We start from the raw sequence: 54414 nt of genomic DNA, 5'->3' as shown, positions 1-54414 counted from the left end.
CCGGCCACAGTTCTCGACCTCGCCGACGAAGATGACATGGTCGCCTTCCTCGTACTGGCTGCGGTTGGCGCATTCGAACCAGGCGGCCACGCCGTCCAGCACCGGCGCGCCGCCGGCGCCTTCTCGGAACTGCAGGCCGGCGAAGCGGTCGATGTCGCGGGTGGCGAAGCGCTGGGCCAGCTCCTTCTGCTCGGCCGCCAGGATGTTGATCGCGTAATGCGAGCCGCGGCTGAACACCGGCAGCGAGCCGGCCTGCCTGGCCAGGCTCCACAGCACCAGCGGCGGCGACAGCGACACCGAGTTGAAGGAGTTGGCGGTGAGGCCCACCAGGCTGCCGTCGGCCGCGCGCGCGGTGATCACGGTCACGCCGGTGGCGAACATGCCCAGGGCGGAGCGGAAGGCGAGGGCGTCGGGCGCAGGCATCAGCATGATGGGCGCTATTGTCGGGCCTGGGCGAAGGGCCTGCGGCCTGTCGCAGAATGCGGCCATGTCCAAGACCACTGCCCGCCCTGAATCCCTGTCCTCGCGTCGCTTGCTGGTGGCCGGCCTGCTTGCTGTTGCCCTGGTGCCGGCGTCGGCGCGCGAGGGGGTGGAGGTCGGCTCCACCAGCCGCTGGGCCAAGCTGGTGCCGGCCGACCAGCTCGAGGCTTCGGCCTCGCAGCAGTATCAGCAGCTGCTGGGCGAGGCACAGCGCCAGAACGCCTTGCTGCCGGCCGATCATCCGCAGTCGCGCCGGCTGCGCGAGATTGCCAAACGCATCATTCCCCAGGCCATGCCCTGGAATTCGCGGGCCAAGGACTGGAAATGGGCGGTGCAGATCGTCGTCAGTCCGCAGCTCAATGCCTTCTGCATGCCGGGCGGCAAGATTGCCTTCTATTACGGCATCCTCGAGAAACTCAAGCTGAGCGACGACGAGGTGGCCATGATCATGGGCCACGAGGTCGCCCATGCCTTGCGCGAGCATGCGCGGGAGCGCATCGGCAAGTCGATGTCGACCAATGTCGCGGTGTCCGGCATCTCGGCCCTGCTGGGCCTGGGCGACCTGGGTCGCACGGTGGCCGGCGGCATTGGCGAGCTGACCAAGCTGGGTTTCAGCCGCGAGGACGAAAGCGAGGCCGACCTGGTCGGCCTGGAGCTGGCGGCCCGCGCCGGCTACGACCCGTCGGCCGGCGTGAGCCTGTGGGAGAAGATGAACCAGGCCGCCAAGGGCGCGCCGCCCAAGTGGTTCTCGACCCACCCGCCCAGCAAGGAGCGGATCCGCGACATCCAGGCCAACATCCCCAAGGTGCAGGGCCTGTACGAGCGATCTGCCAAGCCGCCGCAGCGCTTCGAGGTGGCGGCTCCGCTCAAGTGACCGGTTACCAGCGCGAGGGCAGCGGCTTGAGGATGCGGTAGCGGCCTGCGGTGAGCCGTTCCAGATAACCGCCGGTTTCCAGGTCCTTGAGCAGGCGCGACACCATCTCGCGCGAGCAGCCCAGGCGCTGGGCCATGGCCTGATGGGTGAGCCGCGGCCCGCGCTCGGGTTCGCCGCTGTCCAGCAGTGCCTTGAGCCGGCCGTAGACGTCGTTCAGCGCCAGCTGCTTGATCGCCTGTGTCGCGGCGCGGGTGCGCTGGATCACCTTGGTCAGGATCTCCAGCGCGAAATCCGGATGCATGGCCATGTGGGTCAGCAGGCTGGCGCGGGTCAGCATCACGCAGCGGCTGGCCTCTTCGGTGATCACGCTGGCCGAGCGTGGGCCGCCGTCGAGGCTCAGCTCGCCGACATACTCGCCGGGGCCGTAGACGCCATAGGTGATCTCGCGGCCGCGGCCGTCGCCGCCATAGGCGCGCAGCCGCCCGGAGACGATCAGGTAGAGGCTGTCGCCCTGCTCGCCTTCCTCGATCAAGAGCGTGCCCTTGCGGTAGGCGCGCAGCACACCGCGGCTGGCCAGCGCGCGCAGCGTGGGTGGCAGCAGGGCCAGGTCCGGATCGGGGGCGATCACTTGCTCCATGCAGTCGCGGGGTCAGGCTTTGCCCGACCCGCGTGCCGAGTGTAGGCAGGGGCTGTGGTTGGTCACAAGCAGGGCAGGCCCTTGTCTGGGTGGCGGGTCAGAGGCGCAAGGCCGAGGCCAGCGGCGGCAGCACGGCGAGCTGGTGCAGCAACTCGCGGATGCTTTGCGCACCGGACTTGGCGCGGATGCTCTGGATCTGCGTCCGCACGGTCGAGATGGCCACGCCTTGCCGGGTGGCGATGGCTGTCGGCGGTTCACCGGCCCCCAGGGCCTTGAGCACCTCGGTCTCGGTGGGGGTCAATCCATAGCGCAGTGCGAACCACTGGGCGGCCAGCTCGCCACACAAAGCCGGGCGCTCCAGCGCCAGCAGCACGGCGGCTTGGGAAACCTGGCGGTTCAGCGGCACCAGCACGACGTTGGCCTGGGCATCGTCCTCGCCCAGCCGCAACAGGCAGCGCCGGCCCTGAGTCTCAGCGGCGGTCAGCGCAGCGAACAGCGGTTGGGCATCCTTGGCGTGGCGGACTTGCAGCTGATTGCCAAGCAGCTCCAGTGGATGCCGGCCCGTGGTCAGCACCTGGCGGGCGGCGGCATTGCTCTGCAGCACGCGGCCAAGCTGGTCGACCACGAGCAGGCCGTAGTCCAGCTCATCGAGCACCAGGCTCAGCCAGTGGCTGCTCAGCGAGTCGGCGCTGCGCCGCTCTGCCTGGGACCAGTAGCCGGCCCCGGCGTTGCGCGGCGCTGGCGACAGGTGGTCGGTGGTGATCATTGTTCTCTCCCTGCGCCCCAACGACACTGGCGCGGGGGAGAGAGTAGGTGGGCCCGCGGGCCTCCAGCGGTGATTGTTGCTGGACTTGCCTGTGAGGAATTTACCTTGTGCGATCAGCGTTACCGCATGCCCACATATGGGTTGGTCCGCCGCTCGGTACCGAAGCTGCTCTCGGGTCCGTGTCCGGGAATGAAGACCGTGTCGTCACCCATGGGCCAGAGCCTTTCGGTGATCGAGCGGATCAGCTCGCCGTGGCTGCCGCCGGGAAAGTCGGTTCGGCCGATGCCGCCGGCGAACAGCACATCGCCGACGAAGGCGCGGCGGGCCGAGACCGAATGAAAGACCACATGGCCGGGGGTATGGCCGGGGCAGTGCCGCACGTCCAGCGTTTCCTGGCCGATCGTGACCTGGTCGCCGTCCTCCAGCCAGCGGGTGGGCGTGAAGGGCTCGGCCGGCGGAAAGCCGAACATCGCGCTCTGCTGCGGCAGGCCGGTGATCCAGAACTGATCGCCGTGGTGCGGGCCAATGATGGGCAGGCCCAGCTGGCGGGCCAGCTCGCCGGTGCCGCCGGCATGGTCGATATGCGCATGGGTCAGCCAGATCGCCTTGAGGCTCAGGCCCTGGCGCTTCACGAAGTCCAGCAGCCGAGGCAGTTCGCCACCCGGGTCGATGACGGCCGCCTCCAGAGTCTGGTCGCACCAGACGATGGAACAGTTCTGCTGGAAGGCGGTGACGGGCAGGGTCTGGTAGCGCAGGGACATGGCAGGGGGCGGACGGTCTGGACGGGCAGCATGGTGGCACGCACCAATGAAAAAGCCTCCCGGAGGAGGCTTGCTTGCCATCGGTGCGTCGCGCAGCTTACAGGGCGGCGGCGGCGTCGGTATCGACCAGGTCCTTCAGCTGGCCCACCAGGGCGACGGCCGTCAGGGTCAGGCTCACGATCAGCAGTTCCATTTTTCTATCTCCTCTTTGCGTTGCGAATGGCGGCATTCTAGGGAAACTACCTAGATCATGCGGGTTAACCCTATGCATTCTGCGCATGGCGTCATGTGCGTGATTCGAACCGAGGGCCCGGCCCGGCTGTTGAACAATGCGCCGATGCTTGCCGACGAACTTCTGCCCCGCCGCGGTGCCGGTTTCCAGCTGCGCCGGTTGATGGCCAGCGACCTGGCGGCCTTCCAGGCTTACCGGGGCGATGCCGAACTGGGCCGCTACCAGGGTTGGCAGGCCATGTCGGACGAGCAGGCCGCTGCCTTCATCGCAGAAATGGCTGACTTGCCCGTGCCGAACCCGGGGGGCTGGGTGCAACTGGCGATTGCCGACGAAGAGGGTTCGGCATTGCTGGGCGACATCGGCCTGTTCGTCGATGCCACCGGCACGGAGGCCGAAGTCGGCTTCACGCTGTCGCGCGGCGCGCAGGGCCGGGGCCTGGCGGCGGCGGCCGTGCGTTCGGTGATCGAGCTGGTCTTCGAGGCCACGGGCGTCCAGCGGGTCCGCGCCATCACCGATGCTCGCAACGAAGCCAGCATCCGCCTGCTGGAGCGGCTGGGCCTGCGCCGGGTGGACAGCGTGGCGACCGAGTTCCGCGGCGAGCCCTGCGTTGAGCACCGCTACGAATTGGGGCGTGAGGACGGCAACCGCCTCGCCGTGGCGGCTTTCGACCGCCATGCCGCCCGCTATGCCGACAAGTACTTCCTGCTGCCCGACTACGACGCGCACTACCGGCGCCTGCTGGCGCGGATGCCCTCGGGCGGAAGCTTCCTCGACCTGGCCTGTGGGCCCGGCAATGTGAGCGGCTTCGCGGTCCGCCACCGACCTGATCTGCAGGTTCTGGGCGTCGACCTGGCGCCCCAGATGCTGGCTCAGGCTCGCGAGCGGGTGCCGGCGGCGAGCTTCGTGCTGGGGGATTGCCGCCGGCTGGAGCTGCTGGGCCGCCGCTTCGACGGTGCCGCCTTCGCCTTCGGCCTGAGCTACCTGGCGGCGGCTGACGCCGAACGCTGCCTGGCCAACCTGGCAGCCGTGCTGAATCCCGGCGCGCCTTTGCTGCTGTCCACCGTCACCGGCAGCGAGCCGGCGGAACGGGTCGAGACCTCGGCCAGCGGCGACCGCATGTTCACCGCCTGGCGCACGCCGGAGCAGGTGCAGGCCCTGGTGACGGCCGCAGGCTTCGAGATCGTCGAGGCCGAGCTGCTGGCCAGCCCGGCCAATGCCAGCCTGGCGACGCAGGACCTGGTCCTGATTGCCGTCCGGCGCTGAAGCCTCAGCCCTGGCGGCCCTGCAGCCATTCGGCCCAATGGTCTATGCAGGCCCTGAGCTTGGGCAGCCGGTGCCGCTCCTGTTGCATGACGGCGAACAGTGGAACCGGGGCATCGCCGGCCTGATCGGGCAGCACCGGCACCAGGGCGCCTGAGGCCACCAGCGGTTCGGCCACGATGCTGACCATGCGGGCGATGCCCACGCCTTGCAGGGCCAGGGCCAGCATCACGGCGCTGTTGTCGGTGCGGGTATGGGGCTTGATCTCCAGCAGCCGGGCTTCGCGGCCCTGGCCCAGCTGCCAGCGGTTCAGAAGCGGGCTGGCACTGTGACCCAGCAGGCGATGGGCGGGCAGCTCGTCCAGGCTGGCCGGCAGGCCGTGCTCGGCCACATAGGCCGGCGCCGCATAGAGCCGCCGCGTCAGCTCGCCAATGCGGCGGGCCACCAGCGAATCGCTGGCTGGACTGCCGGTGCGTATCGCCAGGTCCACGCCTTCCCGGGCCATGTCGATGATGCGATCGTCGGCCGACACGTCCAGGTGCAGCTGCGGATGCCGCTGGTACAGCGTCGGAAGGCTTGGCACCACCACGGCCTGGGCCACGATGGTGCTGGCGCTGACCCTGACCCAGCCGCTGGGCCCGGCCCGCTTCAGCGACAGCTCGCCCTGCAGCTCGGCCGCCGAGTCGAGCAGGCGGCGGGCATGGGCCAGCACGCCGTCGCCCTCGTCGGTCAGGCTCAGGCCATGGGTGCTCCGGTGCAGGAGGCGCAGCCCGCATTGGGATTCCAGCCGGGCCAGTGAACGCGTCACCTGGCTGACCGGCACTTGGCGCTCGCGGGCGGCCGCCGAGAGCGTGCCCAGCTCGACGATGCGGACGAAGAGGGCCAGATCATCCAGGTGCAGCATGGCCGGATGGTATTGCAGATATTGCAATACCAATTGGCGGCAAGGCCTATTTCCCAGTGGTTGGTCAATTCATAAAGTGATTGCACCCCCCCGGAGGCCCCATGAAGAACCCGCTGCTGAACGACCCCGAACTGCGCCGCGCGCTGCGCGAGCAGGCCCTGCGTGAAGCCGAAGCCTTGCGGCGTGAGGCGCTGGACGACTTCTGGCGCGGCGCCGACGCCCTGCTGAGCACGGCCACCACGACGGCGCTGCGCTCGGCCCGACGCCTGGCCCATCGGCTGCAACGCCGCACTGCCGCCACGCCTTGAACCCAGGGAGCCGACCAGGCCGTGGCCTGCGGCCTGATGCTGGCTCACCAGGCGCGGCGCAGTTCCTCGCGGGCGTGGCGGATCACCGTGACCGCCGCGCTCAGCGCCAGCAGCGCCATCACGCTGGCCACGGCCAGGTCGGGCCAGGCGCTATGCGTGCCGAAAACGCCCAGGGCGGCGCCCAGCACGACCAGGTTTCCGATGGCGTCGTTGCGGGTGCAGAGCCAGACCGAGCGCATATTGGCGTCGCCCTCGCGCCAGGCGTAGAGCATCAGGGCCACGGCCAGGTTGGCCACCAGGGCCAGCGTGCCGATCACGCCCATGGTGAGTGGCTCCGGCACGCCGCCCTGCCAGGCCGACCAGGCCGCGCGGCCCAGCACGAAGATGCCGAAGGCGCCCATGCTCAAGCCCTTGAGCAGGGCCGTGCGGGCGCGCCAACGCAGCGAAAGGCCCAGCACCATCAGGGCCAGGCCGTAGTTGGCCGCGTCGCCGAAGAAGTCCACCGAGTCGGCCAGCAGCGAGACCGAGCGCGAGCTCCAGCCGCCGACGATCTCCACCACGAACATCGCGGCATTGATGAGCAGGGCGGCCCACAACACTCGGCGGTAGCGCGGCGAATCGGCGGACGACAGGCCGTGGTCGTGGTGATGGTGGTCGTGGGCGCAGGCGTGGCTCATGGCGTCTCGATTCTGGAATGGGATGGCCGGCATTGAAAAGCCTGGAGCCACTCCAGAGTCAAGCGATACTGCCGGCCTGCCCATCCACCCGTCTTCAAGCCATGCGCATAGGCGAACTGAGCCAGGCCACCGGCGTCGACATCGAGACCATCCGCTTCTACGAGAAAAGCGGCCTGCTGCCCCCGCCTCTGCGTTCGGGCAACGGCTACCGCGACTATGCGCAGAGCCACCTGGAGCGCCTGGCTTTCATCCGGCATTGCCGGGCGCTGGACATGCCGCTGGCCGACGTCGGCCTGCTGCTGTCGGCGCTGAACGGCTCCTCGCCTGAGCAACTGGGCCAGGTCGATGAGCTGGTCGAGGCCCAGCTGACCAAGGTGCGCGCCCGGCTGGCCAGCATGAAAGCGCTGGAAAAACAGCTGGCCGCGCTCAAGGCCAGCTGCGACAGCGACCATGCCCACCACGGCTGCGGCGTGCTGCAGGAGCTGGTGGCCGCCGCCCATGGCGAGGCCTGCGCCTGCCACACCCCTCTCAAATCCTGATTTCATGCAAGCCCTGTTCGATGCCATCGCCACGATGGACCTTCAGCGCGAGGCCCGGCGCCTCTTCCACGGCCGCGGCGGCCTCTACCCCGGCTGCGAGCACCTGGCGCTGGATGCCTATCCGCCGGCCCTGCTGTTGACCAGCTTCGAGCCGCTGGGGGACGAGGACTTGCAGCGCGTCGGCGAAGCCCTGCAGGCCCGCTGGCAAGACCTGGCCCCGGGCGAGCCGCTCTGCTGGATCTACCAGTGCCGCCACGAGGGCCGCGCCGAGACCCGGCTGATGGCGGGCGAGCTGCCCGAACCCCATGTGGTCGAGGAGGACGGCGCCCGCTTCCTTGTCCACCTGCTGCGCGGCCAGAACCATGGCCTGTTCCTCGACATGGCCGCCGGCCGGCGCTGGGTGCGCGAGCAATGTGCGGCTCAGCCCGGCGGCACGGTGCTCAATCTGTTTGCCTACAGCTGCGCCTTCTCGGTGGCGGCCCTGCGCGGCGGTGCGGCCAGCGTGGTCAACATCGACATGAGTTCCGGAGCGCTAGGCACAGGCAGGCGCAACCACGAGCTGAACGGCCTGGCCAAGAACGGCGCCAGCTTCCTGGCCCATGACCTGTTCAAGTCCTGGGCCAAGATCGGACGCGGCGGCCCCTACGAGCTGGTGATCGCCGACCCGCCCAGCTACCAGAAGGGCAGCTTCGTGGCGACCAAGGACTACGCCCGCGTGATGCGCCGCCTGCCGGACCTGCTTGTGCCCGGTGGCCATGCCTTGCTGTGTCTGAATGCGCCCAATCTGGGCCCGGACTTTTTGCGCGAGCAGATGGCTGTCGAAGCGCCGACGCTGGAATTCGTGGCCCGCCTGGCCAACCCGCCGGCCTTTGCCGATGTCTCCGAAGACCGCTCGCTGAAGGTGCTGGTCTACCGCGCGCCGGACTTGGCATAGAGCGCCAGCACCGCGCGGGCCTCGCGCGCCAGCGCTTCGCGCAGCTCGGGCGGTGCGAGCACCTCGACCTCGGCACCCAGGCGCAGCAGCTGGCGGGCCGAGTACTCGGGCGTCTCTATCGGCAGCTCGGCTTCGATCCAGCCGGCCCGCGGGTCAGGCCGCTGGCTTGCCTGCACCCGCTCGGCGGCCAGCGGGCTGACGGCGCGCAGGATGCGGCAGCCCTCTTCGCTCAGGCGCACCGTGGCCTGGTCCTTCAGCAGGGCCCGTTCGAACTCGGCCACGGCGGCCGGCCAATGTTCGGCCAGCTCGAAGCCGGCGGGACGTTTGAACGTGGCCTGCAGCAGCTCGAACGAGCGAATGCTCGATACCCGGTAGCTGCGCGGCCGGCGGCCACCGCGGCTGGCCACCAGATACCAGAGCCCGCCCTTGAGCACCAGGCCCAGCGGCTCCAGCTCCTGGGTCTTGAGGCCCTGCCAGCTCTCGTACTCGACCCGGACGCGCTGCTCGCGCCAGACCGCGCCGGCCAACTCGGGCAGGCAGGGGGCGGCCTCGGCCCGGTGGTACCAGGGCAGCGGGTCGATGTGGAAGCGGCTGGCGATGCGCCGGGCGCTTTCGCCGGCATCGACCGGCAGGCTGGCCATCAGCTTGAGCCGCGCCGCTTGCGCTTCGGCGCCGAGGCCCAGATCGCGCGCCACGCCGGCCAGGCCGGCCAGTGGCAGGGTCTCGGCCTCGCCGGGCGTCATGCCGGTCAGCCGGGTGCGATAGCCCTCGTGCAGCGCGATGCCGCCCTGGCGGCCACGCTCGGCATAGACCGGCACACCGCTGGCGCTGAGCGCATCGACGTCGCGGTAGATGGTGCGCACCGAGACCTCGAACTCGCGCGCCAGCGCCGTGGCCGACAGACGGCCACGCCATTGCAGAAGCATCAGCAGCGAGAGCAGGCGGCTCGATTTCATGGAGGCCGATATTACTTGCCACAGGTTGTCAGGTATTGAGGCGCAGCATCCGCTCCCACAAGGAGAGACTGATGAGCGCAAACCCATCCCATGACTTCGACTTCCTGATCGGCGACTGGCGCGTCAGCCATCGCCGGCTGAACCACCGACTCGCCGGCTGCCAGGACTGGACGGAGTTCGACGGCCTGTCGTCCGCCCGCCTGGTGCTGGGCGGCCAGGGCAACCTGGACGAAAACCTGCTGCACCTGCCCGGCGGCAGCTACCGGGCCCTGACCCTGCGCAGCTACGACCCGGCCAGCCGGACCTGGGCCATCTGGTGGCTGGACGGCCGCCACCCCGGCCAGCTCGACGTGCCGGTGCGCGGCGGCTTCGATGCAGACGGCGTCGGCAGCTTCTACGCCGACGACCAGCTCGACGGACGGCCCATCCGCGTGCGCTTCCTCTGGCTGGCGCGCACCGGCCAGGCCCCGCGCTGGGAACAGGCCTTCTCGGCCGATGGCGGCCAGAGCTGGGAGACCAACTGGACCATGGACTTTCATCCCCAAGGAGAGCAGTAATGGACGAGACCCGTCGCAACCTGATCGTGGCGGCCGGTGCCGCCGTGCTGCCCACCGTGGCCCAGGCCAAGGGCGCACCGCCGCTGGACGCGATTCCGCCGCTGCCGGCCCGGCCCACGCCGGGCAAGCCGGGCGACTTCGACTTCCTGGCCGGCGAATGGAAGATCCGCCACTGGCGGCTGCCGGCCGGTGCCACCGAATGGGACCGTTTCGACGGCGAGGCCAGCGTCTGGCCCATCCTCGGCGGTGCCGGCAGTGTCGAGGAGCTGCGCATTCCGGCCCGCAAGTTCAGCGGCATGGGTCTGCGCCTGCTGGACGTCGGGAAGAAGCAGTGGATAGACCACTGGGTCAATGCCCGCAGCGGCGTGCTGACACCGCCCGGCCTGCCGGGCAGCTTCGAGAACGGTGCCGGCCTGTTCTGGGCCGAAGAGGACGGCGAGGCCGGGCGCAAGCTGCTGGTGCTGAGCCTCTGGGACAGCATCACGCCGCGCAGCTGCCGCTGGCGCCAGGCAGTGTCCGAGGATGGCGGCCGCAGCTGGTCTTTGAACTGGCTGATGGAGTGGCAGCGGGCCTGAGTCGCTGGCCCCGGCCGGGGTGGCGGCTATGATTTGAACGACGTCAAGTTAAGCCGCCAGCCATGCCCATGACCCAGCCCTCGTCCTCTCCCGCCAAGCGCGTGGCCTATCACCATGGGGCGCTGCGCGAAGCGCTGATCGAGGCGGCCGAGGGCCTGCTGGCCGAGCGGGGCCTGGACGGCTTCTCGCTGCGCGAGGTGGCTAGGCGCTCGGGGGTTTCGCCGGCTGCGCCCGCCCATCATTTCGGCGATGCGAACGGCTTGCTGGTGGCGGTGGCGACCCAGGCTTTCGAGGGCCTGGCCCAGGCCCTGCACGCGGGCGACAGGCGCGGCGGTGCCGACCCGGTCGACCAGCTGCGCGAGCAGGGCCTGGCCTACGTGGGCTTCGCCCTGCATCATCCCGGCCGCTTCAGCCTGATGTTCCGTTGCGAGGGTTTTGAAGACGAGGCCCTGACCCAGGCCGGCCGGGCCGCCTATGGCGTGCTTGAGGACGGCATACGGCGCCTGCACGGCCTGGCCTCGGGCCAGCGGCTGACTGAGTCGCAGTCCTTGGGGGTGCTGGGCCTGTGGTCCCTGGTCCATGGCTTTGCCAACCTGGCCCTGTCTGGTCAGTTCGACTCGCAGCTGCCGGCGCGAGGCCGCGAGGCGGCCCTGCGCCGCCTGCTGGGACCGCTGCTGGATCAGCAATTGCGCGCATTGCGCCCCGACCCGGTCCGGCGCTGAGGAATTCTGCGCGCCCTGCGCCCGCCAAAAGGGGGAGAGAAGGGGACGGCGCCACAGCGCCGCGACGGGTGGCCGCTAGAGTGCGCCCGGTCGTGGTTCCGGCGGCGCGCTCCGCCATAACGCTGTTCATGCGCGTCTGCTCTCTCAACTCGGTCAAGGAACGCATCGTGCTGGGCCAGCCGCTGGCCTTCAGCGTGCGCGACTCCAGCCGGCTGCTGCTCCTGGCACGCGGCCAGGTGATCGCCAACCAGGACCAACTGGACGAGCTGTTCAAGCGCGGCGCCCTGGTCGAGGTCGAGGAGCTGGCGGCGGCCATCCAGCCAGCGCGCCGGCCTGATGCCGAACAGCGACTGTCCCGCCTGCCGGCCGACTGGGAACGGGCCGGCCATGAACTGCGTTCGGCCCTGATGGCGCCGCAGGCCCAGATGCTGGCCGCGGTGCAGGGCAGCACCGATGGGCTGCTGTCCCTGATCGAAGCCGCGCCGGATGTGGCGCTGGCCCAGATCGTCCGCCAGGGCGACTCGGCTGACAGCCACTATGGCGTGCGCCATTCGCTGCATGCCGCCACGGCCTGCCATGCGGCGGCCCGCTACCTTGGATGGAGCGGCGACGAGCAGCGCCGCGCCTTCCAGGCCGCGCTGACCATGAATGTCTCCATGCTGGACCTGCAGGCCAAGCTGGCCAGCCAGGTCTCGCCGCCCACGGCCATGCAACGCGAGGCCATCCACGAGCACCCGACCCGCAGCGCCGAGATGCTGGGCGAGGCCGGCGTCGAAGATGCCGACTGGCTGGCGGCCGTGCGTCAGCACCATGAGCTGCCCGACGGCTCGGGCTATCCGCACGGCCTGCGAGAAGTGGCTGAGCTGGCCGAGCTGCTGCGCTTTGCCGATGTCTACACCGCCCGCTTGAGCAGCCGGGCCAACCGGCCGGCGATGAGCGCCATGCAGGCCGGCCGTGAGCTGCACCAGATGTCGGCCAGCAGCCCGCTGGCCACGGCGCTGATCAAGGCCTTCGGCATCTTCCCGCCCGGCAGCCTCGTCAAGCTGGCGTCCGGTGAGCTGAGCCTGGTGGTCCGCAATGGCGAGAAGGCCCATTGCCCCATCGTCGCCACGCTGACCGACGCCCACGGCGAGCCGCGCATGAAGCCGCTGCTGCGCGACTGCTCGCGTGAGGCCTTTGCCATCGCCGCCCTGCTGCCGGCCCATGCGCTGCCGATGCGGCTGTCCGAAGAGCGCATCGCCCGTCTGGTTGGCGCTGCCTGATCCGGTCTGTTCTAATCCGCCGGGCGGAATTCGCACGCCGATGCGAGGCCCGCCCCGGCGTCGTCCCCGAGAAGAAACAAGCAAGGCAAGCCGCGTATGCTCGCGCGCTCGCAGCAGGGAGACCCGGTGCAAGAGAACGGCCGCCGGACCCATCAGGGTCCGGGTCAAGGTCGCTGCAGTTGACCGTCGAAGAGGGGGGACGGCCCTATGTGGGCTCCATCCATGTATGCCGAAGCCACGCCACGCGTGGATCGGGCGCAGCGTCTGCGCCTGCGCGCTGCCATGGCCTTGCACCAGGGCGACCGTGCCGAGCAGCAGGACCAGGTCACGCTCTTGCGCCATTCGCGCATGCCCGGCTGCCTGCTGGCCGTGGTGTCCGACGGCATGGGTGGCCACAGTGGCGGCCGCCAGGCGGCCGACCAGGTCATGCTCACGGCCGCCGAGCTTTTCGATCAGTTCGAACCGGGCCAGGAAGACGGCCGGCGCTTTCTCGAACGGCTTTGCCATGAATCCCACAAGCGCATGCGCCAGGTCGGCGTCGAGCAGGACCTGCAGCCGCACGCCACCATCGCCGCCTGCCTGCTGACGCCGGACCTGCAGGCCCATTGGGCCCATTGCGGCGATTCCCGCCTCTACCGCTTCCACCACGGCGACCTGCTGCGCCGCAGCCGCGACCATTCGCTGGTCCAGCGCATGATCGACGACGGCGAACTCGACGAGCTGTCGGCCCGCCGCCATCGCCACGGCCATGTGCTGACCGACTGCCTGGGCAGCAGCGTGCCGCCCCAGCCCGCCTGCGTCTCGCTGGGCCGTCTGGCCGCGGGCGATGTGATCCTGGTCTGCAGCGACGGACTCTGGCCCTATGCCACCGACCACGAGCTCGGCGCCGTGGCCGACAGCCGCTCGGCGGCCGAAGCCTGCAGCCTGCTCACCGGCCTGGCGCGCCAGCGTGCCGGCGGCCGCGGTGACAACCTCTCGATGGCGGTGATACGCGTCGAGGCCATCGAGTGAGCGGCTGAGGGCTAAAGCTCGAAGCCGTAGTCGATGGTCAGCGGCGCATGGTCGCTGAACTTCTGTTCCTTGTAGATCGTGGCCCGCTTGGCCAGTGCCGCCAGTTTGGGCGTGGCGAAGTGATAGTCCAGCCGCCAACCGACGTTGTTGGCATAGGCCTGGCCGCGGTTGCTCCACCAGGTGTAGCAATCGTCCGTGGTGTCGGGCTCCAGCTGGCGGTAGACGTCGACCAGGCCGCCTTCGCCAAACAGCTGGGTCAGCCAGGCGCGCTCCTCGGGCAGGAAGCCCGAGTTCTTCTGATTGCTGCGCCAGTTCTTCAGGTCGGCTTGCTGGTGGGCGATGTTGATGTCGCCGACCAGGATGAACTCACGCTTGCCCTTGAGCGCCATCAGGTGCGGGTACATCAGGGCCAGGAAGCGGAACTTGGCCTGCTGGCGCTCTTCGCCCGAGGAGCCGCTGGGGAAGTAGCAGGAGATCAGGCTGAGCTTGCGGCCGGGCTTGTCGAAGCGCTTCTCGACCCAGCGGCCTTCGCCGTCGAACTCGCCGCCGTCGAAGCCGACGATCAGATCGCTGGGCTCTTCGCGGGTGTAGAGACCCACGCCCGAGTAGCCCTTCTTCTCGGCATAGTGGAAATGGCCGTTCAGGCTGCCGATCTTGTCGAACTGGCCGTCGACCACGTCGGCCTGGGCCTTGACCTCCTGCACGCCGATCGCGTCGGCCTTCTGGCGCGGCGCCCAGTCGAAGAAGCCCTTGGTGGCGGCGGAGCGGATGCCGTTGAGGTTGGCAGTGACGAATTTCATCGCGGGACGTCAGGGTTGATGCGGCTGCGGCGCATTGTGGCAGCGCCCGGGACTCTGCCTACAATGCGCCGACCCCAGATACGCCCTGTTTCCCGATGACCGCCACCGCTTCTGCTTCGCTCGCCCAGGACTTCGTCGCCTTCGCGGTCGAGGCCGGTGTGTTGCGCTTCGGTGAGTTCAAGACCAAGGCCGGCCGGCTGAGCCCCTATTTCTTCAATGCCGGCCTGTTCGACGACGGTGCCAAGCTGGCCCGCCTGGCCGAGTTCTATGCCAAGACCTTGATCGCGTCGGGCCTGCAGTTCGACATGATCTTCGGCCCGGCCTACAAGGGCATCACGCTGGCCGCCGCCGTGTCCATCGAGCTGGCGCGGCTGGGCCACAACAAGCCCTTCGCCTACAACCGCAAGGAAGCCAAGGACCACGGCGAGGGCGGCACCCTTGTCGGCGCGCCCGTGGTCGGCCGCGTTCTGATCATCGATGACGTGATCTCGGCCGGCACCTCGGTGCGCGAGTCCATCGCGATGATCCAGGCCGCCGGTGCCACGCCCTGCGGCGTCAGCATCGCGCTGGACCGCCAGGAGAAGGCGGCGGAGAACGGCGTCGACATGGAGTGGAGCGCCGTGCAATACGTCAACCGCCAGCTGAACCTGCCCGTCGTGGCCATTGCCGGCCTGGCGGACCTGCTCGACTTCCTCCGCACCACCAGCAACCCGGCCGCCCAGGCGCATGCCGCGGCCGTGCTGGCCTACCGCCAACGCTACGGGGTCTGATGCGCAAGCCTGCCGCCCACCTGCCGCTCGCCGTTCTTGTTGCCTCTGCCGCCGCGCTGCCCTGCGCCCAGGCGCAGACGCCCCCGGCCGGCGGCGGCAAGGCCATCTACACCTGCACCACGGCCGACGGTCGCAAGCTCACCGGAGACCGCCCGATCGCCGATTGCAATACCCGCGAACAGCGGGTGCTGAACGCCGACGGCTCGCTGCGCAGCGTCCTGCCGCCCTCGATGTCTATCGAGGAGAAGGCGGCCAAAGAAGCGCTGGACCGCAAGCTGGCGGTCGAACGGGCCACGCAGGCCGATGCCGTGCGGCGCGACCGCAATCTGGTGCAGCGGTTCCCGAACGAGGCCGCCCACAAGCGGGCCCGCGACCTCGCGCTGGACGATGTGAACACCGCCACGCGCAACTCTGAGCGCCGCTTGCAGGACCTGGCGGCTGAACGCAAACCGCTGAGTGACGAGGCCGAGTTCTATGTCGGCAAGCCGCTGCCTCCCAAGCTCAAGCTGATGATCGACGCGAATGACGCCGCCGCCGAGGCCCAGCGCGTGCTGATCGAGAACCAGAAGTCCGAGCTGGTGCGCATCAACAGGAACTTCGACCTCGAACTCGCCCGCCTTCGGAGGCTGTGGGCGGGTGCCGCCTACGGCAGCCTGGAAGCGCCTTCCAAACCGGCTTCGCACTGAAAGCCCCACGAACAGAAAAGGCCCGCATCTGCGGGCCTTTGCATTTCTGCGCCTGGATGCTTACTTCAGCAGGTTCTGCTGCATAAAACCGATCATGGAATAGAACAGGAAATCCTGGTTCTCCTTGCGGGCGAAGCCATGGCCCTCGTTCTCGGCGCGCAGATACCAGACCGGCGTGCCCTGATCGCGCACCTTGGCCACGATCTGCTCGGCCTCGGTGTAGGGCACGCGCGGGTCGTTCTTGCCCTGCACCACGAACAGCGGCTTCTTGATCCTGGCGGCGTTGGTCAGCGGCGAGATCTTGTCCAGGAACTCCTTCATCGCCGGGTCACGCTCGTCGCCGTACTCGACGCGGCGCAAGTCGCGACGGTAGCTCTCGGTGTTGTTCAGGAAGGTGACGAAGTGCGAGATGCCGACGATGTCGATCGCACCGACGATGCGGTCCGCATAGTGCGTGGACACGGCCAGCACCATGTAGCCGCCGTAGCTGCCGCCCACCACCATCACGCGGCTGGCGTCCAGATTGGGCTGGGTGGCGATCCAGTCCAGCAGGGCACCGATGTCCTTGACCGAGTCTTCGCGCTTGAAGCCGTTGTCCAGGTCCAGGAAGGTCTTGCCATAGCCGCTGGAACCGCGCACGTTCGGCTGGATCATGGCGATGCCCAGCTCCTGCACGAAGTAGTTGTTGCGGCCTATGAAACCCATCGTCGACTGGCCCTCGGGGCCACCGTGGATGTTGATCAGCACCGGTCGCTTGCCGGGGAACTTGTCCGCCGGCGGCAGATTGACCAGGCCCGAGATCTGGCGGCCGTCAAAGCTCTTCCAGCGCACGATCTGCTGGTCGCCGAACTTGCTGGCATCGATGCTGGGCGGTGAATAGGCCTTGGTCCATTGCTGGACCTTGCCGGCAGCGTCGAGCGAGAAGATCTGGCCCGGGCCCTGGGCGCTGTTGAGGCTGAACATCAGCTCGCCGCGGGTCTTGTCATAGCTCGCTGAACCGACCGAGCCGGCCGGCAGCCTGGGGCTAGGCAGCGGCTTGAAGGTCTGGGCGTCGTAGAAGCGCAGCTCGTCGCGGCCGTCGATGTTGAATTGAAGGGCCAGCTTCTTGCCGTCCTCGGTCAGCGTGCCACCGCTGACGTCCCAGTTCATGCCGGTTTCCAGCCGCTGCAGCGTGCCGTCGGCCAGCTTCAGCCGGGCCACCTCGCGGAACTCGCTGAAGCGGGTGGTGGCGATGAACAGCTCCTGGTTGTCACGGCTGAATGCGACCGGCCCGTGGCTGGCTCGTTCAGTCTGGCCCGGAGCCGGCAGCACCTGCCGCTTTTCGCCGGTAGCCAGGTCCATCAGCCAGACGCGGGCCTCGTTGGCCGAGATGTACTCGCTCAGAGCCAGCTGCTTGTCGTCCCACGACACCGAGCCAACGCCCCAGCCACCACCGGGCAGTTCGGCGATCTTGCGCTTGGCCTCGGGCTTCTCGGGATCCATGATCCACAACTGGGTCATCACCTGGGCGCGGCTGCCGCCTTGCGCCGTGCGGTCCAGCGGCACCGAGGTGAACAGCAGCTGGCTGCTCTTGTGCAGCCAGCCGTTCATGCCGTGGCGCAGGTCGGGGTCGGTCAGCAGCACCGGTTCCTTGCCCTTGCCGCCCAGGCGGTAGAGCTGTGCCACTTCGTTGCCGCCGCTGGCGCGGGCGAACACGATGTAGCGGCCGCCCAGCGGCTCATAGCTGGCGCCGCCCACCGGGTCGTTGGCATCGGTCAGCTGTTCGAGCTCGGCCATGGGCCCGGCCAGTCGGAACAGCTGGGAGGTGTTGCCTCCGGCCTTGCGGTGCGCGATCAGCATCTCGCGCTTGCTGGGGTGCCAGTCGACGAAGCCATGGCCGCGGAAATCGCCATAGGCATTGACCGATTCGGCCAGGCTCTGCGGTACGGGCGGAATGCCCTGCACGACCAGGTTGGCATTGGGCGCCAGCACGGGCTTGGCCGCCTCCTGGGCCTGGACCAGGCCAGCGCCAGCCAGGGCGAGCAGCAGGGCGGGAAGCAGCTGCGAAGAACGCTTGGACATCTCGTGACTCCCGAGAAATGCGAAGGGGGCCATTCTGACCGTCGTCGGAATGGCCCCCCTCAGGTCATGCCCCAGGAGCGGGCATGACGCGGGACTCAGTGCTGGCTGGGCTGGATGCCGGCAATCGCCCAGTCGCGGCTGCTGTCCTGCGGACGGACCAGGTGCCAGACCTCGTCGAATTGGCCGGCCGCCTCCTCGCTGCGCTCGCGCACCAGGCCCCAGAAGCGCACGCTGACCACCTGCTGGCCGTCTTCCAGCGCGCGGTCGATCACGGCGGCGTCCAGCTGCAGCACCTCGGTCTGTTGGGTGGCGCCCTTGCGGTCCAGCAGCTCCTGCTGGATGGAGGCGTACATCTCGGGCGTGGTGAAGCGGCGCAGGTCGGCCTGGTCGCCGGCGTCATTGGCGGCCTGCAGGCGGATGAAGACCTTCTTGGCCAGGCTGGAGAACTCGGCGTCCTCTTGCGAAACGGCCGGTGCTGCAACCGCTGCCGCAGCCACGGGCGCCGGGTCGATGCGCTGGACCGGGGCGTAGCCGCCGGCACCGCCCGCGTAGGCCGCTTGCGCCTGCTTGGCCGCGGCGAAGCGGCGCATCACGAAGCCGATGACCATCATCACCACCAGGGCGATCAGGGCCATGGTCATGAAGCTGGCCAGCTCGGCGCCGAAGCCGAAGTGGCTGGCGAGCGCCGCCAGGCCCAGGCCGGCGGCCAGGCCCGCGAGCGGGCCCATCCAGCTGCGCTTGGGCGGCGCCGCGGGCGCGGCGGCAGGTGCAGGAGCAGCCTGTTGCTGAGGCGCGGCCTGCTGGGCCGGTGCCGCGGGCTTGGCCGGCGTGCCGGGCGCCGTCTGCTGCGGCACCGTGCGCTTCATGCCGCCACCGCCGATGCGCTTGGCGTCGGCGTCGTTGAACGCACCCAGGCTCAGGGCAAGGGCAAGGAGGCTGGCAAGCAGCTTGGAATTCAGCATCGGGATTGACTCTCGAAAAGCGCCCCGGAAGCGGGGCAGGGGTGATTTGGGGGCGGAGGGTGCCAGGTTCAAGCCTGGCGGATGTCGGCGATGGCCTGGTGGCCGAAATCGGACCTGGCCAGGTAGGCCAGGATCTTGGCTGCCGTGGCCACGGGGCTGGCCAGCGCGCCGCTGCTTTTGTAGCCGACGAAATTGCCATGGTCGGGGAAGCCGGCGGGGTCGGCAGCGCGCAGCTGGACCTGCATGTCGGTGTCGATGATGCCGGGTGCCAGCGAGACGACGCGGGCGCCGTCCGCGCGCTGGGCTTCGTCCAGCGCCATCGAGGCCGAGAGGTTGTCCATGCCGGCCTTGGCCGCGCAATAGGGGGCGGCGCCGGCCATGGCGCGGCGGCCCAGGCCGGAGCTGATGTTGAGGATCTTCAGCGGCACGCCCCAGGGCCGGGCCGCGCGCAGGAAGGCGCTGGACAGCAGCAGCGTCGCTTCGAGTCCCACGCGGAGGCCGTCCGACAGCGCAGCCAGCTCGACGCCTTCGACTGGCCCCGGCGGATTCAGGAGTGCCGCGTTGTTGATCAGCGTGGCGCTGGCCGGCCTGGCCTGCTGCGCCAGCCAGGCCTGGAGTTGCTGTGCAGCGGCCAGCGGCTGGGCCAGGTCCAGGCTCCACTGGGTCAGCCGTTCATGCCCGGGGCCGGTGCGGCGGGCGATGCCCAGGACCTGGTTCCCGGGCGATGCCAGCAGCCGCTCGACCAGGGCCGCGCCCAGGCCGCGGGAGCTGCCGGTGACGATGAAAAGATGGGACGAGGGAGCACTCATGGCGCGGATGGTAGCCAGTCAGAAGGGCGCGGGGCTGACGACGCTGATGGCCCCGCCCGGCGCTTCGGGCAGGGCGAGTTCGCAGGCATGCAGCAGCAGGCGCGGTTCGCCTTCGGTGCTGCCGTACAAGGCATCGCCGACGATGGGGTGGCCGATGGCCTGCAGGTGGACGCGCAGCTGGTGCGAGCGGCCGGTCACCGGCTCCAGCTCGACGCGGCTGCGGCCGCCCTCGTGGGCCAGCACCCGCCAGCGGGTCCGGGAGGGCTTGCCCTGCACCTGATCGATCTTTTGCAGCGGCCGGTTCGGCCAGTCGGCGATCAGCGGCAGATCGATCTCGCGCCACTCGCCGTCAAGCGGCTGCAGCAGACCTTCGACCACTGCAAGGTAGCGTTTGTGCACCCGCCGCTGCATGAATTCGTAGCTGAAGGCCCGCTGCATCTCGGCGCCGCGCGCGAACAGCAGCAGGCCCGAGGTGGCCTGGTCGAGGCGGTGGACGATCAGCGCGTCCGCATGACGTTGCTGGACCCGGCTCGAGGCGCAGTCCTGCTTGTCTTCGCCGCGGCCGGGCACCGAGAGCAGGCCGGCGGGCTTGTCGACGACGAGGCAGCGCCCGTCCTCGAACAGCCAGCCCAGCTCATGCTTCATCAACCGCCGAGTTTCTTCTTGAGCAGCTCGTTGACCAGGGCCGGGTTGGCCTTGCCCTTGGTGGCTTTCATGGCCTGGCCGACCAGGGCGTTGAAGGCCTTGTCCTTGCCGGCGCGGAACTCGTCCACCGACTTCTGGTTGGCGGCCAGCACCTCGTCCAGGATGGCTTCGATGGCGCCGGTGTCGTTGGACTGCTTCAGGTCCTTGGCCGCGATGATGGCGTCGACATCCGAACCCTCGCCGGCCCACAGGGCGTCAAAAACCTGCTTGGCAGAGTTGTTCGAGATCGTGCCGTCGGCGATGCGGGCGATCAGCTGGGCGAGCACTTGAGCGGCTACCGGCGCAGCTTCGATCTCGATGCCTTCGCTGTTCAGCCGCTTGCTGATCTCGCCCATCACCCAGTTCGCCACCAGCTTGGGCGCCGCACCGGCGGCCTTGGCGGCCTCGTAGTAGCGGGCCGTGGCCAGGCTCTGGGTCATCATGGTGGCGTCGTACTCGGGCAGGCCGTCGGCGGACACGAAGCGCGCCGCCATCACGCCGGGCAGCTCGGGCATTTCGCCGCGCACCTTCTCCACCCAGTCCGGCGCGATCACCAGCGGCGGCAGGTCGGGGTCGGGGAAGTAGCGGTAGTCGGCCGAGTCTTCCTTGCTGCGCATCGCGCGGGTCTCGCCGGTGTCCGGGTTGAACAGCACGGTGGCCTGTTGGATCTTGAGGCCGTCCTCGATCTGGTCGATCTGCCAGTTGACCTCGTAGTCCACCGCCTGCAGCAGGTAGCGGAAGCTGTTGAGGTTCTTGATCTCGCGTCGCGTGCCATAGGGCTGGCCGGGCTTGCGCACCGAGACGTTGACGTCGCAGCGGAACGAGCCCTCCTGCATATTGCCGTCGCAGATGCCCAGCCACATCACGAGGGCGTGCAGGGTTTTGGCGTATTCGGCGGCCTCGGCGCCGGAGCGCATGTCGGGCTCGGAGACGATTTCCAGCAGCGGCGTGCCGGCGCGGTTCAGGTCTATGCCCGACTGGCCGTGATAGTCCTCATGCAGGCTCTTGCCGGCGTCCTCCTCGAGGTGGGCGCGGGTCAGGTTGACCTTGTGCTTGACGTCGCCGACGAAGAACTCGACCGCGCCGCCCTGCACCACCGGAATCTCGAACTGCGAGATCTGGTAGCCCTTGGGCAGGTCTGGATAGAAGTAGTTCTTGCGGGCGAAGATGGACAGCGGCGCGACCTTGGCGCCGACCGCCAGGCCGAAGCGGATGGCGCGGTCCACGGCGGCGCGGTTCAGCACCGGCAGCGTGCCGGGCAGGGCCAGGTCCACCGGCGAGGCCTGGGTGTTGGGCTCGGCGCCGAAGGCGGTGGAGCTGCCGCTGAAGATCTTGGAGTCGGTGGACAGCTGGACGTGGTTCTCCAGGCCGATCACGACCTCGTAGCCGCGGATGAGTTTGCTCGTGGTCGTCATGGTCAGAGTCCTGCCGGAGCGCGCTGGTGCCAGTCGGTCGCTTGTTGCAGCGCATGGGCCGCATGCAAGAGCTGGCCCTCCTTGAAGTAGTTGCCTATCAGCTGCAGGCCGACCGGCAGGCCGCCTTCGCCGAAGCCGCAGGGCACGCTCATACCCGGCAGGCCGGCCAGCGAACCGGGCAGGGTGAAGATGTCGGCAAGGTAGGCCTTGACCGGATCGTCCGCGCCCTCGCCGGCCTTCCAGGCCACGCTCGGGGCCACCGGGCCGGCGATCAGGTCGCATTGCGCGAAGGCCTGCTGGAAGTCGTCGGCAATCATGCGGCGCAGCTTCTGGGCCTGCAGGTAGTAGGCGTCGTAGTAGCCGTGCGAGAGCACGTAGGTGCCGATCATGATCCGGCGCTTGACCTCGGGGCCGAAGCCTTCGGCGCGGGTCTTCTTGTACATGTCCAGCAGGTCGCCGTACTGCTTGGCGCGGTGGCCGAAGCGCACGCCGTCGAAGCGGCTCAGGTTGGAGCTGGCCTCGGCCGGGGCAATGATGTAGTAGACGGGAATGGCCAGCTCGGTGCGCGGCAGGCTGACGTCCACCAGGGTGGCGCCCAGCTTCTCCAGTTCGGCCAGGCCCTGGCGCACGGCGGCGTTCACGTCGCTGGACAGGCCCTGAGGGAAGAACTCGGCGGCCACGCCGATGCGCAGGCCCTTCAAGGGCTGGGCTGCGGTGGCGCCTTCACGCGCTTGCAGCATCTGCGCATGGAAGTCCTGCGGCGGCTGATTGATGCTGGTGGCATCGCGTTCGTCGAAGCCGCTCATGGCGGACAGCAGCAGGGCGCAGTCCTCGGCCGAGCGGGCCATGGGGCCGGCCTGGTCCAAGCTGGAGGCGAAGGCGATCATGCCGTAGCGGCTGCAGACGCCGTAGGTCGGCTTGATGCCGGTGATGCCGCAGAAGCTGGCCGGCTGGCGGATCGAGCCGCCGGTGTCGGTGCCGGTGGAGGCGGGTACCAGACGGGCCGACACCGCCACGGCCGATCCGCCCGAGGAGCCGCCCGGCACGCGCGAGCGGTCCCAGGGGTTGTGGGCCGGGCCGTAGGCCGAGTTCTCGTTGGCCGAGCCCATGGCGAACTCGTCGCAGTTCAGCTTGCCCAGCGAGACCGTGCCGGCCTCGTTCAGCCGGGCGACGACGGTGGCGTCGAAGGGGCTGCGGTAGCTCTCCAGGATCCTGGAGCCGGCCGTGGTGGGCATGTCGGCCGTGACGTAGATGTCCTTGTGGGCCATCGGAATGCCGATCAGGGCGCCGGCCTCGCCAGCGGCCAGCATGGCGTCGGCGGCGGCGGCGCGGGCCAGGGCGGCCTCGGCGTCGATGTGGAGGAAGGCGCCCAGCGCCTCGTTGGACTGGACCCGGGCCAGCAGGGTCTGGGTCAGTTCGCGGCTGGAGACCTGGCGTTCGCGCAGGGCGCGGCCCAGCTCGGCCACGCCCATTTCGTGCAGGGATTTCATGCGGGCTTCTTCTTCTCTACGGCTTATTCGATGACCTTGGGCACCAGGTACAGGCCGTCCTCGGTGACGGGGGCGCTGACCTGGTTGAGCTCGCGGCGGTTACTTTCGGTGACCTTGTCGTCGCGCAGCCGCAGCTGCACGTCCTGCACCGCCGACAGCGGGGTGTAGAGCGGCTCGACGCCGCTGGTGTCCACCGCGCTCATCTGCTCGACGATGGAGAAGAAACCATTGAGCTGCGGCAGCAGGGCTGCCTGTTCGGCAGGCGAGAGTTCGAGCCGGGCCAGGTGGGCGATGCGGCTCACGTCGTCGGAGGTCAGGGCCATCGGAGGGCTTCCAAGCAGACTGAAATCTGGTCACAAAGAAAGGCCGGCAAGGGCCTTCCCTCATGCCTTATTTGGGGGGTGATCGGGTATTATCTCCGCTTATCTCCATGGCTACGGGGCTGCCCGACCGGCAAGGTTCAGGCAGCCTCGTTGCATATGGTGCGAACACCGCCCGCGACCGCCTTGCTTCAAGTGAAGCGGCCGCTGTTTCCCGACCCAAAAAGCGCCCAGCCAGCCACGCGAGTCACTGCCGCCACAGCGCCAGAAGCGCCGCGTTGGCCTCCAAACACACCATGTTCGCCTCCCTGCGCCGTTACTTCTCCACCGACCTTGCCATCGACCTGGGCACTGCCAACACCCTGATCTACGTCCGCGGCAAGGGCATCGTGCTCGATGAGCCCTCGGTCGTTGCCATCCGCCACGAGGGCGGGCCCAACGGCAAGAAGACCATCCAGGCCGTTGGCGCCGAAGCCAAGGCCATGCTGGGCAAGGTGCCCGGCAACATCGAGGCAATCCGCCCGATGAAGGACGGCGTGATCGCCGACTTCGTGATCACCGAGCAGATGATCAAGCAGTTCATCAAGATGGTGCACGACACCAAGCTGCTGCGTCCCTCGCCCCGCATCATCATCTGCGTGCCCTGCGGTTCGACCCAGGTCGAGAAGCGCGCGATCCGCGACGCCGCCCTCGGCGCCGGCGCCTCCGAGGTGCACCTGATCGAAGAACCGATGGCTGCCGCGATCGGCGCTGGCCTGCCGGTCTCCGAAGCCAGCGGCTCGATGGTCATCGACATCGGCGGCGGCACCACCGAGGTCGGCGTGATCTCGCTGGGTGGCATGGTCTACAAGGGCTCGGTCCGCGTCGGCGGCGACAAGTTCGACGAGGCCATCATCAACTACATCCGCCGCAACTACGGCATGCTGATCGGCGAGCCCACGGCCGAAGCGATCAAGAAGAACATCGGATCGGCCTTCCCCGGCTCCGAAGTCAAGGAAATGGAAGTCAAGGGCCGCAACCTCAGCGAGGGCGTGCCGCGCAGCTTCACCATCTCGTCCAACGAGATCCTGGAAGCCCTGACCGACCCGCTCAACCAGATCGTCTCGGCCGTCAAGAACGCGCTGGAACAGACCCCGCCCGAGCTGGGCGCCGACATCGCCGAGCGCGGCATGATGCTGACCGGTGGCGGCGCGCTCTTGCGCGACCTGGACCGGTTGCTGGCCGAGGAAACCGGCCTGCCGGTGCTGGTGGCCGAAGACCCGCTGACCTGCGTGGTGCGCGGCTGTGGCATGGCCCTGGAGCGCATGGAGCGCCTGGGCCTGATCTTCGCGTCCGAGTAATCCGGTCCATGTTCCTGAGCAAGCCGGCACGTTGTAGGACGGGCCGGCTTTTCTCGTTTCAAACGCCATGAGCCTGGGCACCCTGGATCGCAATCCGCCGCCGCTGTTCCGGCAGGGCCTGTCGGCGGCCAGCAAGCTGGCCGTCTATGCGGCCCTGGCCATCTTCCTGATGGTGGCCGACGCCCGCTTCAACATGACCCAGCCGCTGCGCGCCGGCCTGGCGCTGGCCCTGCATCCGCTGCAGCGCGCCCTGCTGGCGCCGGTCGATGCCTGGGAGGCTGGCGGCGACTACCTGCGCGGCATGGAACGTGCCACCGAGGCCGAGAACCAGGCCCGTCGCCAACTGGTGCAGCAGGCCGAGCGGCTGTCGCGTGCCGGCCAGCTGCAGACCGAGAACGACAAGCTGCGCGCCTTGCTGAAGATGCAGGAGGCGCAGCCTGTCCCGTCGTTGGCAGCCGAGGTGCTTTACGAAGCCGCCGACCCCTATTCGCGCCGCGTCATCATCGATCGCGGCAGCCGCCACGGCGTGCGCGCCGGTGCGCCGGTGATCAACGATGCCGGCGTGCTGGGCCAGGTGACGCGGGTCTACCTGCTGTCCAGCGAGGTGACCCTGCTGGGCGACAAGGACGCCGCCATTCCGGTGCTGAACAACCGCACGCAGCAGCGCGGCGTGGCCTATGGCGGCGAGCGCAGCGAAGGCGCGATGGAGCTGCGCTTCATGGCCGCCAATGCAGACATCAAGGTCGGCGACCTGCTCTCCACCTCGGGCCTGGACGGCATGTACCCGCCGGGCCTGCCGGTGGCCAAGGTGATGGCCGTCGAGCGGCGCGGCGACACCAGCTTCGCCCGCGTGAACCTGGCGCCGGCCTCGCCGCCCGACGCGGCCCGCCATGTGCTGGTGCTGGAACCCATGGCCAAGAACGAAGCGGCGCGGCAGGAAGCTACTGCGGTCAACGCGGCCGAGGCCGCCAGCGCTGCAGCGCGCAAGCTTGAACTGAAGAACGAAGCCAAGGCCCGGGCGGCCGAGGCGCGGGCCGCTGCTGCGGCCAGCAAGGCGGAAGGGGGGCACCGATGATCATGCCCCGCGCGACCAGCCAGTTGCTGCTGCCGGTCAACCCTTTCTTCATCGCCCTCAGCCTGCTGCTGGCGCTGATGTTCGACATGGTGCCAGTCGGCCGCATGGCCGGCATGCCCGACCTGCTGGCCCTGGTGCTGGTGTTCTGGAACGTGCACCAGCCGCGCCGCGTGGGTGTCGGCTGGGCCTTCATCTTCGGCCTGGTGGTGGACGTGCACCACGGTGCCCTGCTGGGTCAGCATGCGCTGGCCTACAGCATGCTGAGCTTCGGCGCCGTGGCCCTGCATCGCCGCCTGCTGTGGTTCAAGCTGCGCGAGCAGGCCCTGCACGTGCTGCCGCTGTTCATGGGCGCCCATGCGGTCTCGCTGATCGTGCGCCTGATCGTCGGCGGCATGTGGCCGGGCTGGACGCTGATCTTCGCGCCGCTGATCGAGGCCGCCCTGTGGCCCATCGCCACGGCCCTGCTGCTGGCGCCGCAGCGCCGGCCGCCCGATCCAGACGCCCACCGTCCGCTCTGAGGCAGCTGCTGGCGTGACCCTGCTCAAGAACGTCCACCAGGAGCTCAGCCGCTTCAGGCTGCGCGTGCTCGCGGCCGGCGCCTTCGTGCTGTTCTGCTTCGCGCTGCTGCTGGCCCGCCTGCTCTGGCTGCAGGTGGCGCAGCACGATGTGTTGCTGGAGCGCGCCGAGACCAACCGTACGACGGTCGTGCCCATCGTGCCCAACCGCGGCCTGATCGTGGACCGCAACGGCATCGTGCTGGCCAGCAACTACTCGGCCTACACGCTGGAGATCACGCCCTCGAAGGTGGTGGACCTGGAGCAGACCATCGACCAGCTGGCCGAGGTCATCGAGATCCAGGCACGCGACCGCAAGCGCTTCAAGCGCCTGATGGAGGAGAGCAAGAACTTCGAGTCCTTGCCTATCCGCACCAAGCTCAGCGACACCGAGGTGGCACGCTTTGCCGCCCAGCGCTTCCGCTTCCCCGGCGTGGAGATCAAGGCCCGGCTGTTCCGCAACTACCCGCTGGGCGAGATCGGCAGCCATTTGATCGGCTACATAGGCCGCATCAACCAGGCCGAGAAAAAGGCGCAGGACGAGTGGTCCGAAGAAGAGATCGCCAACTACCGCGGCACCGAGTACATCGGCAAGCTGGGCCTGGAGCAGGCCTATGAGCGCGAGCTGCACGGCATCACCGGCTTCGAGCAGGTCGAGACCAGCGCCGGCGGCAAGGCCGTGCGCCGCCTGGCCCACCGTCCGCCGACGCCGGGCAATACTCTGCGCCTGTCGATCGACATCCGCCTGCAGGCCATGGTCGAGGAAATGTACAAGGACCGGCGCGGCGCCCTGGTGGCCATCGATCCGCGCAACGGCGAGGTGCTGGCCTTCGTCTCCAAACCGACCTTCGACCCCAACCTGTTCGTCGACGGCATCGACGCCGACAGCTGGACGGCGCTGAACGAAGACATAGACAAGCCGCTCCTGAACCGCGCGCTGCGGGGCACTTATCCGCCGGGCTCGACCTACAAGCCGCTGATGGCCATGGCGGCGCTGAACAGCGGCAAGCGGGCCGCGAACGTGGTCGTCATCGACAACCTGGTCTACAACTTCGGCGGCCGCAGCTTCGGCAGCCCCGAGACCGACCGGCCCGGCCCCAAGGACATGCGCTCGGCCATCGTCAGCTCCTCGAACGTGTACTTCTACAGCCTGGCCCATGAGATGGAGGTGGACCTGATCCACGACCAGCTCGAGCCCTTCGGCCTGGGCCGCAAGACCGGCATCGACGTGCAGGGTGAGGTCACCGGCGTGCTGCCCTCGCAGGACTGGAAGCGACGCTATTTCGCCAAGAATCCGGCGAACCAGAAATGGTTCCCGGGCGAGACCATCTCGCTGGGCATAGGCCAGGGCTACAACAGCTTCACCATGCTGCAGATGGCCACGGCCTACGCCACCATCGCCTCGGGCGGCCAGCGCTTCAAGCCGCGTCTGGTGCGCGAGATCGAGGACGTGGTCCAGCACCAGAACCGCCGCATGGCCAGCGATGCGCTGGAGCCGCTGCCGCTCAAGCCCGAGCATGTGCAGGTGATCCTGCAGGCCATGAACGGCGTGACGCTGGAAGGCACCTCGCGCGCCGCCTTCCAGGGGGCGGCCTACCAGAGCGGTGGCAAGACCGGCACGGCCCAGGCCATCGGCATCAAGGCCGGTGAGAAGTACAGCAGCGTCAAGGCCGACGAGCGCAAGCGCGACCATTCGCTCTACGTCGCCTTCGCGCCGGTCGAGGCGCCGACGGTGGCCCTGGCCATGATCGTGGAGAACGCCGGCTGGGGTTCCGAGGCGGCCGCGCCCATCGCCCGCCGCGTCTTCGACTATCTTCTGCTGGGGCAGTACCCCAGCGAGGAAGACATGGCGCTGACCCAGCAGGGCAAGAGCCGTTCGCCGACCGGCACGCCGCGGCGCGGGGTCGATGTGCCGCTGCCGGGCCAGCTCGGTGCCTCGGCACCGGTGCCGGCGCCAAGCGCACCTGCATCCGGAGCATCGAGATGAGTGCCGTCCTCAGCAAGCCCAGCCTTTGGCGCCGCATGCAGCCGCTGTTTGCCGGTTTCGATGCACCGCTGCTGCTGGCCGCCGCCTGGCTGATGTTGCTGGGCCTGCTGTGCATGTATTCGGCCGGCTACGACCACGGCACGCGGTTCATCGACCATGCCCGCAACATGCTGCTGGCCACCGGCGTGATGTTCGTCGTGGCCCAGGTGCCGCCGCAGAAGGTGGCGCGACTGGCCGTGCCGCTCTACGTGATGGGGGTGGCCCTGCTGGTGGCGGTGGCGCTGTTCGGCGTCAGCAAGAAGGGCGCGACCCGCTGGCTGAATATCGGCATCACCCAGATCCAGCCCTCGGAGCTGCTCAAGATCGCCGTGCCGCTGATGCTGGCCTGGTGGTTCCAGAAGCGCGAAGGCCAGCTGCGGCTGCCGGACTTCGTGGCGGCCTTCATCCTACTGGCCATCCCGGTCGGCCTGGTGGCCAAGCAGCCTGACCTGGGCACCTCCATCCTGGTGCTGGCGGCCGGGCTCTACGTGATCTTCTTCGCCGGCCTGTCGTGGAAGCTGATCGTGCCGGCCTTGGCCGTCGGCGCGATTGCCATCTCCGCACTGGTGATGAGCGAGGAGGCGATCTGCCAGCCCGACGTGAAATGGCCGGTGCTGCGCGAGTACCAGAAGAACCGCGTCTGCACGCTGCTGGACCCGAGCAAGGACCCGCTGGGCAAGGGTTTCCACATCATCCAGGGCGAGATCGCCATCGGCTCGGGCGGCGTGACCGGCAAGGGTTTCATGAAGGGCACGCAGACCCATCTGGAATTCATTCCCGAGCGCACCACCGACTTCGTGTTCGCCGCCTATGGCGAGGAGTTCGGCCTGCTCGGCGCGCTGGGCCTGCTGATCGGCTTCACCGTGCTGATACTGCGCGGCCTGGCCATCGCGGCCGAGGCGCCCACGCTGTTCTCAAGGCTGCTTGCCGGGGCGATCACGCTGAGCTTCTTCACCTATGTCTTCGTCAACATGGGCATGGTCAGCGGCATCCTGCCGGTGGTGGGCGTGCCCCTGCCCTTCATCAGCTATGGCGGCACGGCCATGGTGATGCTGGGGCTGAGTCTGGGTCTGCTCATGGCCATCGCGCGCAGCCGCCGCGGCAGCCATCATCATCACGGCTGAGCTGCCTGCTCGTCGTCTTCGTCGGCGGCCGGCGGTGCTGGCGGCTGGGCCTGGAAGCGGATGGTGAAGCGGGCGCCGGGGCTCTCGTGGCCCTGGCGACGGTCCCGCGTCTCGTCCAGCGTGACCTCGGTGCCGTGCTGCTGCGCAATCTCCCGCACGATGGCCAGGCCCAGGCCCGAGCCGTCGACCTCGGTGCCGAGCGCGCGGTAGAAGGGCTGGAACACCTTCTCTCGCTCGCTCTCCGGAATGCCCGGACCCGAGTCCTCCACCTGCAGCACCACGACCTGGCCGAACGGGTCTTCGACCACGCGGACGGTCACCGTGCCGCCTTCGGGCGTGTAGAGCAGGGCGTTGTCGACCAGGTTACGTATCAGTTCGCGTATCAGCAGCGGATGGCCCAGCACCCGCAGCTGGCTGGCCGCCCATTCCGAGCCTTCGTAGCCCAGGTCCAGGCGCTTCTCCATGGCTCGCGGCACGAAGTCCCGCACAGTCTCTATGGCCAGCGCCGACAGGTTGACCAGGCTGCGGCGGGCCGCATGTTCCTTGTCTTCGGCCCGCGCCATGGCCAGCAGCTGGTTGACCATGTGGGCGGCGCGCTGGCTGGACAGCGCGATCTGCTGCAACGAGCGTTTCAGCTCGGTCGGCGAGCTCTTGCCTTCGTCGATCTCGCGCTGGGCGAACTCGGCTTGGGTGCGCAGGCCGGCCAGCGGCGTCTTCAGCTGGTGGGCGGCGTCGGCGAGGAAGTGCTTCTGCGAGCTGATCGACTGGTCCAGCCGGCCCAGCAGGTCGTTGATGGCGCGCACCAGCGGCGCGACTTCGTCGGGCACGCGGCTCTCCTCGATGGGGCTGAGGTCGGAGCTTTCGCGGCGGCGTATGCGGCGCTGCAGCTCGTTCAGCGGCGCGATGCCGCGCGCCAGCGCCAGCCAGACCAGCAGCACGGCCAGCGGCAGGATCACGAACTGCGGCAGGATCACGCCCTTGATGATTTCGTTGGTCAGGCGGCTGCGCTTGCCCAGGGTCTCGGCCACCTGGACCAGCATGGTGCGGCTGCTGCCGGGCGGCTGGTTGTCGGGTGCGACCCAGAGGTAGGCCACGCGCACGCTCTCGCCGCCAATCTCGTCGTCACGCAGCTGCAGCTCCCAGGGCTGGATCGGAGCATCGGGTTGCGGAACCGGCAGGTTGCGATCGCCGCTGAGGTATTCCCCGCGCTGCCCGAGCACCTGGTAGTAGATGGTGTCGCTCTCGTCGGCCCTGAGCAGCGCGGCGGCCTCGGCGGACAGGGCATAACGGCCCTTGCCGTTGGTGGTGCTGACTCGCGCCGCTTCCGCGGCCACCTGCAGGCCCAGGTTGCGCGCCATTTCGCCAAGCTCGCGGTCATAGGGCTTGGCCGAGATGCCCTGAGCCACCAGCCAGGTCAGCGCCACGCTGATAGGCCAGATCAGCAGCAGCGGCGCCAGCATCCAGTCGAGGATCTCGCCGAACAGCGAGCGGGGCTGGGCTTCTGTGCTCATGCTTCCGAGTGGCGACAGTCCGGCGCGACCATCGACAGGTCCCGTTCAGCCATTCAGCCTGGAATCTTCTCGAGGCAGTAGCCGAGCCCGCGCACGGTGGCGATGCGGATCGGGCCCTGCTCGATCTTCTTGCGCAGCCGGTGGATGTAGACCTCGATCGCGTTGTTGCTGACCTCTTCGCCCCATTCGCACAGACGCTCCACGAGCTGGTCCTTGCTGACCAGACGGCCGGCGCGCTGCAGCAGCACTTCCAAGAGCGACAGCTCGCGGGCCGACAGCTCGATCATCTGGTCGTTGATATAGGCCACGCGGCCGGTGGCGTCGAAAGACAGCGGGCCATGCTTGATCACGGTGGAGGCGCTGCCCAGGCCGCGTCGGGTCAGCGCCCGCGCCCGCGCCTCCAGTTCCTGCAACGAGAAGGGCTTGGCCATGTAGTCGTCGGCGCCCAGATCCAGGCCCTTGACTCGCTGCTCGATGCTGTCGGCGGCTGTCAGTATCAGGACCGGCACGCTGGAACCTCGGGCGCGCAGCTTGCGCAGCACCTCGAGCCCATGCAGCTTGGGCAGGCCCAGGTCCAGGATCAGCAGGTCGAATTCATGCGAGGCCAGGGCGGCATCGGCCTCGGTGCCGCTGCTGACCTGATCGACCGCATAGCCCGAGGCGCGCAGCGAGCGCAGCAGCCCGTCCGCCAACACTTGGTCGTCTTCCGCGATCAGGATCCGCATGGGCTTGTCTCCGTGTTTCCCCCATTCTAGGGACCGTCGCTGCTGACATGGATTGGCAGCAGGCCTGGGATAAACTACTGTACAGATATACAGATGTGGCGCCATAATGCGCCGGCCCTCACAGGAGATCCCATGGACGCCCCCGTCAAGCAGCTGAACACCGAAAAAGCCAAGGCCCTGCAGGCCGCCCTCGCCCAGATCGAAAAGCAGTTCGGCAAGGGCTCCATCATGCGGCTCGGCGAGGGCGAGGTGATCGAAGACATCCAGGTCGTCTCCACCGGCTCGCTGGGCCTGGACATCGCCCTGGGCGTCGGCGGCCTGCCGCGCGGCCGCGTGATCGAGATCTACGGCCCCGAGTCCTCCGGCAAGACCACGCTGACCCTGCAGGTCATCGCCGAGATGCAGAAGCTGCAAGGCACCTGCGCTTTCATCGACGCCGAGCATGCGCTCGACGTGCAATACGCCCAGAAGCTGGGCGTCAACCTGCAAGACCTCCTGATCAGCCAGCCGGACACCGGTGAACAGGCGCTCGAGATCGTCGACGCCCTGGTGCGCAGCGGCTCGGTGGACCTGATCGTGGTCGACTCGGTGGCCGCGCTCACGCCCCGGGCCGAAATCGAAGGCGAGATGGGCGACCAGTTGCCGGGCCTGCAGGCCCGCCTGATGAGCCAGGCCCTGCGCAAGCTGACGGCCACCATCAAGAAGACCAATTGCACGGTCATCTTCATCAACCAGATCCGCATGAAGATCGGCGTGATGTTCGGCAGCCCCGAAACCACCACCGGCGGCAATGCGCTGAAGTTCTACGCCTCGGTGCGCCTGGACATCCGCCGCATCGGTTCGATCAAGAAGGGCGAGGAGGTGATCGGCTCCGAGACCAAGGTCAAGGTCGTCAAGAACAAGGTCTCGCCCCCGTTCAAGACCGCCGAATTCGACATCCTCTATGGCGAAGGCATCAGCCGCGAGGGCGAGATCATCGACATGGGCGTCAATGCCAAGGTGGTCGAGAAGTCCGGCTCCTGGTATGCCTACGGCGGCGAGAAGATCGGCCAGGGCAAGGACAACGCCCGCGAATTCCTGCGCGAGAACCCCGACCTGGCCGTGGAGATCGAGAACAAGATCCGCGAGTCCATGGGCATTGCGCTGATCGCCGGCGCCGAGGGCGGCGAAGAGGAATGAGGCCCTGAATGCCGGCGGGCGCCTCCTCGCGCCGTGCCGGCGCGGCCAAGCCGCTGTCGCTGAAGGCGCGGGCCATCGCCCTGCTGGCCCAGCGCGAGCACAGCGCGGCCGAGCTGCGGCGCAAGCTGCTCAGGATCGCGCGTGATCGCGACCACGACCGCGAGGGCGAAGCGGCAACCGCCGGCGAGGAGTTCGCTGGCGGCTTCGAGCGACAAGTAGAAGCCGAAGCTGATGTTGAAGCCAAGGCGGCTGTTGAAACCGAAGTCGAGCAGGTCCTGGTCTGGCTGCAGGGCCAGGGCTATCTGAACGAAGAACGTTTCGTCGAGTCGCGGCTGCATCTGCGTTCGCAGCGCTATGGCAGCCTGCGCATCAAGCAGGAGCTGGCCCAGCATGGGCTGAGCCTGTCTATCGAGCAGAACGAAGCGCTGCGCGAAGCCGAGCCGGCGCGGGCCGCCGAAGCCCGGCGGCGCAAGTTCGGTGATTCCTTGCCGGCCGATGCCGCCGAGAAAGCCCGGCAGATGCGCTTTCTCGCGGCCCGGGGCTTTTCGGCAGAAGCGATTCGACGGGCGCTGCGCGCGGACGACGACTAGCGGCTCGGCCGTCGGGCTCGGGCTGCCGAACATTGAAGGCGCACCTGAATCGCCGAGCGGCACCACCCTGGGGCGCGCCGACAGTTCCGCGAAAGCCTTGATGCGGCGCAGCATGCTACATTGCCGGCTTGCGCAAACGGCGCCGGCCTGGTTACGTCCCGGTACGGGGCCTTTGTCGCGCAGCCCGCTACCCAGTCCCGATGTCCCCGAACGCCCCCTCCACCGAGCGCCGTTTGATGCATGCCCGCGCCACCCTGGTGCAGGTCTATGCGCGCAATGACGGCTTGTTCGACGTCGAAGCCGAGTTGCGGGATACCAAGACACGAGACATGCAGCTTTCGGCCGGCATTCGCAAGGCCGGTGAGCCGGTCCACGACATGCTGTTGACCTTGGTCGTCGATGCCCGGCTGAACATTCTTGAAGCCTCGTCCGACACCCGTGCCATGCCATACCCGGGCCGATGCGAGCATCACGGCAATGCCTATGCCCAGCTGGTCGGGCTCAATTTGCTCAAGGGCTTCCGGGCGGCGGTCAAGCAGAAGCTGTCCGGTGTGCTGGGCTGCACCCATCTCACCGAGCTCTGCAACGTGCTGCCTACAGCTGTGATCCAGGCCTTTGCCGGCGAGGTGATCGACACCCGTGAAGGCAGTGAGGACGGCACACCTCCCTTCCAGCTCGACCGCTGCCATGCGCTGCGCCGCGATGGCCCGGTCGTGCAAACCCATTACCCCCGCTGGTATCGCCAAGGACAGGCCCTGCAGGCCGAATCCACCGCGACGCCGCTGGGATCTTCCTGACCGATCGATTGACTGACTTCCCCTAAGCGAGACCCCCTATGAAGATTCATGAGTACCAGGGCAAGGAAATCCTGCGCCAGTTCGGCGTGCCGGTGCCCCGCGGCATCCCGGCCTTCACCGTGCAAGAGGCCGTCGAAGCCGCCCAGAAGCTGGGTGGCCCGGTCTGGGTCGTCAAGGCCCAGATCCACGCCGGTGGCCGCGGCAAGGGCGGTGGCGTCAAGGTCGCCAAGACCCTGGACGATGTGAAGGCCAACGCCGAGAAGATCCTGGGCATGCAGCTGATCACGCACCAGACCGGCCCCGAAGGCCAGAAGGTCCGTCGCCTGTACATCGAGGACGGCGCCGACATCAAGAACGAGCTGTACGTCTCGCTGGTCACCGACCGCGGCACGCAGAAGGTCGCCTTCATCGCTTCGAGCGAAGGCGGCATGGACATCGAGGAAGTCGCCCACTCGACGCCCGAGAAGATCATCACCGAGATGATCGACCCGCTGGTGGGCCTGACCGCCGAGCAGAGCAAGAAGATCGCCGCGGCCATCGGCCTGACCGGCGGTTCCGTCGACCAGGCCGTCGACATCTTCGCCAAGCTCTACAAGTGCTACATGGATACGGACGCGTCGCTGGTTGAGATCAACCCGCTGAACTGCGACTCCAAGGGCAATCTGATGGCCCTGGACGCCAAGTTCAACTTCGACGCCAACGCCCTGTTCCGTCACCCGGAAATCGTCGCCTACCGCGACCTGGACGAAGAAGATCCGGCCGAAGTCGAAGCTTCCAAGTTCGACCTGGCCTACATCAGCCTGGACGGCAACATCGGCTGCCTGGTGAACGGCGCCGGCCTGGCCATGGCCACCATGGACACCATCAAGCTGTTCGGCGGCGAGCCGGCCAACTTCCTGGACGTCGGCGGTGGCGCCACGGCCGAGAAGGTGACCGAGGCCTTCAAGATCATGCTGAAGAACCCCGAGGTTAAGGGCATCCTCGTGAACATCTTCGGCGGCATCATGAAGTGCGACACCATCGCCGAGGGCGTGATCACCGCCTGCAAGGCCGTGAACCTGTCCGTGCCGCTGGTGGTGCGCATGAAGGGCACCAACGAAGAACTGGGCAAGAAGATGCTGGCCGACTCCGGCCTGCCCATCATCGCCGCCGATTCGATGGCCGAAGCCGCGACCAAGATCGTTGCCGCTGTCGCCTGAGCCTGAAAGAAAGAATTCGCCATGAGTATCTACATCAACAAAGACACCAAGGTCATCACCCAGGGCATCACGGGCAAGACCGGTCAGTTCCACACCCTGGGCTGCCAGGCCTACGCGAACGGCAAGAATGCGTTCGTCGCCGGCGTGAACCCCAAGAAGGCGGGCGAGAAGTTCTCGGACATCCCAATCTACGCGACGGTCAAGGAAGCCGCTGGCCAGACCGGCGCCACCGTGTCCGTGATCTACGTGCCGCCGGCTGGTGCCGCTGCCGCCATCTGGGAAGCTGTCGAAGCCGACCTGGACCTGGCGATCTGCATCACCGAAGGCATCCCGGTCCGCGACATGCTGGAAGTGCGCAACAAGATGAAGGCCAAGGAAGCGGCCGGCGGCAAGCGCACGCTGCTGCTGGGCCCCAACTGCCCCGGCCTGATCACGCCCGACGAAATCAAGATCGGCATCATGCCCGGCCACATCCACCGCAAGGGCCGCATCGGCGTGGTCTCGCGCTCGGGCACGCTGACCTATGAAGCCGTGGCACAGCTGACCGAAATCGGCCTGGGCCAATCGTCGGCCGTCGGCATCGGTGGCGACCCGATCAATGGCCTGAAGCACATCGACGTGATGAAGGCGTTCAACGACGATCCGGACACCGACGCCGTCATCATGATCGGCGAGATCGGCGGCCCGGACGAGGCGGAAGCCGCCCGCTGGTGCAAGCTGAACATGAAGAAGCCGGTCGTCGGCTTCATCGCTGGCGTCACCGCCCCTCCGGGCAAGCGCATGGGCCACGCCGGCGCGCTGATCTCGGGCGGCGCCGACACGGCCGATGCCAAGCTGGCCATCATGGAAGAGTGCGGCTTCACGGTCACGCGCAATCCTTCGGAGATGGGCAAGCTGCTCAAGGGTCTGCTCTGATTCAGGCTTCGCCCCGCTGATCAACAAGCCGCCTCCGGGCGGCTTGTTTTATTGCGACCCGCCCCGCGACACTAGAGGGGTCGGGTCATGCCATTGCCCTTGCTCGCCATCTGACCTGCCCGACAGGAGTTCCCATGGATTTGATGACTGCCGCGTTCTGGATTGCCCTGCTCAAGATCATCTGGGTCAACGTGCTGCTGTCGGGCGACAACGCGGTCGTGATTGCCTTGGCCGCGCGCAACCTGCCTGCGCACCAGCAGGCCAAGGCAGTGTTCGCCGGCAGCGCGGCCGCCATCGTGTTGCGTGTCATCCTGACCCTGTTCGCGGTCTCACTGCTGCAATTCCCCTACCTGAAGCTGATCGGCGCCCTGCTGTTGCTGTGGATAGGTGTGCAGCTGATGGTGGAAGAGGAAGACGCCGCCGATGTGCATGCCAGCAGCAGCCTGTGGTCGGCCGTCCGCACCATTCTGGTCGCCGACCTGGTGATGAGCCTGGACAACGTGATTGCCGTGGCTGCCGCGGCAAACAGCGCACCCGAAGGCGCACGCACACTCTTGCTGGTGCTTGGTCTCGGGCTGTCCATCCCCCTGATCATCTTCGGTAGCACCTTGCTGCTGAAGCTGATCGAGAGCTTTCCGTTCATCGTCGTGCTCGGCGCTGCCCTGCTTGGATTTGTGGCCGGCGAAATGGCCGTGACCGACATGGCGGTGCATGACTGGTTCGAGACCCATATGCACGGCCTGGACTATGCGGTGAGCATCAGTTGCGCCATTGGCGTGGTGGCCGCGGGCACCTGGTTGGCACGGCGTCGACGAACCGTGGGCGACGAATGAGCCACTAAGATGCGGAGCCCATGGACCAGCTAATGAATGCTGACTTCTGGGTCGCCGTGGCCCAGATCATCATGATCGACATCCTGCTGGGTGGCGACAACGCGGTGGTGATCGCCCTGGCCTGCCGCAAGCTGCCAACAGCGCAGCGCCGGCAGGGAATCTTGTGGGGCACGGTGGGTGCAATCCTGCTGCGGGTGGTGCTGATCTTCTTCGCGCTGACGCTGCTGCAGGTGCCGTATCTGAAGATCGCCGGTGCTCTGCTGCTGCTGTGGATTGGCGTCAAGCTCCTGCTGCCCGAGGAGGGCGATGGCCATGGCGAGATCGAGGCCAGTGACCGGCTCTGGTCCGCGGTAAAGACGGTGATCGTGGCTGACTTCGTGATGAGCCTGGACAACGTCATTGCGATCGCCGGTGCGGCCGAGGCGGCCGGCGAGGGCTCGGAGATGCTCCTGGTGGTGTTCGGCCTGGTGGTGTCCATCCCCATCATCGTCTGGGGCAGCCAGCTGGTGATCCGGCTGATGGACCGCTTCCCGCTGATCATCACCGGCGGAGCCATGCTGCTCGGCTGGATCGCCGGCGGCATGCTGATCGAGGATCCGGCCCTGAGGCCCTGGCTGCCGATGCTGCCACCCAAGCATGGCGCGACGCCCGAAGTCCCGGCAGCATTGGGTTACGCTTGCTCCCTGGCTGGCGCCTTCCTGGTGCCGGCCGTCGGCAGCCTGCTGGCGCGGCGCCGAAGGAGCCCGGGAGGCACATGAGCGGCGGATTCTGGAAGCGCGTGATGGGCGGTGGCGGCGAGGAGGTTTCCGGCGATGCCAAGCGTGCCGTTCCTGCCGGACTGCAGCGCTACGAGATCGGCGAGGAACTGGGTCGCGGCGCCATGGCAATCGTCTATCGCGCCGCAGACAAGCAGACCGGCGAGGTCGTCGCCATCAAGCGCCTGGCGCTGCAACGCGAATTTGCCTCCGAAGATCTGGCAGAGGTGCGCCAGCGCTTCATGCGCGAGGCCCGCGCGGCCGGCCATCTGCAGCATCCTGACATCCTGCGCGTCATCGACGCCGGCGAGGCAGAACAGGATGCCTGGATTGCAATGGAGCTGGTCCAGGGTCAAGACCTGAGCCACTTCACACGGTCCGGCCAGCTGCTGCCGCTGCGCGAGACGCTCGAGTTGGGAATCCGGCTGGCACGCGCCCTGGCCTATGCTCACAGCCAGGGCGTGGTGCACCGCGACATCAAGCCGGCCAACGTGATGCTGGAGCGCACCAGCGCCGCCGTGAAGATCATGGATTTCGGCATCGCTCGCATCGCCGACGGCAGCCGCACGCGGACCGGCCTCGTATTGGGCACGCCATCCTTCATGTCACCCGAACAATTGGCCGGGCTCAAGGTCGATGGTCGAAGCGACCTGTATTCGCTCGGGGCCCTGCTCTATCAGTTGCTGACCGGGCAACTGCCGCACCAGTCCGAATCGATGGCCAAGCTGATGTATCGCATCGCCAATGAGCCGGCGCCCGACATCCGACACTACCGCAAGGAGCTGCCCGAGTCGCTGGCCTTGGTACTGGCCCTGGCGCTGGAGAAGCGTCCCGAGCTGCGGTATGCCAGCGGCGAGCAGCTGGCGCAGGACCTGGAGGCAATCCTTCCGCAACTGCCGGCCGAGGCCGAAGGCGTGCTGCCCATCGCTCCTCTGGCAGGGCTTTCCCAGCCCCAAAGCGTGGATCCTTTCGCACAAACCCAGCGTCTGGACGCCGCAGAAGCAGGGCAAAATCCCCGAACCCTGCCGTAACCCCCACCCTCAACCCGCGCCCGTCCAAGCCCATGACCCTGGAGTTCTTCAGCGCCACTGACGTCGGCCGCGCGCGCGACAACAACGAGGATTCGGTGGCGGTGGACGAGAGCGTCAGTCTGGCCGTGCTGGCCGACGGCATGGGGGGCTACAACGCCGGCGAGGTGGCCAGCTCGATGCTGACGTCCTTCATCAAGGCCGAACTGGGTCGATGGCTGAAGGAATCCGGCAGCAGTGTGGACCCGACCGACGTGCGCAGGGCCATGGACATCTGCGTGGACAACGCCAACCGCGCCATCTTCAACGCCGCCAATACCAATCCTCGCTACGCGGGCATGGGCACGACCCTGGTGCTGGCCGTGTTCCGCGAGCAGGGGCTGCTGCTGGGCCACGTGGGTGATTCGCGTTGCTACCGGCTGCGCGGCGGTCATCTGAGCCAGATCACCCGCGACCATTCGCTGCTGCAGGAACAGCTGGACGCGGGCCTGCTGACGCCTGAGGAGGCGGTCTTCTCCAGCAACAAGAACCTGGTCACACGGGCGGTCGGCGTCGAGGACGCCGTGATGCTGGAGCTGCACCAGCATGAGGTCCAATCCGGCGACGTCTACCTGATGTGCTCGGACGGCTTGTCCGATATGCTCGACGACGATGCCCTGGCACAGTTGTTGATTAGCCACCCTTCGCTGTCGGAAGCGGCGCAGGCGCTGATCGATGCGGCCAATGACATGGGCGGCAAGGATAATATTGCAGTCGTTTTGGTGCGCGCCGAAGGTCGGGCGCGGTCCGTCGGTCGTACCTGGTGGCCGTTCGGCCGGCGCTGAGCCCGGCGGCATTCAAGGCAGACAAGCAGCGCCGGCCCGGGCCGCCGCTGACAACTATGGGGTCAACAATGGGCAAGCTGGTTGTTTCGCTCGACGGTGTGGTGATCAAGGAGGTTCAGGTCACCAAGGACAAGACCACGCTCGGTCGTAGGCCGTACAACGACATCGTCATCGACAACCTGGCGGTGAGCGGTGAGCATGCGGTTCTGCAGATGGTGAGCAACGATGTCTTCATCGAAGACCTGAACTCGACCAACGGCACCTACATCAACGGCAAGGCGATCAAGAAGCAGCTGCTTGCCAACAACGACATCGTCGAAGTCGGCAAGTACAAGATCAAGTACCTGGTCGAAGACAGTGCCGACTACGAAAAGACGATGATCCTGAAGCCGGGCGCCAACGCGCCCACCGGCTTCGGTCTGCCCTCCAGTTTCGGCACCTTGTCCAGTCCGGCCAGCAGTGCCACGCCGGCCGTCATCAAGGTGCTGACCGGCGCCGCCGCCGGCCGCGAGGTGAGCCTGACCAAGGTAGTCACCACGGTCGGCAAGCCCGGCGTCCAGGTGGCGTCCATCACCAAGCGCCCTTCGGGCTATGTGTTCGCCCATGTGGAAGGGGCACAACGCCCCAGCGTCAACGGTGCGCCGCTAACTGCCGAATCGGTGGCGCTGCGCAGCGGCGACGTGATCGAGCTGGCCGGCACCCGGATGCAGTTCGTCCAGAGCGCGTGAACCAAGTCACGTGAGCCCTGGCGCCGCGCGAGGCGCTGCTTCCCAACGTGAATTTGGGCTTGGGCAGCGGACGTCGCACCGCGTAAATTCAAGGCCTGTAGCCCGTGCGTCAATCCAGGACACGGGCCATTGAGCCTTATCCATGACCATTCGCGTTCTCGGCTGTTCCGGTGCTATTGCGGCCGGATTCAAGACCACGGCCTTTCTGCTGGACGATGACGTCCTGATCGACGCCGGCACCGGCGTCGGTGACTTGACGCTCGAGCAGCTGGCTCGGATCGACCAGATCCTGATCAGCCACTCGCACCTGGACCATGTGCTGGCCATAGGCCTGCTCGCGGATTCAGTGCTGCGCCTGCGTGCCCAGGCCCAGCGCCCGCCCATTCGCATCAATGCGCTGCCGGAGACCATCGAGGCGCTGCGCCGCCACATCTTCAACGGTGTCATCTGGCCCGATTTCAGCCGCCTGCCGAGCGCCGAGGCGCCAGTGCTGAGCTTCCATCCGTTCCAGGTTGGCGAGCGACTGGATCTTGGGCGAGGCCGGCAGATCGAGATCCTCACGGCCGAGCACACGGTGCCGGCCTGCGGTTTCGCGATCGACAACGGCTCGGGTCGCCATTGGGTGTTCACGGGCGACACCGGCCCGAATCCGGCGCTTTGGGCTCGCCTGGCGCAGTTGCAGGTGGCCCATCTGGTCATAGAAACCGCTTTCGGCGACGACGAATGCGAGCTGGCTCGTATCAGCCAGCACCTTTGCCCGTCCGAGTTGGCCCGTGAGCTGAGCCAGCTGGGCGGCAGCGTGGATGTGCACATCACCCACATCAAGCCGGGCGAGCTCGATGCCGTGATGAGCGAGATCGGCGTACTGCCGACGCCGCACAGGATCCAGGCCCTGCAAGCCGGCCAGAGCATCGATTGGTAATGCGGGTTTCCCCGCAGCGATGAGCCGCCGCCCGGGCGGCTCTTTTGTTTCCGGTTCACGCCCCAGGCCTGACAAAAAATGTCAGGTGACGATTTGCGTTTCAAGGCTTCACCCGACTTCTGACAATTTCTGTCAGCCCGGCCTTCGGGCTGGCTCGTTTTGCGTGACCTGGCTCACGAAATCCGCTGAACGCAGGGCTGGCACGACCCCTGCATTCAGAGGGGTCGTCTCTACCCCTCAACCCTGCTGTAGGAGTTCCTTATGAAGCGCGTCCAACAAGGTTTCACCCTGATCGAACTGATGATCGTCGTGGCGATCATCGGCATCCTGGCCGCTGTGGCCATCCCCCAGTACAAGGACTACACGTCCAAGTCCAAGGCCGCCTCTGCCGTGTCCAGCCTGAACTCGATCAAGACGGCCGTCACGATCTGCGCCCAGGAAAAGGGCACGCTGGCCGGTTGCAATGATTCGACCGCTGGTATTCCTGCCTGGAACGCCACCCCGCTGATTAGCGCAGTCGCAGTGGATGCCACGACCGGCGCTGTCACCGCCACGGTTCCTGCTGACGCCATGGGCAACAGCGCTGCCGGCTCGATCATCCTGACCCCGACGCTGGGTGATGCTCGCGTGGCCTGGGCCATCACCTCGACCAGCATGACGACCGCCGTCGAAAATGCCCTGAAGAAGAACAACGTTGCTAGCGGTACCTAAGCAAACCGCCAGCGTTCCATGCTGATCGCAAAAGGGGGCATCCGCCCCCTTTTTTCATTTCCTGCGGCCGAGACTGAGTTGTGAGCTCCCCTCTGATGCCAAGCCGCCGGCCAGGGCTGATCTGCTGGGTCGCCTTGCTGGGCGTCATCGCCCTGCCGGGCCTGTTGGGAGATGCCATTGCCGCCGGCTCGCATGCCGAGAGTTTCGACGTCCGCAATGTCGGCAGCCTGATCAACTTGCTGCTTCTGGCCGTCGCATTGGGCCTGGGATCAAGGCCGGGCCATGCACTGTGGCTGTTGGGCCCGGTGGCCTGGCTGGCTCCTTTCGAGCTGTTCTACGTCTGGCAATTCCGCCTGCCAAGCGGGCCTCATGTCTATGGCGTCATTGCTGACACGGACTGGGCAGAAGCCACGGCCTGGCTGGGCCCGTGGGCTCTGCCCCTGGTGGTGTTCGCGGTGGCTTGGGCGGTCTGCGTGGCTCTGCTGTGCCGCTGGGCCTGGCGAGCCGGCTGGACTTGGAAATCGCGCAGCCGTGTGCTCGTGCTGGCGAGCTCGACCTTGGTCATCGCAGTCTGTGGCCTGATCGAATGGGCCAGTCTAGAGGTCGAGGCCCGCTTCGAACTGGAGCCCAATGCCTATGTCCAGCATTCACTTTCAAAGCCTCAGCCCGGCCTGACTTCGCTCGTGGAACGAAGTTTCCCCTGGGGCTTGCCGGTTCGTTGGTTCCGGTTTCATGAGCACCAGCAAGCGCTGCTTGATCATGGCCGGATGGCGGCAAGCCATGACTTCGGTGTGCGTTGGCGGCCTGGCCTTCCGGTGGCCGGGCGCCAGGTGGTGGTTCTGGTCATTGGCGAAACCGGGCGGCCCGATCGCTGGGGCCTGTTCGGAGCCGAGCGCGACACTACGCCGGAACTGCAGAAGCGTGTGGGGCTGCTGGCCTTCAGCGATGTCGTTAGCGGCGCCTCGGCCACCCGCGAAGCTGTCCCGCTGATGCTGACCCGACGGCCGCCCGAGAACATGCTGGCGCCGCCCGCCGAGGCTTCGGTGGTCACGGCTTTCCGCCAGGCCGGGTTCAAGACCTACTGGCTCAGTACGCAGGGTGCGGCGGGTGCCCATGAGACACCAATCTCGGTGCTGGCTCGCGAGGCCGACGAAGCGCATTTCGTCAATGGCATCGACTACCGGGGCGCCGGTGCGCTGGACGGCGACTTGCTGCCTCTGCTGGCCAAGGTCCTGGCGAAATCGGAAGAGCGCCAGTTCATCGTGCTGCACACGTTGGGCAGCCATCTGAACTATGCGCACCGCTATCCACCGGCTTTCGAGCGCTTCAAGCCCGCCTTGGGCCGGGAGGACAAGCCCGACATCTGGCGCAGCTCGCAGGCCACGGAGCTTCGCAATGCCTATGACAACAGCGTGCTCTACACCGACCACGTGCTGGCGGCGGTGATCGACCAGCTGAGTGCCAGCGGCGCCACCGCGTCCATGCTTTATGCGGCGGACCATGGGGAAACGCTTTTCGATGGCGACTGCAAACAAGCGGGCCATGGTTTTGCGGCGGAGGTCAACTACCGGGTGCCGCTGGTGGTCTGGCTGTCCGAGCCCTGGCAGCGCGTCCGGCAGGACGAGTTCCAACGGCTGCAGCAGCACAGGCGGGAGCCATTCAGCGCTCTGTCGGTCTTCCCGACGCTGACCGGGCTGGCCGGCTTCGATATCTCCTCCCCTCATGCCCATCGCGACATCGCGGCGGGCCCGGCGCCCGGAAGGTCGCGCCTCGTCACGCATTTCGGAAATTTCGATCGGAATCTGGCAGGGCGCGGATGCGACAGCCGAACGCCGGCGGCCGGCCGCTGACGGCGGCTAGCCGTACAGTCCGTGCTTCGTTTCCGACCGCCGAACGAGCCCATGCACGACGACAAGCTCCGATTCCATTGGCTGCCCTTGCTGGTGGCCGTCGCAATGCCGCCGCTGCTGGCCTACAACCTGACCCCCTCGGCCACCCTGTTCAACCAGCTGGCCTCGCTGGCTGGTTGGGGCCTGGCGCTGGGGTGGCTGGCGGTGAGCGGCCAGGGCTTGGCGCGACAAATGCCGGCTGCGGGCTGGGCCTTGCTGCTGATGTTGGCAGCGATTGCCGCTTCGCCGTTTTGGACCGGACTGCCCATTTCCCTGTCTCTGAGCGGCTTTGCCATGGTGGGCGCGGCCTTGCTGGTGCTGCTTGCGGGAGCCGGCAGCATGGGCGAATCACGCAGGCGCGGTTTTGACGCCCTGGCCGCGGGGCTGGTCGTTGCTGGTGTGGTCAGTGCTGGAATTTGCCTGATCCAGGTCTTCCAGCCCGACTGGGCGGACGGTGCCTGGATCGCCCGTTCAGGCATTCCGGGCCGCGCGGTCGGCAACATGCGCCAGCCCAACCATCTGGCCAGCCTATTGCTGTGGGCCGCCATCGCTGCGGTCTATCTCGCCGAGCGGCATGCAGTCCGGCGGCCTGCGCTGTGGACGCTGCTGCCGCTTGCTTTGTTCGCCTTCGTGTTCTGCGTGGTGCTCAGCGCTTCGCGTACCGGCATGATCGGTGTCGGCCTGCTGGCGCTCTGGGGCCTGCTCGACTGGGCCGACGGCAAGCTGAGCAAAACCAGCCGCATCAGCCTGCTGGCCACGCCGGTGATGCTGGCCATCAGCTGGTGGTTGATGGCGGCCTGGGCGCATGGAGGCGGCCATGCCTTTGGCGCCGAGTCCAGGCTCGCAGAAGGAGCGGGCTCGCCTTCGCGCCTGGCCATCCTGCGCGATGCCTGGGACCTGGTGAAGGCCTATCCGCTGACCGGCGTGGGCTGGGGCGAATTCAACCTCGCCTGGACGATGACGCCGTTCCCGCAGCGCCCCATCGCCTTCTTCGACCACACCCACAACATCGTGATGCAGCTGCTGGTCGAGCTCGGAGTGCCGCTGACGTTGGCGGTGCTGGGTCTGCTGCTCTGGTCGATGTGGAAGGCCTTGGCCAAGGGGGCGGGTCTTGTGGGCGAGCATGGCGCGATGCAGCGTTGCGCCTTCATGGTCGTGCTGATGATCGGCCTGCACAGCTTGCTGGAATATCCGCTCTGGTACGCCTACTTCCTGCTGCCGACGGCCTACGCGCTGGGCTTGTGCCTGGCCGGCGACGACAAGCCGGTGGAGGCTGCATCTTCTGCCTCGGGCCACATGCTCCTGCTGGGGGGCGTGCTGCTCCTGCTTGGCAGCGCTCTGGCGCTTTGGGACTACCGCAAGATCGTCGTCATCTATGCGCCGCCGGAAGTCGCCAAGCCATTGCAGCAGCGCATCGAGGACGGCCAGGCCAGCCTGTTCTTCGCGCCTCAGGCCGAGTACGCGGCGGCCACCAGCCTGGGGGTCAGCCCTGAGGCGCTGGAGGCAGCGCGGCGGACCGGGCATAACCTGATCGATGTGCGCCTGATGATGGCCTGGGCACAGGCGCTTCATGCCAGCGGCGACGATGATCGGGCGCGCTACCTGGTGCAGAGGCTCAAGGAGTTTCGCAACAGCCAGGGCGACGAATGGCTGGCCGAGTGCGAGCAGGTGCCGTCCGAAGCCGAACGGCCCTTCCAGTGCGACCCGCCCAGCCGCAACTACAGCTTCAAGGAAATGCGCTGAAGGCCGGGTCTTCTCAGACCTCGGCCTTCCACTCGCCGCTCTTGCCGCCCTGCTTCTCCAGCACGCGGATCTGCTCCATCACCATGCCGCGGTCGGCGGCCTTGCACATGTCGTAGATGGTGAGCAGGCCGATCTGCACAGCGGTCAGCGCCTCCATCTCGACGCCAGTGCGGCCCAGGGTCTCGACCTGGGCTCGGCACTGCACGGCCACGGCCGCCTCGTCGATCTCGAAGTCGACGGCGACGCGGGTGATGGGCAGCGGATGGCAGAGCGGGATCAGCTCGGAGGTCCGCTTGGCGGCCTGGATGGCGGCGATCCTCGCCACGCCCAGCACATCGCCTTTCTTGGACGTGCCGCTGCGTATCAGCTCCAGCGTGGCCGGCAACATGCGGATGCGGCCGGCCGCCACGGCCACACGGTGGGTCTCGGCCTTGGCGGCGACATCGACCATATGGGCCTGGCCTTGGGCGTCGAAGTGGGTCAGCGGCGAATTCATGAGCTGGAAACAATGGGGATATGAGTCTCTGCCATGATAGGGGCCTTGTTCCCCGGTGCCGATGCCATGTCCCGCTCCCTGAACCGCCCCAGCCGCCTGGCCGTGGCCTGCCTGAGCGCCCTGCTGCTGCTCGGTCCCCAGACGTCGCTGAAGGCTCAGGTCAACCTGCCTTCACTGGGCGATTCGGTCTCCGATGAGTTCACCATCGGCAACGAGCGCCGCTACGGCGACCAGATCATGCGCTCGATCAAGCTGGATCCCGACTACCTGGACGATCCGCTGCTGTATGAGTACATCAACGACATCTGGCAACCGCTGGTGTCGGCTTCGACCCGCATGGGCAATCTGGGCGAGGACATCAAGGACCGCTTCGCCTGGGAGCCATTCCTGGTTCGGGATCGTAGCGTCAACGCCTTTGCCCTGCCGGGCGGTTTTGTCGGCGTGCACCTGGGCCTGATAGCGATGACGGCCAGCCGCGACGAGCTGGCCTCGGTGCTGGCCCACGAGCTTTCGCATGTGACGCAGCGGCACATTGCGCGCTCGGTCACCAATGATTCACGCAATAGCCTGCTGGCCACGGCTGCGATGCTGGCCGGCTTGCTGGTGGCGGTGAAGGGGGGCAGTCCCGACGTGGCCAACGCCGCCATGATCGGTGGCCAGGCTGCTGCGCAGCAGGCTTCGCTGAATTTCTCCCGCGACATGGAGCGCGAGGCCGACCGTATCGGCTTCAACGTGCTGACCGAGGCCGGCTATTCGGCCACTGGCATGTACGCGATGTTCGAGCGGCTGGAGCAGGCCAATCACCTGAACGATTCCGGCGCCTATCCCTACCTGCGCACCCACCCGCTCACCAGCGAGCGCATCGGCGAAGCGCGTGCCCGCCTGGGTGCCGGAAGCTGGGAGCGGCCACGCAGCCAGGCGGAGCACGTGATGATGGCGGCGCGTGCCCGCGTCATGATGGATCCGCGGGCCGAAACCTGGACCCAGCTGCAGAACCTGGATGCTGGCGCGCGCAACATCGACGGCAAGAGCTACGAGCAGCTGGGAGCGCGCTATGCGAGCACGCTGGCTGCAATCAAGCTGCGCAACTTCGACCGGGCCGAGGCAGCGCTGGGTGCTGCCTTCTTCGAGCTGGGACGCCTGGGTTCGGATGCGCGGGCGCTGCGCTTGCTCACCTACCTGTCGGCCGAGCTGGCCGTGGCTCGCGGCCGACCCGAGGCGGCCATGGCGGCCTTCAGACAGCTGGGCGCCGAACGCGGCCGGGTGATCCTCTTGGAGAAAGCGCGGCTGGGCATGGTGGATCCGGACCTGGCCTCGGCCCGCGATGCGGCCGATAGCCTGCAGACCTTCCTGGCCGTCAACAATCGGGATGCCACGGCCTGGAACCAGCTGGCCCAGCTCTGGGAAAGGCTGGGTCATCCGCTGCGCGCGGTCCGGGCCCAGGGCGAGGCTCGTGCGGTGGTGGGTGATCTGAATGGCGCCATTGATCGCTTGCGATCGGGCCTGCGCCAGTCGCGCGGCCGCGACGCAGACCAGATCGAGGCCTCGGTGATCGATGCGCGCCTGCGCACCTTGCTCTACGAGCGTCGCCAGCTGTTGGCGGAGATGTATCCCCGCGGCGCACCGCCAGGGGCCGAACTGCCCTGAGCGACCGACCGGCCTAATCCCTCCCTATTCGGCCGGCGGGAACAGCCTTTCCATCGCGACGTCGATCACCATGCCGCACAGGCTGTAGATCAGCGAGCCGATCAGGGCGGCGCTGAAGCCGCTGACCGCAAAACCCTCCAGCATGTTGGCCGCGGCCCAGAACATCAGCGCATTGATCACGAACAGGAACAGCCCCAGGCTGAGCACAGTCACCGGCAGGGTCAGCAGGACGAGCACCGGTCGCAGCAGCGTGTTCAGCAAGCCCAGCACCAGGGCCGCGATCAAGGCGGAGACATAGCTCTTCACCTCGACGCCCGGATAGAGATGGGCCACCAGCAGCAGGGCAGAGGCCAGCAGAAACCAGCGGATCAGGGTTTTCATGGCGGCCAGCATACAGGGGCCGGTCTTGGCTTCGCATCAGTGCCAGCCAGCAACTTTGATCCCCGTCAGTAATCACAATAGGAATCGTTCTCATTTGTGTTAAGCTGCGGTCAACGCGCGGCTGAAAGGCTTGCGCCAAAGCCGCATCTCTTCAACACCATGAGCCACACCCTTGCCATGCCCGTCGCCTTCGGCAATTTGCCGACGATGCCGGAAGCCCTTGCCGAATCGCCCCGCCGCCGGCTGGCGCTGGTCGTTCTGGTCTTGCATGTGCTGTTCTTCTGGGCGCTGATGCAGCAGGAGCTGGTGCAGAAGGTGGTGCAAAAGGCCAAGCCCATCGTCGTGAGCCTGATCGCCAGCCCCGAGCCGCCCAAGCCGGTGGTCAAGGTGTCGCTGCCGCAACCTCCGATGCCGCAGATCCAGGTGCTGCATGTGCCGGTGCCCGAGGTCCAGATCCAGGCGCCGATTCCGACGCCGACCGTGACCGTGGCGCCGCCCCCGCCGGCACCGCCGCAGGCTCAGGTCGTCAACCCGGTCGTGACTCCGACGCCGGTCCAGCAGCCGCCCGTGCAGCCGTCCATCAAGACCTTGCCGTCCAGTGCCGTGCGCTATCTGGTGGAGCCGCGGCTGATCGTGCCGACGCTGTCGCGCCGGCTCGGCGAGCAGGGCATCGTCTACTTGCGAGTCATCGTCGATACGCGCGGCCAGCCTCGCGAAATCACGATCAAGAAATCCAGCGGATTCGCCCGCATCGATCAACAGGCGCTGGCTGACATGCGCAGCGCCCGTTTCGTGCCGCAGACCGAGAACGGTCAGGCAATCGAATGGGAGGTTGTGGCCCCCTTGTCGTACGAACTCGAACGCTGAGCTGGTGCTCGGCTCAGCTCCCCAATTGCCGCCTTGCGGGACCGGTTCTTCCGTTCCTGCTGGGCAGCGCTTTGCCCAAATTCAATCGAGGAGAACTCATCCGTGAAGCAAAAGAAGATCCCCCCGCACGCCCTGCTGCCGCTGGGCGCATTGGCCGCTGGTTTCGGCATCGCCGGCGCAGCCCTGGCCCAGTCGACCACGCCTCCGGCGACGCCGCCCGCCACGCCCGCGAGCGCAGAGACCACGCTGCCCGTGGTGCGCGCCAAGGCCACGGCCGAGAAGACCGGCAAGGAGGACTACCAGGCGACCGAGTCCAAGATCGGCAAGGGCAAGCAGGAACTGCGCGACATCCCGCAATCGGTGACCGTTGTGACCGAGAAGCTCATCGACGACCGCAACCTCGACACCATGAAGGACGTGCTGAAGAACACGGCCGGCATCACCTTCATGGCGGCGGAAGGCGGCGAAGAAGACATCCGCCTGCGTGGCTTCCCGCTGCAGTCCACCGGCGACGTGTTCATCGATGGCATGCGTGACCCGGCCTTCTACGAGCGGGACACCTTCTTCTACGACCGCCTGGAAGTGATCCGCGGCTCGGCCTCGATGCTGTTCGGCCGTGGTTCCACCGGCGGCGCCGTCAATCAGGTCAGCAAGGCGCCGCGTCTGCTGAACGAGAACCAGATCGACGTGACCGTCGGCAGCCACAACTATGGCCGCATCGTCGGCGACTTCAACATGAAGACCGGTGACGACCAGGCACTGCGCGTCGGCGCCATGGTTACTAAGGCCGACAACAACGGCGCCGGCAGCTCGCTGGACAAGCGCGGCATTGCCGCCGCCTACCGCCTGGGCATCGGCGAGGCCGACGAGTTCGCCGTTTCGCTGTACTACCTCGACAACAACAACGGCATGAACTACGGCATGCCGTGGATCAAGCCGACGCTGACGGCCCCGACCAACGAGACCACGCTGATCCCGGTCGACCCGAGCACCTACTACGGCATGGCCAGCGACCGCAATGACGGCAGCGCCGGCTGGGCCTCGCTGAGCCACACGCACCGCTTCTCGCCCAAGACCGAGCTCACGACCCGCATCCGCAAGGCCGACTACACGCGAGACCAGCGTGCCGGCACGGTTCGCTTCGGTGCTGCCACCGTGCAGCCGGATCGCCTGGGCGTCTCGCTGGCCACCTTCGGTCCGAACACCGTCATCACCCGCGGCCTGCAGCCCAAGATCCAGGATCTGCAGACCGTGACCGTGCAGAGCGACCTGAGCAGCAAGTTCGATGCGCTGGGCGTGGGCCACTCGGTCCAGGCCGGCTTCGACTACGCCAAGGAAGAAAAGCAGGTCTACGGCACGCTGACGGCCGCCCAGGGCGGTGTGGTGCCGACCAAGCCCAACACCACGGTGGGCAAGCCGAACGACGGCGCCTGGATCGACGAAAGCCTGCGCAAGCTGCGCATGACCAGCGAGTACACCTCGAACGCCGCCGGCGCCTATGTGCAGGACCTGGTCCAGCTGGCTCCGCAATGGAAGGTCCTAGGTGGTCTGCGCTACGACTGGCTCAAGGGTGACTACGACACCTTCGCCATTCCGAACAATGCGCCGACGCCGGTCACGACCAGCAGCTATCGGATGAAGGTCTCGGAGTGGAGCAAGCGCGCTGCCGTGCTGTTCCAGCCGAACGCGCTGATGTCCTTCCACTTCGGTGGTGCCACCTCGTTCAACACCTCGGGCGATGCCTACTCGCTGGGCGCCTCGAACCAGAACACGCCGCCGGAACAGTCGGTCAACCTCGAGCTGGGCGCCAAGCTGGATTCGGCCGACGGCAACTTCACCACCCGCCTGGCCCTGTTCCGCACGACCAAGCTGCACGAGCGCAACACCGATCCGCTTGTCGACCTGGTCACGCTGTCGGGCAAGCGCCATGCGGCCGGCTTCGAAGTCGACTTCAGCGGTCGTCCGATGCCGGGCCTGGAAGTGTTCGCCTCGTTCATGTGGATGCCGGTGGCCAAGATCGACATCGCCACGCCAGGCGCCGAAGGCCAGGGCACGCGACCCTCGCTGACGCCGCAATACTCGGGCACCTTCTGGACCACCTACCAGCTGACGCCTCAGCTGCGCCTGGGTGCAGGCCTGAACGCCCGCAGCGGCCAGCAGCCCAACCGAAACCCCGGGTTCTACGCGCCCAAATTCCTGACCGGCGATCTGATGGCCGAGTACACCTTGGTCCAGGACAAGCTGAGCTTCAAGGCCAACCTGAGCAACGTGACGAACAAGCTCTACGCCGATTCGCTCTATACCGGCCACTACATCCCGGGTGCAGGTCGTTTGCTGCAGGTCACAGGCAGCTACAAGTTCTGATGTTCTGATCTGTCTGTCCTTCAAGGGGCATTGGGCGCCGTGTCGGAAACCCCGGCCGGCGCCGTTTTTATTTGCTAAGGTCCCGTCATGTTGCTTCGTCTCCCGCAAGTCCTGACCCCTGATGAACTGGCACATGCACGCGGCCTGCTTGCGCGGGCGACCTGGACCGAGGGTGCGCTGACGGCCGGCAGCCAGGCAGCCCAGGTCAAGCGCAACGAACAGTTGGCGCGCGACGGCAGCGAGAGCCAGGCGCTGCAGCAACTGGTGCTGGGGGCGCTGGAGCGCAGCACGCTGTTCTTCTCCGCTGCCCTGCCCAAGCGGGTGCTGCCGCCCATGTTCAATCGCTATGCCGGGGCCACCAACACCTACGGCAACCACATCGACCAGGCAATCCGATACCTGCCTGGCGGCTTGCAACGCGTGCGCACCGACATCTCCTGCACATTGTTCCTGGCCGAGCCCGACGAGTACGAGGGTGGTGAGCTGGTGATCGAGGACACCTTCGGCGAACAGCGCGTCAAACTGGCGGCCGGCGATGCCGTGCTCTACCCGGGTACCAGCGTCCATCGGGTCGAACCGGTCACGCGCGGCGCGCGCCTGGCCAGCTTCTTCTGGATAGAAAGCATGGTGCGCAGCGACGAGCAGCGTCGCTTGCTGCTTGAGCTGGACCAGGCCTTGATGCAGCTGCGAGGCGAGCATGGCGACGGCGAGTCGACGACGCGGCTGGCCGGCACGTATCACAACCTGTTGCGCATGTGGGCGGACACCTGATGAGCCAGGGTGCATCGGGTCTGGAGCCCATTCCTGCCGGCGTGGCCAACCTGGCCGACTTCGAGCCACATGCCAAGGCGCGGCTGAGCGAACAGGCCTGGGCCTACTTCAGCGGCGGTGCTGCCGATGAACTCAGCCTGCGCGCCAACCGCGCTGCCTGGGATGCGATCAATCTGCAACCGCGTGTGTTGCGCGATCTCAGCGGCGGCCACACAGGTGTTCGGTTGTTCGGCCGCGAGCTGCCTCATCCCATCCTGCTGGCGCCAATCGCGTATCAGTTGATGGCCCATGGCGACGGCGAGCTAGGCGTTGCGCACGCGGCGGCGGCGCAAGGGGCCGGCATGGTGCTCAGCGCGCAGGCCAGCATGCCGATGGAGCCCATCGTCGCTGCATTTGCGGGCGAGGCCCAGCGCGGCCCGCTGTGGTTCCAGCTCTATTGGCGCGACGACCGCGAGTTCATGCGGGAGCTGCTGCGGCGAGTCGAGCGCGCCGGCTTCGAAGCCCTGGTGTTGACGGTTGATGCGCCAGTCCATGGTGCGCGCGACCGTGAACGCCGTGCCGGCTTCGCGCTGCCACCGGAGGTGCGCGCGGTCAATCTGGGAGGTATCAAGAAGCCCATCGATCTGTTGCCGGGTCAGAGCATGATGTTCGATGGCCTGATGCCACGTGCTGCGACCTGGGCCGAACTGCATTGGCTGCGCGAGCACAGCTCGCTGCCGCTGTTGCTCAAGGGCGTTCATCATGTCGACGACGCACGCGAGGCAATGGCCATGGGAGTTGCCGGCCTGATCGTGTCCAACCATGGTGGTCGCACGCTCGACACCTTGCCGCCGACCGCATGGCTGCTAAGGCGCATGCGCGAGGCCCTCGGGCCTGATGTACCGCTGCTGGTCGATGGCGGAATCCGTCGCGGCACCGACGTGCTGAAGGCACTAGCGCTGGGGGCTGATGCGGTGCTGCTGGGGCGAGCCTACCTGTTCGCACTGGCAGCTGCGGGCGCGCATGGCGTGGCTCATGCGATCCGACTTTTGCGCGATGAATACGAGATCGCGATGGCCCTGTGTGGCTGCAGATCGCGTGCGGACATCGGACCGCAGCTGCTGATCGACGCGCGCGAATGATGCACAGCCGCGACAACCAAGGGTAAACAAGGCCATATTCACAGCGTCTTGACGCAAAGTTCCTCTATGAGAGCCTTCTCAATGCCAGGGGCGCGCAGTACCATTCGCTGCGCAGGGTGCTAGAGAGAACCGAAGGCTCTGACCTTCCCCCGGGCCCGGCACATCAACAACCTTTGATGGAGAGAATCGAAATGGCAACTGCGAAGAAGGCCGCGCCCGCCAAGAAGGCGGCTCCGGCCAAGAAGGCCGCCCCGGCTAAGAAGGCGGCCGCTCCGGCGAAGAAAGCTGCTCCCGCCAAGAAGGCCGCTCCGGCCAAGAAGGCAGCTCCTGCCAAGAAGGCTGCGCCCGCCAAGAAGCGCACTCCCAACGCCGCTTTCATGAAGGCCATGACGCCCAGCTCCGCGCTGGCCGCCATCGTCGGCGCAGCGCCGCTGCCCCGCACCGACGTGACCAAGAAGGTCTGGGAGTACATCAAGAAGAACAAGCTGCAGGACGCGGTGCAGAAGCGGGTCATCAATGCCGACGCCAAGCTGAAGGAAATCTTCGGCAAGGCCAAGGCTGACATGTTCGAGATGACCAAGCTGATCAACAGCCACCTGAAGTGATGTGCCGGCGCGGCCGCAAAGCCGCGCCGATGCAGGAACAACCCGGCCTTGGCCGGGTTTTTTATTGGCCTTGCTGGGCGGCGACGAGCCGCTGCAGGTGGCGGTCGAGGAAATCGAGCCGGTCCTGGCCCCAGAAGATCTCGCCGTTGACCACGTAGCTGGGCGCACCGAACACGCCGGCGTCAATTGCTTGCTGCGTGTTCTGCTCGAAGCGTTCGGCCGCAGCCTGGGAATGGCTGTCT

57 protein-coding genes (2 of these 57 only partly in view) are annotated in these 54414 nt (G+C 67.3%); 37 read left to right on the top strand and 20 right to left on the bottom strand.

The window, feature by feature from the left end; all coding sequences use genetic code 11:
- Window positions 1–429, bottom strand: the 5' portion of a protein-coding gene (locus QT382_RS13575; protein ID WP_289254563.1) for a flavin reductase family protein. Its footprint begins 63 nt before the window's first position; 429 of the gene's 492 nt are visible here — the first part of the coding sequence; it begins with the start codon at window positions 427–429; its stop codon lies off the left edge, out of view.
- Between the two features lie 58 nt (window positions 430–487).
- Here QT382_RS13575 and QT382_RS13570 point away from each other — a divergent pair, with 58 nt between their 5' ends.
- Complete coding sequence (locus tag QT382_RS13570; RefSeq protein WP_289254562.1) at window positions 488–1354, top strand: M48 family metallopeptidase; 867 nt, start codon at window positions 488–490, stop codon at window positions 1352–1354.
- Between the two features lie 4 nt (window positions 1355–1358).
- Here the strand turns inward: QT382_RS13570 and QT382_RS13565 are convergent, their stop codons facing one another.
- The 3 genes from QT382_RS13565 to QT382_RS13555 all read right to left on the bottom strand — a co-directional run bounded on the left by QT382_RS13565 (window position 1359) and on the right by QT382_RS13555 (window position 3518).
- Complete coding sequence (locus tag QT382_RS13565; protein ID WP_289254561.1) at window positions 1359–1991, bottom strand: Crp/Fnr family transcriptional regulator; 633 nt, start codon at window positions 1989–1991, stop codon at window positions 1359–1361.
- A gap of 97 nt (window positions 1992–2088) precedes the next feature.
- Window positions 2089–2757 carry a helix-turn-helix transcriptional regulator gene (locus tag QT382_RS13560; protein ID WP_289254560.1) on the bottom strand — a complete coding sequence of 223 codons (669 nt, stop codon included), beginning with the start codon at window positions 2755–2757 and terminating at the stop codon, window positions 2089–2091.
- Between the two features lie 119 nt (window positions 2758–2876).
- Window positions 2877–3518: an MBL fold metallo-hydrolase gene (locus QT382_RS13555; RefSeq protein WP_289254559.1), complete on the bottom strand. Its 642-nt coding sequence runs from the start codon at window positions 3516–3518 to the stop codon at window positions 2877–2879.
- 337 nt (window positions 3519–3855) lie between these two features.
- On the opposite strand from QT382_RS13555, the gene QT382_RS13550 reads away from it, so the two are divergent.
- Entirely contained in the window at window positions 3856–5013 is a 1158-nt protein-coding gene (locus QT382_RS13550) for a bifunctional GNAT family N-acetyltransferase/class I SAM-dependent methyltransferase (protein WP_289254558.1), read from the top strand.
- A gap of 4 nt (window positions 5014–5017) precedes the next feature.
- On the opposite strand, the gene QT382_RS13545 is transcribed toward QT382_RS13550, so the two are convergent.
- Window positions 5018–5914: a LysR family transcriptional regulator gene (locus QT382_RS13545; protein WP_289254557.1), complete on the bottom strand. Its 897-nt coding sequence runs from the start codon at window positions 5912–5914 to the stop codon at window positions 5018–5020.
- Window positions 5915–6015: 101 nt separating this feature from the next.
- On the opposite strand from QT382_RS13545, the gene QT382_RS13540 reads away from it, so the two are divergent.
- Window positions 6016–6222: a hypothetical protein gene (locus tag QT382_RS13540; RefSeq protein ID WP_289254556.1), complete on the top strand. Its 207-nt coding sequence runs from the start codon at window positions 6016–6018 to the stop codon at window positions 6220–6222.
- A 44-nt stretch (window positions 6223–6266) separates the two neighbouring features.
- On the opposite strand, the gene QT382_RS13535 is transcribed toward QT382_RS13540, so the two are convergent.
- Window positions 6267–6899, bottom strand: coding sequence for a cation efflux transmembrane domain-containing protein (locus tag QT382_RS13535; RefSeq protein WP_289254555.1), 633 nt, complete (start codon window positions 6897–6899; stop codon window positions 6267–6269).
- A gap of 101 nt (window positions 6900–7000) precedes the next feature.
- On the opposite strand from QT382_RS13535, the gene QT382_RS13530 reads away from it, so the two are divergent.
- Window positions 7001–7438 (top strand): Cd(II)/Pb(II)-responsive transcriptional regulator, encoded by a 438-nt coding sequence (locus QT382_RS13530; RefSeq protein WP_289254554.1) that lies wholly within the window; start codon window positions 7001–7003, stop codon window positions 7436–7438.
- 4 nt (window positions 7439–7442) lie between these two features.
- Window positions 7443–8372 (top strand): class I SAM-dependent methyltransferase, encoded by a 930-nt coding sequence (locus tag QT382_RS13525; protein WP_289254553.1) that lies wholly within the window; start codon window positions 7443–7445, stop codon window positions 8370–8372.
- Here the strand turns inward: QT382_RS13525 and QT382_RS13520 are convergent.
- The gene (locus tag QT382_RS13520; protein ID WP_289254552.1) at window positions 8348–9328 is read right to left on the bottom strand and encodes a helix-turn-helix transcriptional regulator; all 981 of its coding nucleotides are present in this window, start codon (window positions 9326–9328) and stop codon (window positions 8348–8350) included. The genes QT382_RS13525 and QT382_RS13520 overlap by 25 nt on opposite strands.
- Window positions 9329–9399: 71 nt before the next feature.
- Between QT382_RS13520 and QT382_RS13515 the strand changes: the two genes are divergently transcribed.
- From QT382_RS13515 to QT382_RS13495, 5 genes are all read left to right on the top strand, one after another.
- Complete coding sequence (locus tag QT382_RS13515) at window positions 9400–9885, top strand: DUF1579 domain-containing protein (protein WP_289254551.1); 486 nt, start codon at window positions 9400–9402, stop codon at window positions 9883–9885.
- Window positions 9885–10460 carry a hypothetical protein gene (locus tag QT382_RS13510; protein WP_289254550.1) on the top strand — a complete coding sequence of 192 codons (576 nt, stop codon included), beginning with the start codon at window positions 9885–9887 and terminating at the stop codon, window positions 10458–10460. Before QT382_RS13515 ends, QT382_RS13510 begins: the two co-directional genes overlap by 1 nt.
- 62 nt (window positions 10461–10522) lie before the next feature.
- The gene (locus QT382_RS13505) at window positions 10523–11182 is read left to right on the top strand and encodes a TetR/AcrR family transcriptional regulator (protein WP_289254549.1); all 660 of its coding nucleotides are present in this window, start codon (window positions 10523–10525) and stop codon (window positions 11180–11182) included.
- A gap of 128 nt (window positions 11183–11310) precedes the next feature.
- Window positions 11311–12444: an HD-GYP domain-containing protein gene (locus tag QT382_RS13500; RefSeq protein ID WP_289254548.1), complete on the top strand. Its 1134-nt coding sequence runs from the start codon at window positions 11311–11313 to the stop codon at window positions 12442–12444.
- A 207-nt stretch (window positions 12445–12651) separates the two neighbouring features.
- Window positions 12652–13455, top strand: a complete 804-nt coding sequence (locus tag QT382_RS13495) for a PP2C family protein-serine/threonine phosphatase (protein ID WP_289254547.1) — start codon at window positions 12652–12654, stop codon at window positions 13453–13455.
- An 11-nt stretch (window positions 13456–13466) separates the two neighbouring features.
- Here QT382_RS13495 and QT382_RS13490 read toward each other — a convergent pair whose 3' ends face one another.
- Window positions 13467–14255 (bottom strand): exodeoxyribonuclease III, encoded by a 789-nt coding sequence (locus QT382_RS13490; protein WP_289254546.1) that lies wholly within the window; start codon window positions 14253–14255, stop codon window positions 13467–13469.
- A gap of 95 nt (window positions 14256–14350) precedes the next feature.
- Here QT382_RS13490 and pyrE point away from each other — a divergent pair, with 95 nt between their 5' ends.
- The gene (gene pyrE / locus QT382_RS13485) at window positions 14351–15025 is read left to right on the top strand and encodes an orotate phosphoribosyltransferase (RefSeq protein ID WP_289254545.1); all 675 of its coding nucleotides are present in this window, start codon (window positions 14351–14353) and stop codon (window positions 15023–15025) included.
- The gene (locus QT382_RS13480; protein ID WP_289254544.1) at window positions 15025–15711 is read left to right on the top strand and encodes a hypothetical protein; all 687 of its coding nucleotides are present in this window, start codon (window positions 15025–15027) and stop codon (window positions 15709–15711) included. The genes pyrE and QT382_RS13480 overlap by 1 nt, the downstream gene beginning before the upstream one ends.
- 60 nt (window positions 15712–15771) lie before the next feature.
- Here QT382_RS13480 and QT382_RS13475 read toward each other — a convergent pair whose 3' ends face one another.
- From QT382_RS13475 to gatC, 7 genes are all read right to left on the bottom strand, one after another.
- Window positions 15772–17772: a S9 family peptidase gene (locus QT382_RS13475; RefSeq protein ID WP_289254543.1), complete on the bottom strand. Its 2001-nt coding sequence runs from the start codon at window positions 17770–17772 to the stop codon at window positions 15772–15774.
- A gap of 95 nt (window positions 17773–17867) precedes the next feature.
- Window positions 17868–18734, bottom strand: coding sequence for a Tim44 domain-containing protein (locus QT382_RS13470; protein ID WP_289254542.1), 867 nt, complete (start codon window positions 18732–18734; stop codon window positions 17868–17870).
- A 68-nt stretch (window positions 18735–18802) separates the two neighbouring features.
- Window positions 18803–19543, bottom strand: a complete 741-nt coding sequence (locus QT382_RS13465) for an SDR family NAD(P)-dependent oxidoreductase (RefSeq protein ID WP_289254541.1) — start codon at window positions 19541–19543, stop codon at window positions 18803–18805.
- Window positions 19544–19561: 18 nt separating this feature from the next.
- Entirely contained in the window at window positions 19562–20188 is a 627-nt protein-coding gene (locus tag QT382_RS13460; protein WP_289254540.1) for an RluA family pseudouridine synthase, read from the bottom strand.
- Window positions 20188–21642, bottom strand: coding sequence for an Asp-tRNA(Asn)/Glu-tRNA(Gln) amidotransferase subunit GatB (gene gatB / locus QT382_RS13455; RefSeq protein ID WP_289254539.1), 1455 nt, complete (start codon window positions 21640–21642; stop codon window positions 20188–20190). The genes QT382_RS13460 and gatB overlap by 1 nt, the downstream gene beginning before the upstream one ends.
- Before the next feature lie 2 nt (window positions 21643–21644).
- A complete protein-coding gene (gene gatA, locus QT382_RS13450; RefSeq protein WP_289254538.1) occupies window positions 21645–23132 on the bottom strand; it encodes an Asp-tRNA(Asn)/Glu-tRNA(Gln) amidotransferase subunit GatA in 1488 nt (495 codons plus the stop codon).
- A 23-nt stretch (window positions 23133–23155) separates the two neighbouring features.
- A complete protein-coding gene (gene gatC / locus QT382_RS13445; RefSeq protein WP_289254537.1) occupies window positions 23156–23455 on the bottom strand; it encodes an Asp-tRNA(Asn)/Glu-tRNA(Gln) amidotransferase subunit GatC in 300 nt (99 codons plus the stop codon).
- 293 nt (window positions 23456–23748) lie between these two features.
- Between gatC and QT382_RS13440 the strand changes: the two genes are divergently transcribed.
- The 5 genes from QT382_RS13440 to rodA all read left to right on the top strand — a co-directional run bounded on the left by QT382_RS13440 (window position 23749) and on the right by rodA (window position 29571).
- Window positions 23749–24792 (top strand): rod shape-determining protein, encoded by a 1044-nt coding sequence (locus QT382_RS13440; RefSeq protein ID WP_289254536.1) that lies wholly within the window; start codon window positions 23749–23751, stop codon window positions 24790–24792.
- A gap of 67 nt (window positions 24793–24859) precedes the next feature.
- Window positions 24860–25867 (top strand): rod shape-determining protein MreC, encoded by a 1008-nt coding sequence (gene mreC / locus QT382_RS13435; RefSeq protein WP_289254535.1) that lies wholly within the window; start codon window positions 24860–24862, stop codon window positions 25865–25867.
- The gene (gene mreD, locus QT382_RS13430; RefSeq protein ID WP_289254534.1) at window positions 25864–26385 is read left to right on the top strand and encodes a rod shape-determining protein MreD; all 522 of its coding nucleotides are present in this window, start codon (window positions 25864–25866) and stop codon (window positions 26383–26385) included. The genes mreC and mreD overlap by 4 nt, the downstream gene beginning before the upstream one ends.
- A 13-nt stretch (window positions 26386–26398) precedes the next feature.
- Window positions 26399–28408, top strand: a complete 2010-nt coding sequence (gene mrdA, locus QT382_RS13425) for a penicillin-binding protein 2 (protein WP_289254533.1) — start codon at window positions 26399–26401, stop codon at window positions 28406–28408.
- Window positions 28405–29571 carry a rod shape-determining protein RodA gene (gene rodA / locus QT382_RS13420; protein WP_289254532.1) on the top strand — a complete coding sequence of 389 codons (1167 nt, stop codon included), beginning with the start codon at window positions 28405–28407 and terminating at the stop codon, window positions 29569–29571. The genes mrdA and rodA overlap by 4 nt, the downstream gene beginning before the upstream one ends.
- Here the strand turns inward: rodA and QT382_RS13415 are convergent.
- Together QT382_RS13415 and QT382_RS13410 are read right to left on the bottom strand one after the other, a co-directional pair.
- Window positions 29562–31082, bottom strand: coding sequence for a sensor histidine kinase (locus tag QT382_RS13415; RefSeq protein ID WP_289254531.1), 1521 nt, complete (start codon window positions 31080–31082; stop codon window positions 29562–29564). The two genes, rodA and QT382_RS13415, sit on opposite strands and share 10 nt — an antisense overlap.
- A gap of 53 nt (window positions 31083–31135) precedes the next feature.
- Entirely contained in the window at window positions 31136–31807 is a 672-nt protein-coding gene (locus QT382_RS13410; protein ID WP_289254530.1) for a response regulator, read from the bottom strand.
- Window positions 31808–31939: 132 nt separating this feature from the next.
- On the opposite strand from QT382_RS13410, the gene recA reads away from it, so the two are divergent.
- The 14 genes from recA (at window position 31940) to QT382_RS13340 (ending at window position 45920) form a co-directional block, all read left to right on the top strand.
- Complete coding sequence (gene recA, locus QT382_RS13405) at window positions 31940–32986, top strand: recombinase RecA (RefSeq protein WP_289254529.1); 1047 nt, start codon at window positions 31940–31942, stop codon at window positions 32984–32986.
- 8 nt (window positions 32987–32994) lie between these two features.
- Window positions 32995–33576: a regulatory protein RecX gene (locus tag QT382_RS13400; RefSeq protein WP_353957272.1), complete on the top strand. Its 582-nt coding sequence runs from the start codon at window positions 32995–32997 to the stop codon at window positions 33574–33576.
- A 200-nt stretch (window positions 33577–33776) separates the two neighbouring features.
- Window positions 33777–34373, top strand: a complete 597-nt coding sequence (locus QT382_RS13395; protein ID WP_289254528.1) for a DUF2889 domain-containing protein — start codon at window positions 33777–33779, stop codon at window positions 34371–34373.
- A gap of 38 nt (window positions 34374–34411) precedes the next feature.
- Window positions 34412–35572 carry an ADP-forming succinate--CoA ligase subunit beta gene (sucC, locus tag QT382_RS13390; RefSeq protein WP_289254527.1) on the top strand — a complete coding sequence of 387 codons (1161 nt, stop codon included), beginning with the start codon at window positions 34412–34414 and terminating at the stop codon, window positions 35570–35572.
- A 21-nt stretch (window positions 35573–35593) separates the two neighbouring features.
- On the top strand, window positions 35594–36487 hold the full coding sequence (sucD, locus tag QT382_RS13385) for a succinate--CoA ligase subunit alpha (RefSeq protein WP_289254526.1): 894 nt from the start codon (window positions 35594–35596) through the stop codon (window positions 36485–36487).
- Between the two features lie 134 nt (window positions 36488–36621).
- Window positions 36622–37320: a TerC family protein gene (locus tag QT382_RS13380; protein WP_289254525.1), complete on the top strand. Its 699-nt coding sequence runs from the start codon at window positions 36622–36624 to the stop codon at window positions 37318–37320.
- A 20-nt stretch (window positions 37321–37340) separates the two neighbouring features.
- Complete coding sequence (locus QT382_RS13375; RefSeq protein ID WP_289254524.1) at window positions 37341–38078, top strand: TerC family protein; 738 nt, start codon at window positions 37341–37343, stop codon at window positions 38076–38078.
- The gene (locus QT382_RS13370; protein ID WP_289254523.1) at window positions 38075–39106 is read left to right on the top strand and encodes a serine/threonine-protein kinase; all 1032 of its coding nucleotides are present in this window, start codon (window positions 38075–38077) and stop codon (window positions 39104–39106) included. Before QT382_RS13375 ends, QT382_RS13370 begins: the two co-directional genes overlap by 4 nt.
- Window positions 39107–39138: 32 nt before the next feature.
- Window positions 39139–39927 carry a Stp1/IreP family PP2C-type Ser/Thr phosphatase gene (locus tag QT382_RS13365; protein WP_289254522.1) on the top strand — a complete coding sequence of 263 codons (789 nt, stop codon included), beginning with the start codon at window positions 39139–39141 and terminating at the stop codon, window positions 39925–39927.
- A gap of 68 nt (window positions 39928–39995) precedes the next feature.
- Window positions 39996–40655 carry an FHA domain-containing protein gene (locus QT382_RS13360; protein WP_289254521.1) on the top strand — a complete coding sequence of 220 codons (660 nt, stop codon included), beginning with the start codon at window positions 39996–39998 and terminating at the stop codon, window positions 40653–40655.
- Between the two features lie 142 nt (window positions 40656–40797).
- Window positions 40798–41577, top strand: a complete 780-nt coding sequence (locus QT382_RS13355) for an MBL fold metallo-hydrolase (RefSeq protein ID WP_289254520.1) — start codon at window positions 40798–40800, stop codon at window positions 41575–41577.
- Between the two features lie 261 nt (window positions 41578–41838).
- Entirely contained in the window at window positions 41839–42288 is a 450-nt protein-coding gene (locus QT382_RS13350) for a pilin (RefSeq protein ID WP_289254519.1), read from the top strand.
- A gap of 305 nt (window positions 42289–42593) precedes the next feature.
- Window positions 42594–44138 (top strand): phosphoethanolamine transferase family protein, encoded by a 1545-nt coding sequence (locus QT382_RS13345; protein WP_289254729.1) that lies wholly within the window; start codon window positions 42594–42596, stop codon window positions 44136–44138.
- Between the two features lie 21 nt (window positions 44139–44159).
- Entirely contained in the window at window positions 44160–45920 is a 1761-nt protein-coding gene (locus QT382_RS13340; RefSeq protein WP_289254518.1) for a PglL family O-oligosaccharyltransferase, read from the top strand.
- 13 nt (window positions 45921–45933) lie between these two features.
- Here the strand turns inward: QT382_RS13340 and moaC are convergent, their stop codons facing one another.
- Window positions 45934–46416 (bottom strand): cyclic pyranopterin monophosphate synthase MoaC, encoded by a 483-nt coding sequence (gene moaC / locus QT382_RS13335; protein ID WP_289254517.1) that lies wholly within the window; start codon window positions 46414–46416, stop codon window positions 45934–45936.
- Window positions 46417–46482: 66 nt separating this feature from the next.
- On the opposite strand from moaC, the gene QT382_RS13330 reads away from it, so the two are divergent.
- Complete coding sequence (locus QT382_RS13330; RefSeq protein ID WP_289254516.1) at window positions 46483–48063, top strand: M48 family metalloprotease; 1581 nt, start codon at window positions 46483–46485, stop codon at window positions 48061–48063.
- A gap of 24 nt (window positions 48064–48087) precedes the next feature.
- On the opposite strand, the gene QT382_RS13325 is transcribed toward QT382_RS13330, so the two are convergent.
- Entirely contained in the window at window positions 48088–48444 is a 357-nt protein-coding gene (locus QT382_RS13325) for a phage holin family protein (protein ID WP_289254515.1), read from the bottom strand.
- 159 nt (window positions 48445–48603) lie between these two features.
- Here QT382_RS13325 and QT382_RS13320 point away from each other — a divergent pair, with 159 nt between their 5' ends.
- From QT382_RS13320 to QT382_RS13300, 5 genes are all read left to right on the top strand, one after another.
- Window positions 48604–49311, top strand: a complete 708-nt coding sequence (locus QT382_RS13320; protein WP_289254514.1) for an energy transducer TonB — start codon at window positions 48604–48606, stop codon at window positions 49309–49311.
- 102 nt (window positions 49312–49413) lie between these two features.
- On the top strand, window positions 49414–51675 hold the full coding sequence (locus tag QT382_RS13315) for a TonB-dependent receptor (RefSeq protein ID WP_289254513.1): 2262 nt from the start codon (window positions 49414–49416) through the stop codon (window positions 51673–51675).
- Between the two features lie 87 nt (window positions 51676–51762).
- A complete protein-coding gene (locus tag QT382_RS13310) occupies window positions 51763–52446 on the top strand; it encodes a Fe2+-dependent dioxygenase (protein WP_289254512.1) in 684 nt (227 codons plus the stop codon).
- Window positions 52446–53567 (top strand): alpha-hydroxy acid oxidase, encoded by a 1122-nt coding sequence (locus QT382_RS13305; protein WP_289254511.1) that lies wholly within the window; start codon window positions 52446–52448, stop codon window positions 53565–53567. Before QT382_RS13310 ends, QT382_RS13305 begins: the two co-directional genes overlap by 1 nt.
- A gap of 191 nt (window positions 53568–53758) precedes the next feature.
- Window positions 53759–54172, top strand: coding sequence for an SWIB/MDM2 domain-containing protein (locus tag QT382_RS13300; RefSeq protein ID WP_289254510.1), 414 nt, complete (start codon window positions 53759–53761; stop codon window positions 54170–54172).
- 61 nt (window positions 54173–54233) lie between these two features.
- Here the strand turns inward: QT382_RS13300 and QT382_RS13295 are convergent, their stop codons facing one another.
- Window positions 54234–54414, bottom strand: the final stretch of a protein-coding gene (locus QT382_RS13295) for a 2-hydroxychromene-2-carboxylate isomerase (protein ID WP_289254509.1). The gene runs 452 nt beyond the window's last position; only the last 181 of its 633 coding nucleotides appear in the window; the start codon falls outside the window, past its right edge — the gene reads right to left on this strand; the stop codon is at window positions 54234–54236.

The sequence above is a fragment of the Pelomonas sp. SE-A7 genome (genome assembly GCF_030345705.1).
In the GTDB taxonomy this organism is placed as follows: Bacteria; Pseudomonadota; Gammaproteobacteria; order Burkholderiales; family Burkholderiaceae_C; genus JAUASW01.
Note: the sequence above shows the minus strand (reverse complement) of the source record. Positions and strands in the feature narration are given on the sequence as shown.

Excerpts from the sequence above, each read along its gene's own strand:
- QT382_RS13540 (WP_289254556.1), top strand. The coding sequence starts at position 6,016 with ATGAAGAACCCGCTGCTGAACGACCCCGAACTGCGCCGCGCGCTGCGC.
- QT382_RS13500 (WP_289254548.1), top strand. The coding sequence starts at position 11,311 with ATGCGCGTCTGCTCTCTCAACTCGGTCAAGGAACGCATCGTGCTGGGC.
- gatC (WP_289254537.1), bottom strand. The coding sequence starts at position 23,455 with ATGGCCCTGACCTCCGACGACGTGAGCCGCATCGCCCACCTGGCCCGG.
- QT382_RS13400 (WP_353957272.1), top strand. The coding sequence starts at position 32,995 with ATGCCGGCGGGCGCCTCCTCGCGCCGTGCCGGCGCGGCCAAGCCGCTG.
- QT382_RS13300 (WP_289254510.1), top strand. The coding sequence starts at position 53,759 with ATGGCAACTGCGAAGAAGGCCGCGCCCGCCAAGAAGGCGGCTCCGGCC.
- QT382_RS13360 (WP_289254521.1), top strand. The coding sequence starts at position 39,996 with ATGGGCAAGCTGGTTGTTTCGCTCGACGGTGTGGTGATCAAGGAGGTT.
- QT382_RS13350 (WP_289254519.1), top strand. The coding sequence starts at position 41,839 with ATGAAGCGCGTCCAACAAGGTTTCACCCTGATCGAACTGATGATCGTC.
- QT382_RS13415 (WP_289254531.1), bottom strand. The coding sequence starts at position 31,082 with ATGAGCACAGAAGCCCAGCCCCGCTCGCTGTTCGGCGAGATCCTCGAC.
- pyrE (WP_289254545.1), top strand. The coding sequence starts at position 14,351 with ATGACCGCCACCGCTTCTGCTTCGCTCGCCCAGGACTTCGTCGCCTTC.
- QT382_RS13370 (WP_289254523.1), top strand. The coding sequence starts at position 38,075 with ATGAGCGGCGGATTCTGGAAGCGCGTGATGGGCGGTGGCGGCGAGGAG.
- QT382_RS13375 (WP_289254524.1), top strand. The coding sequence starts at position 37,341 with ATGGACCAGCTAATGAATGCTGACTTCTGGGTCGCCGTGGCCCAGATC.
- mreD (WP_289254534.1), top strand. The coding sequence starts at position 25,864 with ATGATCATGCCCCGCGCGACCAGCCAGTTGCTGCTGCCGGTCAACCCT.
- QT382_RS13440 (WP_289254536.1), top strand. The coding sequence starts at position 23,749 with ATGTTCGCCTCCCTGCGCCGTTACTTCTCCACCGACCTTGCCATCGAC.
- QT382_RS13330 (WP_289254516.1), top strand. The coding sequence starts at position 46,483 with ATGTCCCGCTCCCTGAACCGCCCCAGCCGCCTGGCCGTGGCCTGCCTG.
- QT382_RS13495 (WP_289254547.1), top strand. The coding sequence starts at position 12,652 with ATGTGGGCTCCATCCATGTATGCCGAAGCCACGCCACGCGTGGATCGG.
- QT382_RS13475 (WP_289254543.1), bottom strand. The coding sequence starts at position 17,772 with ATGTCCAAGCGTTCTTCGCAGCTGCTTCCCGCCCTGCTGCTCGCCCTG.
- QT382_RS13470 (WP_289254542.1), bottom strand. The coding sequence starts at position 18,734 with ATGCTGAATTCCAAGCTGCTTGCCAGCCTCCTTGCCCTTGCCCTGAGC.
- QT382_RS13565 (WP_289254561.1), bottom strand. The coding sequence starts at position 1,991 with ATGGAGCAAGTGATCGCCCCCGATCCGGACCTGGCCCTGCTGCCACCC.
- QT382_RS13555 (WP_289254559.1), bottom strand. The coding sequence starts at position 3,518 with ATGTCCCTGCGCTACCAGACCCTGCCCGTCACCGCCTTCCAGCAGAAC.
- QT382_RS13410 (WP_289254530.1), bottom strand. The coding sequence starts at position 31,807 with ATGCGGATCCTGATCGCGGAAGACGACCAAGTGTTGGCGGACGGGCTG.
- gatA (WP_289254538.1), bottom strand. The coding sequence starts at position 23,132 with ATGAAATCCCTGCACGAAATGGGCGTGGCCGAGCTGGGCCGCGCCCTG.
- recA (WP_289254529.1), top strand. The coding sequence starts at position 31,940 with ATGGACGCCCCCGTCAAGCAGCTGAACACCGAAAAAGCCAAGGCCCTG.
- QT382_RS13305 (WP_289254511.1), top strand. The coding sequence starts at position 52,446 with ATGAGCCAGGGTGCATCGGGTCTGGAGCCCATTCCTGCCGGCGTGGCC.
- QT382_RS13310 (WP_289254512.1), top strand. The coding sequence starts at position 51,763 with ATGTTGCTTCGTCTCCCGCAAGTCCTGACCCCTGATGAACTGGCACAT.
- QT382_RS13480 (WP_289254544.1), top strand. The coding sequence starts at position 15,025 with ATGCGCAAGCCTGCCGCCCACCTGCCGCTCGCCGTTCTTGTTGCCTCT.
- QT382_RS13520 (WP_289254552.1), bottom strand. The coding sequence starts at position 9,328 with ATGAAATCGAGCCGCCTGCTCTCGCTGCTGATGCTTCTGCAATGGCGT.
- QT382_RS13380 (WP_289254525.1), top strand. The coding sequence starts at position 36,622 with ATGGATTTGATGACTGCCGCGTTCTGGATTGCCCTGCTCAAGATCATC.
- QT382_RS13395 (WP_289254528.1), top strand. The coding sequence starts at position 33,777 with ATGTCCCCGAACGCCCCCTCCACCGAGCGCCGTTTGATGCATGCCCGC.
- QT382_RS13320 (WP_289254514.1), top strand. The coding sequence starts at position 48,604 with ATGAGCCACACCCTTGCCATGCCCGTCGCCTTCGGCAATTTGCCGACG.
- QT382_RS13460 (WP_289254540.1), bottom strand. The coding sequence starts at position 20,188 with ATGAAGCATGAGCTGGGCTGGCTGTTCGAGGACGGGCGCTGCCTCGTC.
- QT382_RS13525 (WP_289254553.1), top strand. The coding sequence starts at position 7,443 with ATGCAAGCCCTGTTCGATGCCATCGCCACGATGGACCTTCAGCGCGAG.
- QT382_RS13365 (WP_289254522.1), top strand. The coding sequence starts at position 39,139 with ATGACCCTGGAGTTCTTCAGCGCCACTGACGTCGGCCGCGCGCGCGAC.
- QT382_RS13515 (WP_289254551.1), top strand. The coding sequence starts at position 9,400 with ATGAGCGCAAACCCATCCCATGACTTCGACTTCCTGATCGGCGACTGG.
- QT382_RS13325 (WP_289254515.1), bottom strand. The coding sequence starts at position 48,444 with ATGAAAACCCTGATCCGCTGGTTTCTGCTGGCCTCTGCCCTGCTGCTG.
- QT382_RS13530 (WP_289254554.1), top strand. The coding sequence starts at position 7,001 with ATGCGCATAGGCGAACTGAGCCAGGCCACCGGCGTCGACATCGAGACC.
- QT382_RS13550 (WP_289254558.1), top strand. The coding sequence starts at position 3,856 with ATGCTTGCCGACGAACTTCTGCCCCGCCGCGGTGCCGGTTTCCAGCTG.
- QT382_RS13505 (WP_289254549.1), top strand. The coding sequence starts at position 10,523 with ATGCCCATGACCCAGCCCTCGTCCTCTCCCGCCAAGCGCGTGGCCTAT.
- QT382_RS13560 (WP_289254560.1), bottom strand. The coding sequence starts at position 2,757 with ATGATCACCACCGACCACCTGTCGCCAGCGCCGCGCAACGCCGGGGCC.
- moaC (WP_289254517.1), bottom strand. The coding sequence starts at position 46,416 with ATGAATTCGCCGCTGACCCACTTCGACGCCCAAGGCCAGGCCCATATG.
- mreC (WP_289254535.1), top strand. The coding sequence starts at position 24,860 with ATGAGCCTGGGCACCCTGGATCGCAATCCGCCGCCGCTGTTCCGGCAG.
- QT382_RS13465 (WP_289254541.1), bottom strand. The coding sequence starts at position 19,543 with ATGAGTGCTCCCTCGTCCCATCTTTTCATCGTCACCGGCAGCTCCCGC.
- QT382_RS13545 (WP_289254557.1), bottom strand. The coding sequence starts at position 5,914 with ATGCTGCACCTGGATGATCTGGCCCTCTTCGTCCGCATCGTCGAGCTG.
- rodA (WP_289254532.1), top strand. The coding sequence starts at position 28,405 with ATGAGTGCCGTCCTCAGCAAGCCCAGCCTTTGGCGCCGCATGCAGCCG.
- QT382_RS13510 (WP_289254550.1), top strand. The coding sequence starts at position 9,885 with ATGGACGAGACCCGTCGCAACCTGATCGTGGCGGCCGGTGCCGCCGTG.
- QT382_RS13570 (WP_289254562.1), top strand. The coding sequence starts at position 488 with ATGTCCAAGACCACTGCCCGCCCTGAATCCCTGTCCTCGCGTCGCTTG.
- sucC (WP_289254527.1), top strand. The coding sequence starts at position 34,412 with ATGAAGATTCATGAGTACCAGGGCAAGGAAATCCTGCGCCAGTTCGGC.
- QT382_RS13535 (WP_289254555.1), bottom strand. The coding sequence starts at position 6,899 with ATGAGCCACGCCTGCGCCCACGACCACCATCACCACGACCACGGCCTG.
- QT382_RS13490 (WP_289254546.1), bottom strand. The coding sequence starts at position 14,255 with ATGAAATTCGTCACTGCCAACCTCAACGGCATCCGCTCCGCCGCCACC.
- QT382_RS13355 (WP_289254520.1), top strand. The coding sequence starts at position 40,798 with ATGACCATTCGCGTTCTCGGCTGTTCCGGTGCTATTGCGGCCGGATTC.
- gatB (WP_289254539.1), bottom strand. The coding sequence starts at position 21,642 with ATGACGACCACGAGCAAACTCATCCGCGGCTACGAGGTCGTGATCGGC.
- sucD (WP_289254526.1), top strand. The coding sequence starts at position 35,594 with ATGAGTATCTACATCAACAAAGACACCAAGGTCATCACCCAGGGCATC.